Consider the following 56704-nt stretch of genomic DNA (forward strand, 5'->3'; position numbering starts at 1 on the left):
CGAGCATGTCGGCCCGCCACGGCTGGTCGTTCACGTCGCGGATGAGCGCGTACTCGATCGACACCCGGCGACCACTGGTCTCGGCGTAATAGCGCGCGGCCTCGAGTACCTCCGACACCGACCATCGGTTGTTCACCGGCACCAGGGTGTCGCGCAGTTCGTCGTCGGGGGTGTGCAGCGAGACCGCCAGCGTCACCGCGAGAGCCTCGTCGGCGAGGCGGCGGATGGCCGGGGCCAGACCCACGGTGGACACCGTCACCGATCGCGCCGAGATCCCCAGTCCCTGCGGGGCGGGTGAGGTGATCTGGCGCACCGCCGACACCACCCGCTTGTAGTTGGCGAGCGGTTCGCCCATGCCCATGAACACCACGTTCGACAGCCGTCCGGGCTCACCGAACTCGCCGTCGCGCAGGGCGCGGGCGGCGGCACGCACCTGGTCGACGATCTCGGCCGTCGACAGGTTGCGGTCGAGGCCGCCCTGTCCGGTGGCGCAGAACGGGCAAGCCATGCCGCAGCCCGCCTGGCTGGAGATGCACAATGTGTTGCGGTCGGGATAGCGCATGAGCACGCTCTCGAGCAGCGTGCCGTCGTGCAACCCCCACAGCGTTTTCCGGGTGCTGCCGTCGTCGCAGGAGATGTGCCGGATCGGTGTGAGCAGCGTCGGGAACAGTGCGTCGCCGACCACGTCGCGGGCCGACGCGGGCAGGTCGGTCATCTCCTCGACGTCACCGGTGAGCCGACCGTAGTACTGACGGGCGAGCTGGTCGGCGCGGAATCTCGGCAGACCGAGTTCGGCCAGCGCCGCCACGCGGCCGGCCTGATCGAGGTCGGCGAAATGTGTCGGCGGAAGTCCTCTGCGTGGCGCGTCGAACACAAGCGGCAATGAGGTCATTGGCCCATTGTCGCATGTCATGATGTGTGTATGACCAATCCCGATGAGCGCCCCGACATGCCGGCCGACGAGCCGGCGATCGACCCCGCACAGCATCAGGCGTTGCTCGCCGAGCGCGCAGAGTTGCGCGCCACCGTCGACAAGGTGAAACACACGCGGACGCGGGCGACCTTCGCCGGAATGGTCATCGGCGCGGTGATCCTGATCCTGCTGCTGGTGTTCATCCTGCAGAACCTGAAGTCACAGAAGATCGAGCTGTTCTTCTGGGAGGTCAATCTCCCGGTGGGTGTGAGCGTGCTGATCGCGGCCATCGCCGGCGCCCTGATCGTGGCGATCGCGGGCGGCGCCCGAACCCTTCAGCTCAGCCGCGCGCTGAAAAGGGCGAACGCAGGCACGCCACCCGAGTGACGCGGGTGAATGCGCATTCCCGCACCCGTCGGGAGGGCGATCACAGCAGCGCGGTCAGTACCGCCCAGACGATGAAGGCCGACGGCAGCAGCGAGTCGAGCCTGTCCATGATGCCGCCGTGCCCGGGTAGCAGGGTGCCCATGTCCTTGATCCCGAGATCGCGTTTGACCTGCGATTCCACCAGATCGCCCAGGGTGGCGCAGATGACGAGGACCGGCCCGAGCACCAGTCCGATCCACCAGACGCTGTCGATGAGGAACACCACCGAGCAGACCGCGCCGACGGTGCCGACGACCAGCGACCCACCGAGTCCCTCCCACGACTTCTTGGGGCTGATCGCCGGTGCCATCGGATGCTTGCCGAAGAGGACTCCCGCCGCGTAGCCGCCGACGTCGGAGCACACCACGACGATCATGAGGGTGGCCACACGCGCCGCACCGTGATCGGCGATGACCAGCAGCGCACCGAAGGACGCCAGCAACGGCAGCCAGGCGAGCACGAACACCGTCACCGACAGATTGCGCAAGTAGTTCTGCGGCGCGTGCGCGATGCCCTGCGCGAGCAGCATCCACACCATGCACACGAGGACGGTGGACACGAAGGCGACGAGGATCCCGGTGGTCCCCCACGGCCAGCCCGACCAGATGATCGCCTGCCCGCCGACCAGCAGTGGCCACAGCGCGACGTCGTAACCGCCCGAGCGCAGCCGCTTGGCGACCTCCCAGGTGGCAATGGCGAAGGCGACCGACACCACGCCGTACCAGACCTTGGGCGCAAACAGCAGGATGAGGATGATCGACACGCCCAGGGCGACGCCGACACCGATCGCGGCGGGCAGGTCGCGGCCGGCCCGCGACTTCTTCGCCGGTGCCGGCTTCTTCTGCACCGGAGCCGACGCGTCGCCGCCCGTCCCGGTCACCGGCTCGCCGTCCGAGCCTCCCGAAGGAGTCGGATTGGGCGGCGAATCGGTGGCCATGGTGTCGGAGATGTCCTGACGGTCGGGCTGCTCGGTGCTCACACCTCCAGCAGTTCGTTTTCCTTGTGCTTCACGAGTTCGTCGACCTGATGCACGTAATCAGCGGTGGTCTTGTCGATCTCCTTCTCGGCGCGAACCACCTCGTCTTCGCCGGCCTCGCCGTCCTTCTGGATGCGCTTGAGTTCGTCGACGGCCTTGCGCCGGACGTTGCGGATGGCGACCTTGGCATCCTCGCCCTTCGCCTTGGCCTGCTTGACGAGTTCCTTGCGACGGTCCTCGGTGAGCTGCGGGATCGCCACGCGGATGAGGTTGCCGTCGTTCGTGGGGTTGACCCCGAGGTCGGAATTGCGGATCGCGGTTTCGATGTCGCGCAGATTCGACGGCTCGTACGGTTTGATCACGACGAGCCTGGCCTCCGGCGTCGTGATCGAGGCCACCTGCGTGATGGGGGTGATCGCGCCGTAGTACTCGATGTGGATCTTGTTGAACATCGACGGGTTGGCTCGGCCGGTGCGGATCGAACCCATGTCGTCCTTGGCCACGCTCACCGCCCTTTCCATCTTCTCCTCGGCGTCGAGCAGTGCGTCGTCAATCATCCTTCGTCCTGATTCTGGGTCGTGTCGTGGGCGGAGTAGGTCATGTGGTCGGCCGCGATCATGTGCGCACCAGAGTGCCGATCCGCTCGCCCGCGACCGCGCGCGCGATGTTGCCCTCCTCCAGGAGATTGAACACCAACATGGGCATTTTGTTGTCCATACAGAGGCTGAACGCCGTCGCGTCGGCCACCTTGAGTTCCTTGTCGAGCGCTTCGCGGTGGGTGATCTCGCGGTAGAGGGTGGCATTCGGGTCGGTGCGGGGGTCGGCGCTGTAGACGCCGTCGACCGCCTTGGCCATCAACACCACCTCGGCCTTGATCTCCAGCGCCCGCTGCGCGGCGGTGGTGTCGGTGGAGAAGTACGGCATTCCCATGCCCGCCCCGAAGATCACCACACGGCCCTTCTCGAGGTGCCGTACCGCTCGAAGCGGGAGGTATGGTTCGGCCACCTGCCCCATCGCGATCGCGGTTTGGACCCGGGTGGTGATCCCGCGCTTCTCCAGGAAGTCTTGCAGCGCAAGACAGTTCATGACGGTTCCGAGCATGCCCATATAGTCCGAACGCGCTCGGTCGAGTCCACGCTGCTGCAATTCCGCACCGCGGAAGAAGTTGCCGCCGCCGATCACCACCGCGATCTGCACCCCGGAGTTCACCACGTCGGCGATCTGGTCGGCCACCGTCCCCAGTACGTCGGGATCCAGCCCCACCTGTCCACCTCCGAACATCTCACCGCCGAGCTTCAGGAGTACCCGGTGATAACCGGATCGCTCGCTCTCGTGGCTGTCGGGGGTTTGGCTCATCAGCATCCTCACTGCTCGGTCCGCCACCCCATCCTATGGTCCGCGCGTGGCGGCGCCACCCGGTGGTGGGGCGTGCGGACCGAGCCGGCGAGCGCGGGGCGCGGGCGCGGTACCGGCCGGCCGGCGATTCAGCGGGGATGTCCGGCCACCGCGCCCGCGAGCAGCGTCCGTAGCGGCGGCCGGTCGTCGAGCACCGGATAGGCACGCCGCAGCGCGGGGCCGCCATCGCCGAGAACGAACGCCGTCAGCGGAGCACCACGGTCGTCGATCCCGAGGCGGCCGAACAGTGTGGCGACGATCTGCCGTGACATCGGACCGAGTTCGTGCAGCGGACGGTTGCGGTGAACCCGGGAGCCGAGGTCGACCTGCCCGATCGCGTCGATGCCGTACCGATCGGCGGTGTCGAGAAGCACACCGATCTCGACGCCGTAACCGGCTGCGAACGGGATGGACGTGAACAGTTCCCGGGTTCCGGCGTACTCACCGGCCAGTGGTTGGATGACACCACTCAACTCCGGTCGCAGCGCGGCCAGCAGCGGACGGACGGTCAGTTCGGTGACCCGTCCGCCACCGGCGGCATCGACTCCGTCGGCGTTGATCAACGGCCGACGGTAGTAGCCCTTGACCAGGTGCAGTTCCGGGTTCATCAGCAACGGCCCCAGCAGGGCGGGGACGTAGCGCGGATCGGGGTCGATCACGTCGCTGTCCATGAAGACCACGATGTCGCCGGAAGTCGCCGCGAGCGAGCGCCACAACACCTCACCCTTACCGGGGACGACCGGCACGCCCGGCAACGCAGATTCACGCGACTCGACCCGCGCGCCTGCCGCCGCCGCCCGTGCCGCGGTCGCATCGGTCGACCCGGAGTCGATCACCACGATCTCGTCGACGAGGGTGTTCAGCAGGGGCATCACGCTCGCCACCACCGCGCCGACGGTCGCCTCCTCGTCGAGCGCGGGCAGTACCACCGACACCGTCCGGGAACCCTTGGCCTCGATCAGTTCGGTCACCGACCAGTCGGGCCGGTGCCACGTGTTGGTCTCGAGCCAGGTGGCCGCACCCTCCATGGACGCGATCGTCACGACGCCAGCGCCTCGCGGAACTGTGGCCACGCCCGGTGCAACTCGTCCTGCCAGTACGGCCAGGCGTGGGTGCCACCCTCGTAGAAGTGGAAGGTCGCCGGTACCCCGCGTTCGGCCATCCGCTGCTGCAGATTGTGTGAACACTGGTTGGTCGCGGTTTCGATCACGGCACCCACTGCCAGCTGATCGAACAGTTTGCTGCCGTTGCCGTTGATTCCCGGGCCGTCGAGGGTGTCGTACTTGCCGGGGGCGCCCGATCCGTTGGACACGTAGATGGACTTTCCGCGGAACTCGTCGACATGCAGGTACGGGTCGTTGGCCGCCCAGGCCGGATCTGTCGATGGCCCCCACATGTTCAGGGTGTTCCCGCCGCCACGGCCCTCCACCACAAGCTTGACCACGGTCTGCCCGGCGGGGTCGCTGGTCTGTGCGCAGCCACTGAACGACCCGATCGCCTGATAGCGCTTCGGTGCGTGCAACGACAGCTGGAACACGGACGTCCCAGCCATCGAGATGCCCGCGACGGCGTTGCGGCCGGTCCCGTTGAAATTCTTGTCGATCAAGGTCGGCAGTTCGTCGGCGAGAAAGGTGGCCCATTTCTGCACGCCGAGCTTCGGGTCGGGCCGGCGCCAATCGGTGAAATAGCTCGCCGCGCCTCCCATGGGGACCACCACGTTCACATTCTCGTTCGCGAAGAAGGAGATGATGTCGGTCTGATCGAACCAGCTGCTGCCGCCGTCGCCGCCGGCCGCACCGTTGAGCAGATACAGGGTGGGCGCAGGGCCACCGCCGGCGGCCGGGATCATCTTCACCGGCACCACCTGTTTCATGGCGGGCGACCACACCCCGAAATCGACCTCCCGCGGCGCCACGCGCTGGCGGTCGACGATATGCGGCCCGCTCGGAGCGGCATACGCGCTCGCCGGCACCAACAGTCCGGCGACCACGGCGCACGCAACCGCAGCCAGGGCCAGCACTCCCGGCCGCACTGCCAATCCCCTACCTCCGGGATGCACACCTGTCCCCACACGCCTTGACGCCCTGCTCAAATGACTGCTCCCCCATGTGGTCGTCTGCGGTATCCGCCGCGTTACTTCGGCTCCCGCGAACAGCGGATTCTGGCGCCCCCGATGGCACGAAGTGTGCCGCACCACACCACCGCTGTCCACCACTGGGGTCGATTTCGCAAACCTGGACCAATGACCCACTCAATGCGCAACGCGACGTTAATCTCTGTGACCGGCAATGAATTTCGACGCGCTGTGAATCAGGGTCCGATTGCGACCCACCCGTGGTTACGCTAGCGTCGGTCACCAACGCTTAGGTGTGACACCGCCGTCGTGGACAGTGGGAGGAGTCGGGGCAGCTCCATTTCCACCCGATCAAAGTAGAGGTATTCCTGGTGGTCAATTTCGGCCTGATAGACGAATGGACACCGCGACCCGGACGCGTGACCACGTGGACCATGGCTCGCGAAAGTCTCGCCGCTGCAGCAGAAGCACCGATCGATGTCGTGCCGCCGTCCCACCAACAGGAGGAATACCTCAGGGCTGCCCTGCGCAATACCGAAGCAGGATTCCGATTCTCGCGACTTTGCTTGGAAGCCTTCGATTTCGAGGGCGTTCTCAACGTCGACGCACTGACCCGAGCGCTCAACACCTACCTCCGGCGACACGACACCTTCCGGTCGTGGTTCTCGGCCGAACCCGACGGCACGATCGCTCGTCACGTCGTGGATTCCGAACTGCTGACGATGGTGCCGACACAGCACGGCGAGATGGACACGCCCGAAGCGATCAGGCATCACGTCCAGGAGGAGACGCCCGGGCCGTTCAACTGGGACTGCTTCACTTTCGGTGCAATCGAATGGGAAGGCGGCTTCACCGTGTACGGTGCCGTCGACCATCTCAATACCGACGGAATCTCGCAGGCGCTCACGTGCTCCGAGATCATCACGCTGTATCTGAACGAGGCCTTCGGCCTGAATACCCAACTTCCCCCGGTCGGCAGTTATCTGCGGTTCTGCGAGCACGAGCGCGCGGTGTCGCGTGAGGTGACGCGCGAGTCGGAGACCTTCCGTACCTGGATCCGGCTCGTGCAGGAGAACGGCGGCCGGCTACCCACGTTTCCGATGCCCCTCGACAAGGAAGCCGAGGGATACACCCGCAGTGCGCTCTACACCGCAACGGTCTTCGACGAGGACATGGCGCAGAAGTTCGACGCCGCCGGCCGTGAGCACGGAGCGAACATGACGGCGAGCGTGCTCGCCGTCGCCGCGATCGCATCCACCGAGTTCACCGGAAAATCCGACTACCTCGGCATGACACCCAAGAGCACGCGCGCGCCGGGCGACGAACTCAATTCGGTCGGCTGGTTCACCAACCTGATTCCGGTGCCGATCCACATCCACGCCGACGACACCTTCGCCTCCTTGGCCACGACGGCAGCCAAGAGTTACAACGCAGGCAAAGAACTCACCCACGTCTCCTTCCACCGGGTCCTGCAACTCGTGGAACCCGAGGACGGGATCGACGTGCCCGAAGGCTGGTCGGTGCCGATGGTCTCCTACATCGACGTCCGGAAACTCCCCGGGGTGGACATGTTCGACGCCATCAACGGATGTCTGTTCGGGAATCGCGGCAGCAGCGAGGAGGTGTTCCTGTGGATCAATCGCTTCAAGGACCACACCTCCATCACCTTGTTGTTCCCCGACACCGAGATCGCTCACAAGTCGGTGCAGACCTATGTTCAGAAACTCACATCGATCATGAACACCGTTGCGACACAAGGGAACTACCATCCCGTCGTGCCCGCAATGACCTGACATCGGTCCTGATATGACGAAAGCGGATGCCGCACAGTCGTATCCGACCACCACCGAGCCGACACCGTCACGCGCCGCGTGGGTTGCTCTGGCCGGGTGCCTGCTCGGGCTGTTCATGCAGATGCTCGACACCACCATCGTCAACATCGCGCTGCCCGATCTGACCGTCGATCTCGGAGCGTCGGTCGCCGAGCAGATCTTCGTACTCAGTGTCTACACACTGGCATTCGCGTGCACGCTGCTGACCGCCGCCACACTCGGCGGCCGGATGGGCCGACGACGCGTGTTCATCTTCGCCATGGTGGCGTTCACGGTGACGTCGGTGCTATGTGGGCTCGCGCAGAATCCGGTGGAGCTCATCGCATGTCGCGCCGCCCAGGGCATGAGCGCGGCGTTGATGTCGGCGCAGACACTCGCGTTGATCGCCGCACTCTTCCCGAAATCGCGTCACGGCATGGTTTTCGGTGTCTACGGCGCCGTCGCCGGTCTGGCCGCGATGCTCGGGCCGGTGATCGGTGGCCTGCTGGTCACGTCCGACCTATTCGGCTGGGGATGGCGGTCGATCTTCTTCGTCAACGTGCCGCTGGGTGTGATCGCGTGCGTGCTGGCCGCGACGCGCCTGCCGCAATTACGCGAGATCGACCCGCCCCGCCTCGATCTGGTGGGCGTGGCGTTGTCGACGTCGGGGCTGTTTCTGTTGCTGTATCCGCTGGCGGTGGGACGCGAGCAGGGCTGGCCGCCGCGACTGTTCGTGATGATGGGCGGCGCGGTGGTTCTGCTCATCTCCTTCGTCGTGGCCGAACGGCGGTTGTTGAGCCGTGGCGGCGCGCCGCTGCTGCGGATGGACCTGTTCGCGTCGCGCCGGTTCTCGGTGGGACTGCTGTTGTCGCTGCTGTTTTTCAGCGTGTTCGCGGGCTTCTTCTTCACGGTGTCCGTGGCCACACAGTTCGGCCTCGGCTACTCCGCGTTGCGGACCGGATTGCTGGCGTTGCCCTTCGCCGTCGGGGCGGCGTGCGGCTCGATACTGTCCCCGATCGTGGTACGGCGTTTCGGGGCGGCCCGCACCCTGTGTGCGGGCATCCTCGTGCTCTCCGGGGGCCTGGCGTGGCTCGGCGCAAGCCTGCACCCTGATACCGCGGCGTTGTCGATTCCGGCAGTACTGGCACCACTGATCGCCGGCGGCGTCGGAACCGGGATGTTCATCGCCCCGCTGCAGACCACCATCCTGTCCGACACCAACCCCGAGAATGTCGGATCGGCGTCGGGCAGTGTGCCGACGGTGCAGCAGATCGGCGCGTCGATCGGACTGGCCGTGGTCACGATCTTCTTCTTCGCCCAGGTCTCGCAGCAGTCGGCGACGGCGGTGCCCGCGGCGCGCGCCGACCTGGCGACGGCCCTCACAGAGACGACGGTGGAGCCGATGTTCCAGGGGGCGATCGCCGACCGCTTCGCGCAGTGCGCCTCGGCGCAGCTGTCCTCGGCTCATCCCGAGCAACCCGCGCCGGGATGCGCGCCGGGCACCCGGGGACAGTCGGGGCTGGCCGCAACGCTGGCGAAGAAGGCTGCACCCGAACTGCGTGTGGCCGGGCGGCAGGTGGCCGCGCAGAGTTTCCTCGGCGCCTTCCAGACCACGCTGTGGGTATTGGCAGGTCTCGGCGTGGTGATCGCCGCGTTCACGCTGGCGCTACGGACCTCCCGGATATGACACGACCCCGCGTCCGGAAGCGGACGCGGGGTCGTGCATCGATCATGGGCCGAAGACGGCCATGACATCACTGGTCAGGACTGGCCGACCTCGAAACGGGTGAAGGCCTTCACGGTGGCTCCGGCCTCGTCGAGGATGTTCTTGACGGTCTTCTTCGAGTCCTTCACGAACGGCTGGTCGATGAGCACGGCGTCCTTGTAGAACCCGTTGAGACGACCCTCGACGATCTTGGGCAGCGCCTTCTCCGGCTTGCCCTCGGCCTTGGCGGTCTCCTCGGCGATGCGGCGCTCGTTCTCGACGACATCCGCGGGGACCTCGTCGCGCGACGCGAAGCGAGCCTTGAGCGCGGCCACCTGCTGGGCGGCGTTGCGCGCGGCCTCGGCCGCGTCGTCGCCCTCACCGGTGTAGGCCACCAGCACACCCACCGCCGGCGGCAGGTCGGACGCGCGCTTGTGCAGGTAGACCGCCACCGGACCGTCGTAGTAGGCGACGCGGCGCAGTTCGAGCTTCTCGCCGATCTTGGCCGAGAGGGCAGCCACGGCGTCGGCGACGGTGCCGTCGCCGAGCGGTGCGGCCTTGAGCTCGTCGACATCGCTGGTCTTCGCGGCTGCTGCGGCCGCGACCACCTTGTCGGCGAGTTCCTGGAACTCGGCGTTCTTCGCGACGAAGTCGGTCTCGGAGTTGAGTTCGATCATCGCGCCGTCCTTGGCCGCGACGAGACCCTCGGCGGTGGAGCGCTCGGCGCGCTTGCCGACGTCCTTCGCGCCCTTGATGCGCAGTTCCTCGACGGCCTTGTCGAAGTCGCCGTCGTTGTTCTCGAGCGCCTTCTTGCAGTCCAACATGCCAGAGCCGGTGAGCTCGCGGAGACGCTTCACATCGGCTGCGGTGTAGTTCGCCATCGTTGGCGAGCCTCCTTTGAAATGAATACGTGGTCCGGATGCGCGGCGCACTCGCACTGTGTGGCGTGTGCGCCGCGCGTCCGGTCGGCTGGGTGAGTCCCGCTACCGGTGAGCAGTGTCAGTTGGTGGCGGGCGGCTCGGTCGCGGCGCCGGCCGACGCGGCGACCTCGGTGCCGGACGCCGCCTGGGTCAGCAGTTCCTGCTCCCACTCGGCGAGCGGTTCCCCGCCACCGGCCTCCGGCTTGGAGTCGTCGGTGGACTGCCCGGCGCGTGCCTGCACGCCCTCGGCCACCGCGGAGGCGATGACACGGGTGAGCAGGGCGGCGCTACGGATGGCGTCGTCGTTGCCCGGGATCGGGTAGTCGACGAGGTCGGGATCGCAGTTGGTGTCCAGGATCGCGATGACCGGGATGTTGAGCTTGCGTGCCTCACCGACAGCAATGTGCTCCTTGTTGGTGTCCACCACCCAAATGGCAGACGGCACCTTGGCCATATCCCGGATACCGCCGAGTGTCCGCTCGAGCTTGTTCTTCTCGCGGGTCAGCATCAGGATTTCCTTCTTGGTGCGACCCTCGAAGCCACCGGTCTGCTCCATGGTCTCGAGTTCCTTGAGACGCTGCAGGCGCTTGTGCACGGTCTGGAAGTTGGTGAGCATGCCACCGAGCCAGCGCTGGTTGACATACGGCATGCCGACGCGGGTAGCCTCGGCGGCGATCGACTCCTGCGCCTGCTTCTTGGTACCGACGAACAGGATGGTGCCGCCGTGGGCGACGGTCTCCTTGACGAACTCGTACGCCTTGTCGATGTAGGTCAGCGTCTGCTGGAGGTCGATGATGTAGATGCCGTTGCGGTCGGTGAAGATGAATCGCTTCATCTTCGGGTTCCACCGGCGGGTCTGGTGCCCGAAGTGTGCGCCGCTGTCCAGCAGCTGCTTCATGGTCACGACAGCCATGAGTGATCAATCCTTTGTGTGCAGTTGACGTCGTCACCGGGTTGATGACGACCCTGGCGCCTGCGCTCGCGCGGAACCCGGGGTCCGGGACCGCCCGCGCGGAGTGTGTCGGTGACGCGCCGAGCCTGCGAAGGGCCGCGGCACGCACCCGGATGCAGGCGCGCGAAGTCACCCCATCTGTCGATGAGATGCCCTCCTACGATACGCCGGGCGCCGGTGGGAACCAAAACGCTCCTTGTCGTGCGCGAATGGTCGGCGAGAGTGTGCGGAGCCGAAAGGCTCGTCGCTGCGTCCAAGGACGGTGAGCGAAGACGACGCCGGATTCGACGGCCGCCGGTGGATGCTGATCACTCTGGGTGAGTTGCTGGTCGCCGCCTTGTTGCTGTGGGTGGTGCCCTCGGCGGTGAGTGCGCGTTCGCCCGACTTCTCCGCACCGTTGCCACCGAGACCGACCGTTGTGCGCGCTTACGACCCACCCGAGCAACGGTGGCTCTCCGGGCACCGCGGGGTCGATTTCGCGGCCGCTCCCGGTACCGAGGTGCTGGCCGCCGGAGATGGGGTGATCCGGTTCGCCGGTGTGGTGGGCGGCAAGCCGTCGGTGTCGGTGATGCATCCGAACGGTCTGATCACCAGCTACGAGCCGGTCCGCGCGAGTGTGCAGGTGGGCGCCCGCGTGATGAGGGGCGATCGGATCGGTACGGTGCTGGCCGGGCATCCGGGATGTCCGGTGGCGGCATGTCTGCACTGGGGCGCCCGGCGCGGTTCCGGCCATGCCGCCGCCTACACCGATCCGCTGGGGCTGCTCGGTGCGGTCCGGGTGCGGCTCAAGCCGCTCGGCGGTTGAGGGGCACGAGGTGTGATGTTGAGCGGATGCGACCGCGCGGATCAGGCGCGCGGATGTGCCTGCCGGTGTACGGCACGGAGTCGTTCGACACTGACGTGGGTGTAGATCTGCGTGGTGGCCAGGGAGGAGTGCCCGAGAAACTCTTGCACCACCCGCAGGTCGGCACCGCCCTCGAGCAGGTGGGTGGCCGCGCTGTGACGTAAACCGTGGGGCCCCATGGACGGGCCGCCCGCGGCCTCCACCGCGCGGTGGACCACCGTGCGGGCCATACGCTGATCGAGCCGTCCGCCCCGTGCGCCGAGCAGCAGCGCGTCGCCCGACCGGGCCGTCGCCAGCGCCGGGCGACCGCGCCGCAGCCAGTCGTCGACCGCGGCGGCGGCCGGCGCGCCGTAGGGCACCGCACGTTCCTTGTCACCCTTGCCGATCACCCGCACCACCCGGCGTGCGCCGTCGAGATCGGCCATGTCGAGACCACAGAGCTCACCCACACGAATTCCGGTGGCGTACAACAGTTCCAGGATCACCACGTCGCGCAGGACCAGTGGGTCCGCGCTGGGGGGTACTGCCCCCGATTCCTCGGCCCCGCCGGTCCCGGGCTGTCGAAGACGTACCGCGGCGTCGATCGCCGCGGCCGCCTCGCCGGGGTCGAGAACGGGCGGCAGCGTGCGGTGGGCCTTAGGAGCCTGCAACCGGGCGGCGGGATCTGCGGCCAATACGCCCTCTCGGGTGGCCCAGGCGCAGAAGGTCTTCACCGACGACACCTGCCGAGCGATCGTGGTGCGGGCTGCGCCGCGTCGGGTGTGTTCGGCGAGCCAGGCACGCAGCAACGGCAGATCGAGTTCGTCGACGCGACGGCCACGCGCACCGGCGAAGGCGATCAGTCCACGCACGTCACCCGCGTAGGCGCGGATGGTGTGCTCGCTGCGACCGCGTTCGTGACGCAAGTACACCGCGAAGTCGTCGAGGACCGTCGGACTCATGTCCCGAGCACAATCGACGCTGGGCGACAGTGCAACCGCACACGCCCGCCGTTGCCGGATCGTCCCCGAACCGATTCCGCCGTCACGACATGCTCAGCCGGCGACGCCCGCGCCTTCCTCAGCGGCCCGCAGGTCGGCCTTCCACTGTCGGAAGCCCTCCTCGGTGCGGCCGCGACGCCAGTAGCCCGAGATGGATGCGTTGGCCGCACTCACGCCCCGTTCCTTGCGGACGTAGGCGCGCAGATTGTGCATGACCGCCTGCGCCTCACCGTGGATGAAGACTTGGGGTTCACCGTCGAGCCAGTCGGCGCCACGGACCGCGGCGATGATCGGGGCGTTGTCGCCGGCGCGGTCGTCGCCGACCTCGCCCGCCGGCCCGCCGCGATGCACCCAGGTGATGTCGGCACCCGCGGGCGCCTGCAGCGGCACCTCGTCTTCGGGGCCCGCGACCTCGATGAACACCTTCGCCACCGCGTCGGCGGGCAGGGCCTCGACCGCGGCCGCCAGGGCCGGCAGACCGGCCTCATCCGCGGCGAGCAGATGCCACGGCACGCCGGACGCCGGGCGGTATCCGCTGCCCGGACCGAGGAACGACACCGGAGTGCCGGGTTCGACGGACGCCGCCCACGGACCGGCCAGGCCCTCGTCGCCGTGCACGACGAAGTCGATGGCGAGTTCTGAAGCGTCGGTGTCGATCCGGCGGACGGTGTAGGTCCGCAGGACCGGCTGCTGCTCGGGGGGAAGCGAACGCGATGCCCGCGGGTCGAAGTCCTCGGGGACATCGGCACCGTCGGGCATGAAGATGATCTTGACGTACATGTCGGTGTCGCGGTCGGCCGCCGGCGGCAGGGCGGCGGCGAAGTCGTCGAATCCCTCCCCGCCGAGGTAGAGCCGCACCATGTGCGGCGTGATCTGCTCTCGCCGCAGCACCCTCATCGAATTCACGCGTCTGGCCATGAAACCTCCTTCGCCACGAGCATACGCCCGCGAATTAGGGTCACCTAATGAACCGGCTCGTTCGAGGTGCGAACGGACACCGGAAGGTGTTCTGATCCTCTCGTGGTCATGTCCGCCTGCTGAGCCGCCAGCCCGCTGCGTCGCCGACGACGAGACCTTCGATCTCCATCGCTGCCAGTTCGGCACGCACCTCGGGAACCTCGAGTGCCGCCGAGTAGGCGATCTCGCCGATGGTCGCGCTACCGCGGCCGGGGATGGCGTCGTGGACGCGCTGCTGGCGTTCGGTGAGGGCGTCGGTCACACGATCGGGTCCCCGGCCGGGGTCACCGCCGCCGTCGGGTACGGCGAGCGAGATCACGGCCTCGCTACTCGCGACGAGCACGGCCAGGTCGTCGGCGATCAGCCGGTGGCACCCCACCGAGGTGGCCGAGGTGATCGATCCGGGGACCGCACCGACCGGCCTACCGAGCCGACGGGCCCATGCCGCGGTGTTCGCGGCGCCCGACCGACGGCCGGCCTCCACCACGATCACCGCCGAGGAGAGCGCCGCGACGAGCCTGTTGCGAGTGAGGAATCGGTGCTTGGCCGCGGTGGTGCCGGGCGCGTATTCGCTGACCACCGCACCCCTTTCGGCGATCTCGGCCAACAGGCGAGCGTGGCCCGCCGGGTAGTCGCGATCGATCCCACACGCCATCACCGCGAGCGTGGAGCCCTGCGCGGCGAGCGCCGAGCGGTGTGCGGCGCCGTCTATCCCGTAGGCGCCCCCGGAGATGACAGCCCATCCCCCGGTGCACAACTCGGCGGCGAACCGGGCGGCGACGTGTTCGCCGTAGGAGGACGCCGCACGGGAGCCGACCAGTGCGATCGATGCCGCTCCGATGTCATCGAGACGTGCCGGACCACGAACCCACAGGGCCAAGGGCTCTCCCTCGCGTGCCGCTGTCTCGGCCTGCGACAGCGACAACAGCGACCAACCGGGCCACTCGGCGTCGTCGGGTGTCACCAGGCGCGCACCGAGACGGTCGGCAGTCTCCAGATCGGCTGCGGCGGTGTCGGTTCCAGCGCGTGCCGCGGTCAGCTCGAGAACCGACTCGTGACCGGCGGGCACCTGCCGGGCGCGCACCGCAGCGGCAGCGGCCCGCGGCCCGATCGCCGTGACGAGGTCGCGCAGCGGCTCGCACGGCGGCTCGGCCACCGCGGCCAGGTATGCCCACGCCCGCCGGTCACCGTCGTCGACCGTCGACTCCCTTGAGCCGTCCGACAGCGTATTCATCGATATCTCCCCCGATCTCGGTACAGCAGCGCTTGCGCCACCTCGGCTTCGGTGGGGCTCGTGCCCCCGTGCAGGTCGTTGATCGTCCAGGCGACCCGCAGCGCCCGATCTGCCCCGCGCGCAGTCACCCGACCCTCACGCAGATAGATCTCGACCGGCCGCAGCGCCTGCGGAGCGAGCCGGAAGCGTTGCCGCAGAGCAGGTCCCGGCACCTCCGCGTTCGTATGCCAGCCGTGGTCACGCCATCGCGCCATCGCGGCGGCGCGGGCGGCGGCAACCCGCAAACCGATGTCCGCACTCGATTCCTCCGACGGCGTCATCAACGCGGCGTTTCCCGGCGGTTCCATCGCGATACGCAGATCCACACGGTCCATCAGTGGTCCCGACAGCTTGCCGAGATAGCGGCGTCGCTCGATGGCGGTGCACCGGCAGTCGACGTCGTGGGCGGGCGCACAGGCACACGGGTTGGCGGCCAGGACGAGTTGGAACCTGGCCGGGTACCGGGCCACCCCGTCGCGCCTGCTCACCCGTACCTCGCCCTCTTCGAGCGGCTGACGCAGTCCGTCGAGCACCTTGGGCCCCATCTCGGCGCACTCGTCGAGGAACAAGACGCCGCGGTGGGCCAGCGACACCGCGCCCGGGCGGGCCATCCCGGTGCCGCCGCCGAGCAGCGCGGTGGTCGACGTGCTGTGGTGCGGCGCGACGAAAGGCGGCGCGGTGACCAACGGAGTCCCCGGCTGCAGGCGCCCGGCGATCGAGTGGATCGCGGTGACCTCCAACGACTCCTCATCGGTCAGCGGCGGGAGGATGCCGGGCAGCCGTCGGGCGAGCATCGTCTTGCCGATGCCCGGTGGGCCGGTCATGAACACGTGATGTGCTCCGGCAGCAGCGATCTCGAGTGCGTGCCGGGCCTCGGTCTGGCCGACGACGTCGGCCATGTCGGCAACCGGGTCGGCGACGGTGTTGTCGGCGTCGCACACCGTGTCGAGCACCGCGTGGCCGGCCAGCCAGCTCATCACCTCGCCCAGAGTGTGGGCACCGCCGACATCGAGGTCGGTGACCAGCGACGCCTCGCCCACCGACTCGATGGGTACCACCGCCCGAGCGAAGCCCGCCCGGCGTGCCTCGATCAGCGCGGGCAACACGCCACGCACCGGCCGCAACCGGCCGTCGAGGGCCAACTCGCCCATGAACACCGTCGCCGGCAGCTTCGCCGTCTCCACCTCACCCATTGCCGCCAGCACCGACACCGCGAGGGCCAGATCGTGCCCCGAACCACTCTTGGGCAACTGCGCCGGCGCCATGTTCACGGTGACCCTCTTATCCGGAAAGGTCTTGCCCGAGTTGGAAATCGCTGCCCGCACCCGTTCCCGCGCCTCCCGCAGCGACGAATCGACACTGCCCGAGATCGCGAATCCCGGTAGACCCTGACCCAGGCTCGCCTGCACCTCGATCACCTTGGCCTCGAACGCGTTGAGCCCCACCGACTGCGCCTTCCCCAACGACATCGATGACCGCCTACTCGAACACGCCGACGTGATGACGCACCGCGGCGAACTCGACGCGATCGGGATACTTCGTATCGAGTTGCACCGACACCACATCGAACCGGATCGCGGGCCAGAACGTGTCCTGCGAGGCCAGCCACAGCCGGGCCAGCCGACGCATCCGCGAGAGCTTGTCGGGCGTGACCGCGGCCACCGGATCGGAATACGTATGGCTGGCGCGGGTCTTCACCTCGACCACCACCAGCAGCGGCTCGCCCGACGTCGGCGCCGGAGGTACCGCCGCGATCAGATCCAGCTCCCCGTAGCGGCACCGCCAATTGCGTTCCAGCACCGACCATCCCAGGCCACGCACGAACTCCGCGGCCAGGTCCTCACCTAGCTTCGCGATGTGCGCCCGACGGTTCTGCTGTGATGGCTTGCTTCTCATGCCCCCACGATGACCGATCGAGCCACCGATGAGGCCCGCTCAGTCCGCCGTCAACGCCGCTGCTGTGGACCCACCACTGTCTGTGGAGCAATCAGCCGGGCGCGGACACCGACCCTGAGCTCACGGCACCGTCGGCGCGCCGTGTGTAGCTGCGACCACGATCGGCGCGTTCCCACAGCTGCGACGCGCTGCGCAGGCCGTCCGCGGCGAGCTCCCGTTTGAGGATCTTGTTGGTGGCGGTGGTCGGCAGATCCGATTCCACCCGAACCCATTTCGGCCACGCCTTGGTCGACAGATCCTCCTGGTCGGCAAGGAATTCGGCGAAGCCGGCCGGATCGAGCCCACCGGGGTCGCGCGGCACCAGAGCGGCGACCATCGCGTCGCCGACCCGCCGGTCGGGCACGGCGTAGACCGCGACCCGGCTCACCGCGGGATGACGCATCAGGACTCGCTCCACCGGGCCTGCGGCGATGTTCTCACCGTCGATGCGCATCCAGTCGGCGGTGCGTCCGGCCAGATAGATCCACCCGTCGGTGTCGCGGTAGGCCAGATCGCCCGACCAGTACATCCCGTCGTGCATCCGCTCGGCGGTCGCCGCGTCGTCGTTGTAGTAGCCTGCGAACACACCCGCACCGTGGGTGTTGACCAACTCGCCGATCGCATCCTCGGGATTGCTCAGCGCCCCATGGGAATCGAAGACGGCGGGCGCACATTCGGTCATCGTCTCCGCATGGTAGACGGCCACTCCGGGCAGTCCGAGGCCGATCGATCCGGGTGGCGTGCCGGGTTCCCGGCGCACCACGATGGCATTCTCGGTGGACCCGAACGCGTCGAGCACGAACACCCCGAAGCGCTCGGCGAACTCGGCGATGTCCCGGTCGGATGCCTCGTTGCCGAACGCGACACGCAGCGAATTGTCGGCGTCGTCGGGTCGCCGTTCGGTGGCGAGGATATAGGCCAGCGGTTTGCCGACGTAGTTCATGTAGGTGATGCCGAAGCGGCGTACGTCGTCGATGAATCGGGACGCGGAGAACGCGGCCGGCACCATTGCCGCGCCGGCGACCGCGGCAACCGCCCAACCGGCGGCCACCGCATTCGAATGGAACAGCGGCATCGACAGGTAGCACACGTCGTCGGCGGTGACACCGAGCTTGCCGGCGATCACCTGCGCTCCCATCAAGGGCATCATGTGCGCCACCCGGACGGCCTTCGGGTCGCCGCTGGTGCCGGAGGTGAAGATCAGCATGAAGGTGTCGGTGGGACTCACCTCGCACCGCGGTGTCAACGGCGGTGCGCCGATACACGTTTCACGCCAACCGGTTTCGGGGTCGTCGACATCGATCACCGACACCCCGGGCAGGTCGAGTCCGTCGAGCAGCCCGCGTCCCTCGGCGTTGACGAGCAGAATCGTGACGTCGGCGAGCGTGATGTCACGGGCCAGCGCGCTGCCGCGCCGCGTCGTGTTGATCCCGCACAGCACGAATCCGCCGAGCGCGGCCGCGGCCATGGCGACGAGCATGTCGGCGGTGTTGCCCAACATCACCCCGACATGCACACGGCGAACATCGTCGGCCGACGAGAGCAGCGCCGACGCCCAGCGCGACGCCTCCTCGACATACGCGCGCCACGAGAGTTCACGGTCGGCGGTGATCACGGCGGGCCGGTCGGAGTCGGCGCGCAGGCGCAGCAACTCCTGCAGCGTCTGCACAGGTTCGGGAGTGGTCACCGTCGGGAGTGTACGGCCGGCACCGCCCACCGCGGACCGGGTTCGGACGAACGGCCTACGGCTCGTCGGGTAGCCGCAGTTCGGGCTTCTCGAGTTCCTCGATGTTGACGTCCTTGAAGGTGATCACCCGCACCTGCTTGACGAACCGGGCCGGCCGGTACATGTCCCACACCCAGGCGTCGCTCATCCGGAGTTCGAAATAGACTTCGCCGTCGGTGTTGCGGGGCACCATCTCCACCGCGTTCGCCAGATAGAAGCGCCGCTCGGTCTCCACCACATAGGTGAACTGGCCGACGATGTCCTTGTATTCGCGGTACAGGGACAACTCCATCTCGGTTTCGTACTTCTCGAGATCTTCAGCGCTCATTCGGTAAGCCTATCGCGGTCAGGTTTGTGCTGGTGGGTGCGCCGTCACGGCGCCGGGAAGCGACGTTGCGGTACGACATGCGGTGTTGGGAGGACGGTCCGTGCGCGTCGATGCACGTCATGTGGTGCGCGGTGCTGTACCCCTTGTGAATCGCGAAATCGTACCCGGGCAGCTCGGCGTCCATGGCCACCATGATGCGGTCGCGGGTGACCTTCGCGAGGATGCTGGCCGCGGCGATACAGGCCGCCGATCCGTCGCCGCCGATCACTGGCAGCGAGGGCACGGTGAGCCCCGGCACGACGAATCCGTCGGACAGCACGTAGCCGGGCGTCATGTCGAGGCGTGCGACGGCACGCCGCATGCCCTCGATATTGGCGACGTGGATGCCGATCCGGTCGATCTCGGCTGCCTCGATGATCACCACCGACCAGCTCAGCGCGTACTTGGTGATCGCCCGATACAAGGTCTCCCTGGTCTGTTCGGACAGACGTTTGGAGTCATCGAGATCGGCGAGCGACACGAGTTGGGTGGGTTTGAGGACGCAGGCGGCCACCACGAGGGGGCCCGCACATGCGCCCCTGCCCGCCTCGTCGACACCGGCGACAGGTCCCAGTCCGCTGCGGTCGAGCGCGAATTCATAGGTGCGCAGACTTGCCGCGCGCCGCACCGGGAACCGCGGTGGCCATCGAGACGTCCGAGTCGTCCCAGACGGACTCGACCCAGACCGACTCTTCCGAGCCTGACTCATCCGAGCCGTCCCGTCACCGTTGCGGGTTGACCGAGCCGACACCGCCGATCCGGGAGAACGGATAGATCACCCACAGCACCCGACCGCGGATGTCGCTGACCGGCACCGTGCCCTGATACTCGTCGCCCACGTGATAGCGGGAATCCGCAGAGTACTCACGGTTGTCCCCCATCACCCAGACGTTGCCGTCGGGCACCTTGATGGGGCCGAAATCCTCGCCGTAGCAGCTCGTCACCTGACCGTCGGGAGATGCCGACTCGCCGTCCGCGACATCGCGGGCCTGCAGCGACTTGTCGATGTACGGCTCGTGCAGGGGCTTGCCGTCGACCTTCACGCCGACACCCTCGGAGTTGCGGCACTCCACGGTCTGACCGCCGGTCGCGATCACACGCTTGACCAGATCGTTCTCATCGGGCGGCGCGAAACCGAACCACGAGAGCCCGTTCTGCAGGGAGCGGATCGCGGGATTGTCCGAGCGTGGGGACTGCCAGTCGCCGTCCCACGACGAGGTGGGCGCCTTGAAAACGACGACGTCGCCGGGCTGTGGATCACCGAAGCGATACGCGAGTTTGTCGATGACGATGCGGTCGTTGGTGCAGCCCTGACAGCCGATCAGGGTGGGTTCCATCGACTCCGACGGGATGACGTACTGCCGGGCGATGAAGGTCTGCAGAATCCACGTGACCAGCAGGACGCAGGCGAGGATGATGACGGTTTCCCGCAGCAGCGAACCGCGTTTTCTCTCGGGTTCGTCGTCCTTGCTCCGCCACGGTCGATCGCTCGACCCGGTCTCCGCGTCGTTCGTGGTGTCGGACCGGTCTGGGGTGTCGGACCGATCCGCGGTCTCGGATTCGTCGCCGGGGTTGTCGGGTGCCACGTCGTCAGATTAGACGCGTCAGCGCTTTTCCTTGATCTTGGCCGCCTTGCCGCGCAGGTCGCGCAGGTAGTACAGCTTGGCGCGACGGACGTCACCGCGGGTGATCACGTCGATCTTGGCGATGGTGGGGCTGTGCACCGGGAAGGTGCGCTCCACGCCGACGCCGAAGGACACCTTGCGCACCGTGAAGGTCTCGCGGATGCCACCGCCCTGGCGGCGGATGACAACACCCTTGAACACCTGGACACGCTCCTTGGAGCCCTCGATCACCTTGACGTGAACGTCGAGGGTGTCGCCGGGGCCGAAGTCGGGGATGTCGTCGCGCAGCGACTGCTTGTCGAGGAAGTCGAGGGTGTTCATGGTGGTGGTCCTTGTCTGGTTAACGTGAACAGAGGAACCTGGCGGCCCCGCAACCAGGCCGCCAGGGATGTCCCGACAGCTCAGGCGTGGGGTTCGACCGGTTCATGCTCCGAGTCGTTGTGTGTGCCGTCGTGCGTGGGCGCCAATGCGGCGCCGTCGCCAGGCAACCCCACTATTGTGCCAGACAGACCCCGGCGCGGCGAAATCGCTGGTGGCGGCGGCGCCGGGTGCACCATCTGGTCGAGGCGATCCTCGGTGGCGGCGCGCACATGCGGGAGGCTTTCCGGCCGTCCAGCGACGAGGTCCTGCACGAACACGAGAGTGCGCACGAAGGGCCGACGCAGGCGTCTTTCCCGGAGCAACGCGCGTTCCATCTTGCGCGGATTGGACGTGTAGCGCCAGCGCGCCCACGGCGAATCGGGCCTGGCCAACCGGAGCACGCCGACCACCAGCAGCGGCCAGGCGAAGATGCCGATCAGACCCGTCCACACCTTGCCCTTGAGCATCACGATCAGCGCGAGCGCCAGGTTGAGCGCACCGGAGAGCAGGTCGATCACCAGTGGAGAATGCCCCCGTACGTCACTGACCGCATCGAAGTAGAGGTCGAGGGGCCGAAACCCCATCACGAGCATGCCGGTGGCCGCGATCGCGATGAACACCGCGTCCACCGAGGTCCGCCCTTCGCGACTCCAGTACACGTCGCGTAGGTAGAAGATCAGCGCGAACTCGTCGAGGACGAGTGCCGCGCCGACACCGAACAGTCCGGCCAACACCGACAACACGGCCTGGTCACCGGTGACCGACACCGCGATGAGTCCCAGCCCCGACAGCAGGGTGAGCAGCACGCCGAACACCATGTGGTGGATGTGGACGTCACCGGTGGTCACATTCGAGAACCACCACCGCACACGTGCCCGGATCAGGCGCACGCTGACACGGATGCCGACGAATCCGATGATGAGTCCGCAGAAGAACACCAGCAACGGCAGTCGCCCGCGATCGATGATGTCGTTGGTCATCCACTCCGAGGCTCGGTGCGAGAGCCAGTGGTGCATGTGATCAGGATAATTGCGGGGCGCGGATGCAGCCAGGTCAGGCGCGCGCCGGATGGGGTGCGTCGGCGTCGATACCGTCGGCGGCCAACACCGACCGCACATGCGGTGGCATCGGCGTCGACGCGCCGATCGCCAGCGTCGCCACCGCCGACGCTTCGAAATGGGCCACCACCGCGAGTTCGGGTTCCTGTCCGTCGGCGGTGAGGCCTTCGTGTGCGCCGATGGCGAACCCGGGCCGCTGATAGGGCTGGGGATCGCTCGTGGCGACCACGATCTGCCGGTCACCCCCGACCTTCTCGCCCACGCCCACCGCCACCCGCAGCCAGTCGCGGACCGGAGTGGGCAACGATGCGTGCAGCGCGATGGCGCGCGCGACGAGGTGCCGCGGGTCGACGGTCCCGGCGCCACCGGCCCCCGTGCCGATTGTCCCGCGGGCCCCCGACCCCAGCGCGCCACCGAGTGCGGCGCCGCCCATCGCGCCCAGTCCGCCCATGGCTCCCATCGGCATGTAGCCGCTGGTGGCCGCCTGACCCTGCGGGTCGTCGGAGTGATGTTCGCCGGGACGCCCGGCGTCGCGCGCCTGCTCGACGTATCCGTCGCCGGCTGCGCTGAGTGCATAGCGACCGGTGCTCGCCGCCATCACGGCGGCAGAGTCGTCGCCCAGCGCCGCCGACACCTCACCCACGAGTCGGTCGCGGTCGGCGATCGCGGTGATCACCGACATCTCGTTGTGCGCGGCGGTACTCGCAGCCGCGTACGTCTCGAGCGCGTCAGCAGCTGCCGCGAGCCGAATGGCCGCCGCACGCACGGCACCGGCGTCGGAACCGAGATGACTTCCGGCCGTGACCATCTCGTCGTGAAATCGCCCGGCCCCCTCGACGCCGTGGTGGGCGGTGACGATGTCGGCGGCTATTGCACCCAGTTCCGATGCCCGCGCACGCAACCCGTGCGCGCAGTCGAGCAGCGATCCGACATCGGCGGTGGGCCACACATCGGGCGCCAGCGTCCGGACCAGACGGCTCAGCTCGTCGGGGACCGCAAGCGTCGGCGGGGTCGGGATGCGGGCACGCTCAGCGGTCATCATCGCCCCCGAAATCGAGCGCCGAACGCTCGTCGGCGTCGCAGATCGACGTCGACGCCCGGCGTATGCGGGCCGAGTGCTGCCCCAGCAGTTGCGCGGCATCATCCACACCACGCAGGCAGCCGGCGGCCGTGACACCGAACCCGGCGCGGAACGCCGCGGCAGCCGGCCCGTCGCCGAGCGCGGCGTCGGCCGTGGCGAGCAGTTGTGCCACCTCGTCGGCGACATCGGTGAGGCGGTCCTCCGCGGTGGTCAGGCCGCGCAGCAGCTCGGTGGTGTCGTGCAGGTTCATCTCCATCGCGGGCCCGGTCGCCGGGCGTTCCTCACGCATCCCGGCGCACCTTTTCGGTGCGCGAGCGATCGGTCGGGTGGATGTCGGCGATCTGCGGGCCGAGGTGCCCGATGTCCTCTCGCAGCCGGTCACGACGTTCACGCAGGCCCGCGTCCGCCTCGGCGACGAGGCCGGTGATGGTCTCCGACAACGTGTCGGCGCGGTAGCGGCGCACGGCGGCCGGAGTCACCGTGAGATCGATGAGCAGTCCGCGCGCATTGACGGTCACCGAGATCAAGCGGTCGGCGCTCGTCGCGGTGGCGGTGAGACGGGCCAGTTCGGCGTTGACCCGCGTGAGTTCGGCGCGTTGCCGGCGGAGGTCGTCGAGCATCCGTGTCCAGCGATCCATACCTGCGTCGCTCCCTCCCCGAAGTGGACAAGATCATATCCGGTGCGGCGGCGGCCGGAACTCACTCATCAACACCCCGGAGATCGGTCGGTCTCCTCCCCCAACAGATCGGGACGTCGGGCTCGAGTGCGTGCGACCGCCTCGTCATGACGCCAGGCCGCGATCCGCGCGTGGTCGCCGCTGAGCAGCACCGAGGGCACCCGCAGGCCCCGCCACTGCTCGGGCCGCGTGTAGCTCGGGCCCTCCAGCAGTCCGTCGGAGAATGAATCCTCTTGGTGGGAGCGCGGATTGCCCAGCACGCCGGGGATCAGGCGGACGGTGGCCTCGATCATCGCCATGGCCGCGGCCTCACCGCCGATGAGAACGAAGTCGCCGAGGGACACCTCTTCGACCCGCATCCGGCGGGCGGCGTCGTCGAAGACCCGCTGATCGATGCCCTCGTACCGTCCGCAGGCGAAGACGAGGTGGCGTTCGGTACTCCAGCGTTGCGCAGTTGCCTGCCGAAACGGCACCCCGGCGGGCGAGGGCACCACCAGCAGGGTCTGCTCGTCACAGACGTCGTCGAGGCAGGGTCCCCACACCTGCGGTTTCATCACCATGCCCGGTCCCCCGCCGTACGGCGAGTCGTCGACGGCGCGGTGCACGTCGTGGGTCCAGTCACGCAGGTCGTGTACCGACAGTTCGATGGCACCCTTGTCGATAGCCTTGCCCAGCAAGGCAATTCGCAGAGGTTCGAGGTACTCGGGAAAGATGGACACGACGTCGATGCGCATCGGTCCCGCCGCATCTGCCGATGCCGTCATTGCGTCTGCTCGTCGAGCAGTCCGGCAGGCGGATCGATGACGATGCCGTCGGCGCCCACCGTCGGCACGATCTCACGCACGAACGGGACCAGCACCTCGCGCCCCTCCTCGGTGCGCACGGCCAGCACGTCGTGGGCGGGCAGATGCAGCACCGACGACACCCGGCCCACCGGGTCGCCGCCAACCGTGCGCACCTCGAGCCCCTCGAGCTCGTGGTCGTAGAACTCGTCGGGATTGCCACCCGAGTCCACGCTGTCGCTGTCGATCACGAACAGGGTGCCGCGCAGGGCGTCGGCAGCCGCGCGGTCGGACACCTCGGCCAGAGACAGCAACAGCCGCCCGGAGTGATTCCGGGCGGCTGTCACGGTGAAGGATCGGTCGGCGTCGTCGCCGCGCGGCGCACGGGCACGCAGCACGGTACCCACCGCGAAGCGTTGCGCCGGTTCGTCGGTACGGACGTCGACGACCATCTCGCCGCGCACGCCGTGCGATTTCGCGACACGTCCTACCACGAGATCCATCGTGGGAGTGTGGCTCAGCGGTCGGTGTCGACGATGTCCACGCGCATGCCCCGGCCGCCGATACCGGCGACGAGGGTGCGCAGTGCGGTGGCGGTGCGGCCGTTGCGGCCGATCACCTTGCCGAGATCCTCGGGGTTGACGTGCACCTCGACGAGGCCCCCGCGACGGCCGGTGATCAGCTCCACTCGCACGTCGTCGGGGTTGGCGACGATCCCGCGGACGAGGTGTTCGACGGCGTCGGCGACGACTGCGCTCACGCCTGGTCCTCGGCGACCGCCTCGGCGACCGCCTTCGACTCGGGCTCGGCCGGCGCTTCGTCGACGACCGGGGTGGCCTCGGCGGGTGCGTCGGCCTTCTTGGTGGCCTTCTTCTTCGGGGTGGTCGCCTCGGCGACCGGCTCGCTGTCGGCGGCGACCAGGGCCGCGTTGAACAGATCGAGCTTCGACGGCTTGGGCTCGCGCGCCTTCAGGGTGCCCTCGGCACCGGGCAGTCCCTTGAACTTCTGCCAGTCACCGGTGACCTTCAGGATGGCCGCGACCGGTTCGGTGGGCTGGGCGCCGACACCGAGCCAGTACTGGGCACGGTGGGAGTCCACCTCGATCAGGCTGGGCTCTTCCTTCGGGTGGTACTTGCCGATGGTCTCGATGACCCGGCCGTTGCGGCGGGTGCGCGAGTCGGCGACGACGATGCGGTACTGCGGGTTGCGGATCTTGCCGAGCCGCGTGAGTTTGATCTTGACAGCCATGAGGTACTTCAACTTTCCATTGGTCACTGCGCAATTCGGCGGCCCACCCAGAGATGGTGGGCCCGGTTTTGCGACGTTGTTCGGTGTGACCGTCGGTCGGTACGTAACCGGGTCCGACGAACCGACAGCCCATTCTGCCAGATGGGCGGGCCGCGACGGAAATCCCGCGGCGATCGGCCCCGGCATTGAACCGCGAGCCGGGGCTCGGTCGGCATGGGTTGCCCCACCCCACGAAAGGCAACCCACGCCGACCGTCACTCCCAGTCGCCACCCGCAGATGCGAGTGCAACGCAAATGACACCTTACTACTGGGTAACTTGCGCGACCAATCCCATGGAAGTGGCGTGGGTCACATCCTTGGGTGACGCGGCACTCATTCGATCGGGTGACCCGAGCACACCACGTGACGCGGTCGGCGCAATGTGGCGGGTTCGCACCGCGGGTCGGCGTCGAGGACAAGGAAGTCGGCCGGATCGCCATGCTCGAGCAGTCCGGCGCCGAGCCATCGTCGCGGCGCCACCGTGGCGGCTGCGAGCGCACCGCTCATCCCGAATCCGATCTGCGCGAGTCGTTCCACTTCATCGACGATGCGACCGTGCGCGACGAACCCTCCCGCATCGGTACCCGCGAAGATCGCGACGCCGGCCTCCCGGGCGGCGGCGAAGGTGTCCGCGGCGGTGTCGTAGAGCTTGCGCATGTGCGCGGCATAGGTCGGGAAACGATCGGCGCCGGCGGCGATCTCCGGAAAGTTGTCCACCTGGATCAGCGTGGGCACCAACGCGATCGACCTCGACGCCATGGCGTCGAGGTGGTCGGGGCTCAGTCCCGTCCCGTGCTCGATACAGTCGACCCCGGCGTCGATCAGGTCATCGAGGGCGTCACCGCCGAACACGTGCGCGGTGATCCGTGCGCCGGCGCGATGCGCTGCGGCGACCGCGGCATCGAGTTGGGTTCGGGTCCACAGCGGCGCGAGATCTCCCACCTCCCGATCGATCCAGTCGCCGACGATCTTCACCCAGCCATCCCCGGCGGCAGCCTGGCGGGACACCTCCGCGGGCAACTCGTCGGGATCGGTGAGGTCGACGCCGTAATCGCGCAGGTAGCGTTTCGGCCGTGCGATGTGTTTGCCCGCCCTGATGAACTTGGGGCAGGTGGGATCGGCGTCGAGCGGATGGGTGTCCAGCGGCGAGCCGACCTCGCGGATCAGTAGGGCGCCGGCGCGCACGTCGGCCTGCGCGAATCGCCGCGCCCGCTCGATGTCGACGCCGAGACCCGGTGCGATGCCGACATGATTGTGGGCGTCGACCAATCCGGGAATGATCCAGCCGTCAGCGCACACCGTGGTGGCATGGGCCACCGGTTCGCGTGAGATCCGTTCACCCACCACCCACAGCTCGACGGATTCGTCGGTCAGCGGATCGCGTCCGCGGTAGTGGCGCACGTCGGAATCGGTCGGCTCGAGCCGCGAAGAGACTGGCACCGGTGCCGGCTACTTCTTCTTCGGTTGCTGGAACTGCGAGACGTCGATGCCCTCGAGGCCCGGTGGCAGCTGGTCGAGGCCCGCGGGCATACCCGACAGATCGGGGAAACCGCCCGGCATGCCGGGGAATCCGCCCCGGACCTTCGGCGGAGTGGGACCACGTCCCTTGCCCTTCTTGCCCTTGCCCTTCTTGCGGTTGTTCTTGCGGCCGCCGCCCATGCCCATCCGTCCGGACATCTGCGCCATCATCTTGCGGGCCTCGAAGAACCGGTCGACGAGCTGGTTGACCTCGCTGACCGTCACCCCCGAGCCGTTGGCGATCCGCAGCCGCCGCGAGGCATTGATGATCTTCGGGTTGTCCCGTTCGGCCGGGGTCATACCGCGGATGATGGCCTGCACCCGGTCGAGTTGTTTGTCGTCGACCTGCGAGAGCGCGTCCTTCATCTGGTTGGCACCGGGCAGCATGCCCAGGATGTTGCCGATGGGGCCCATCCGCCGCAGCATCTGCATCTGCTCGAGGAAATCCTCGAGGGTCAACTCCCCCTGGCTGATCTTCTGCGCGGCAGCCTCGGCCTGCTGGGCGTCCCAGTGCTGCTCGGCCTGCTCGATGAGGCTGAGCACATCGCCCATGCCGAGGATGCGACTGGCCATGCGGTCGGGGTGGAAAACGTCGAAGTCCTCGAGCTTCTCGCCCGACGACGCGAACATGATGGGCTGACCGGTGACCTCTCGTACCGAGAGCGCCGCACCACCGCGGGCATCACCGTCGAGTTTGGTCAGCACCACGCCGGTGAATCCGACGCCCTCGGCGAAGGCCTCTGCGGTGGTGACCGCATCCTGTCCGATCATGGCGTCCACGACGAAGAGCACCTCGTCGGGTGCGGTCGCGTCTCGGATGTCGGCGGCCTGGCTCATCAGCTCGGCATCGATGCCCAACCGGCCGGCGGTGTCGATCACCACAACGTCGTAGTGCTGATCGCGCGCCTGCTGCACACCGCTGCGGGCCACTGCGACCGGATCGCCGTGGCTCACGGTGCCGAGTTCACCGGTCTGCCCGATGCTGGTGCCCGGGTCGGGTGCGTACACCGGGACACCGGCCCGCTCACCGACGATCTGGAGCTGGGTGACGGCTCCGGGGCGCTGCAGGTCGCAGGCAACCAGCAACGGGGTGTGTCCCTGCTGCTTGAGCCAGTGTCCGAGCTTGCCCGCGAGCGTCGTCTTTCCGGCGCCCTGCAGACCCGCGAGCATGATGACCGTCGGCGGGGTCTTGGCGAACCGGATACGCCGGGTCTCCCCGCCGAGAATCCCGACGAGTTCGTCGTTGACGATCTTGACGACCTGCTGGGCCGGGTTGAGCGCCCCCGACACCTCGGCGCCCTTCGCCCGCTCCTTGACCCGCGAGATGAATGCGCGGACGACGGGCAGCGATACGTCGGCCTCGAGCAGCGCGAGGCGGATCTCACGGGCGGTGCGGTCGATGTCGGCGTCGGAGAGGCGTCCTTTACCGCGCAGGTCCTTCAGCGCACCGGTCAACCGATCGGAGAGGGAATCGAACATTCCCCCAGTGTCCCACGTCGCGGCCCGGGGTCTCCCGTCCGGTCGGTGGGCAATCCGGGCCGTCAGCTGATCGGCACACCCGAACGTCCGGTACCGCCGAAACTCGCCGGACCCGGACCGTCGCCGGAATCGTCGCTGCGTGGCTGCGGGGGCGGACACACCGCGATGACGTCGTCGGCGAGCCGGGTGCGTGCCTCGGGTGTGTCATCGGGCAACCGCAGGCAGAAACTGTCCACCACGGTGCCACCGAGCGTGGTGACCTTCGCCCACCTGATGTCGGCTCCGTGCCGCTCGATCACCGCGCTGACCCGGCTGAGCAGGCCGAGACGATCGTCGGTACGCAACTCCATGAGCACATCCCCGTCGCCGGGTGCCTCGGCCCACAGCACCCGAGGCGGAGCGATCGCGAACAGCGCCGGTACGGCATTGCGGGTCTGCCCCGTGCCGGCGAAGTCGGGGTCGGCGTCTTCCGGAGTGTTCGACGCATCCGAACCCGGCGTGGTGGCGACGGTGCCGATGGTCGGGATCGGGGAATTGCGTTCGCGGGTGTCGAGGCGATCGAGCACGTCGATCTTTCCCTCCACCGCCGCGATCAGCTGCTGACGGATCAATCCCGACTCGGGGGGATCACCGAACATGGGCACCACCACGAAGGTGTTGACCGCCCGGGTTTCCCCGTCGGTGGCGAGGTGGCTCTGCACGGTGGCCGAGTGTGACCGCAATCCGTTGAGTGCGACCACGCCTGCCATCTTCGACAGCAGTCCGGGACGGTCGGGTGCCACCATGACGAGGGTGAAGGTGTGCGGCCCGTCGCCCTGCGTCAGCCGAACCGCGAACCGGTCGGTCTCGGCGAGGTCGATCGCTTCGGGGCTCAGCGGGTCCGGGACGGCAAGCTCTCCGCCGTCGATGAGCCGCATCGCGCGCCGCACCAACTCGCTGATCAGCGACGCCTTCCACTCCCCCCACACCCCGGGACCGGTGGCCAGCGAGTCCGCCTCGGCGAGGGTGGCGAGCAGCTCCAGCAGCACCCGGTCGTGGCCCAGGGTCTCGACGAGTTCGCGCGCCGTGGCCGGATCGTCGAGGTCACGCCGGGTGGCGACCGTCGGCAGCAACAAATGGTGACGCACCATCTGCGACAGCGTCGCGACATCGTCGGGCCACAGACCGAATCGGTTGCCCACCTGGATCGCGAGGTCGGCGCCGACGATGCTGTGGTCGGCGCCGCGACCCTTGCCGAGGTCGTGGATCAGCGCGCCGAGAACGAGCAGGTCGGGCCGCGACACCCGGGTGGTCATCGAGCTGGCGTAGGCGGCCGCCTCCACCATGTGACGGTCCACGGTCCAGGTGTGGATGGCGTCGCGGGGCGGGAGGTCGCGCACCGCGCCCCACTCGGGCAACAAGCGCCCCCACAGGCCGGTACGGTCGAGCGCCTCGATGGGGGCGATCATGTGGTGGCCCGCGCCGAGTAGCACCAGCAGGTCGCTGAGCGCCTCCGCGGGCCACGGTTCACGCAGTTCGGGTGCGTAGTCGGCCAGACGTGAGAGGGTTGCGGCGCTGATCGGCAGGCCGGTGCGCGCCGACGCCGAGGCGACGCGCAGTATGAGACCGGGATCCTTGCTCGGAATCGCGTTGCGCGCCAACACGATCTCCCCGTTGTGCTCGACCACTCCCTCGTCGAGGGGTCGACGGATGGGTGACCGGCGAAGGCGCGCGAGCCCGCGTCGGGGCAGCGCGTTTCCGGCGGTGCGCAGGCCGACGTCGGTGGAATAGCTGATGGTGCGGGCGGCGTCGCTGATCACGCGGGCGAGGTCGAAGCGGTCACCGATCCGCAGCGCGGCACCGATCTCGTCGGCATCCTGCGCCTGGACCTGTTCACGTGGCCGGCCGGCGATCCGATGCAGTTCGGTACGGATATCCAGCAATCGACCGTAGGCGATCTGTGGACCCGCGCCGGGTGAATCCGGTCGCAGGCTGGCCATGCCGTCGGTGAGTTGCGCAATTGCCAACGCGCCCAACAGTTGTACGTCGCGCAGACCGCCGCGGCCGTTCTTGAGGTCGGGCTCGGCCCGGTGCGCGATATCCCCGGCGCGACGCCACCGGTCCTGCGCACCGGTGACGAGTTCCGCGAACCGATGCCGGATGTCGTTGCGCCACTGCTGGCGGATGCCGCCGATCAGCAGCGACGACAGGTCCTCGTCGCCGGCGATGTGCCTGGCCTCGAGCAGACCGAGGGCAGCGGTGATGTCGGTGGCCGCGACCTGCAGCGCCTGCGGCACCGTGCGCACGCTGTGATCGAGGGCGATGTTGGCGTCCCACAACGGATACCAGAGGCCATCGGCCACCTCCGACACACGTTCGGGCGGGAGGTCGTCGTGCAGCAGGATGAGGTCGAGGTCGGAGTACGGCAGGAGTTCACCGCGACCGAGACCACCCACCGCGACGATGGCGAGCCCACTGTCGGGTCGAATGCCGAGTTCGGCTCCCTTGCTGGTCAGCCAGAACTCGTGGAGATCCACCAGGACCTGACGCAGTCCCGCGGCATCTAGACGCCCACTCCCGGAGGCGTCGGTGAGTTGCCGGCGCGTACGTGCGAGGTCCGTCGCGGCCACGGGGGCCGCCGGTGGCACGGAGGAAGAGTGTGGCCCCGCGCCCGACTTGTCGTCAGGGGCGGGGCCACGCTCAGGATTCACGAAGGGCACGGGACCTCGTCAGAGCGCGTCGCCGCCGCGCTCGCCGGTTCGGACGCGCACGACCGTATCGACGGGCGAGACCCACACCTTTCCGTCACCGATCTTGCCGGTACGCGCGGCTTCCACGATGACGTCGACCACCTTGTCGACCGAGGCGTCGTCGACCACGACCTCGACCCGCACCTTCGGCACGAAGTCGACCGAGTATTCGGCGCCGCGATACACCTCGGTGTGACCCTTCTGGCGGCCGTAGCCCTGGACCTCACTGACGGTCATGCCGAGGATTCCGGCCTGCTCGAGACCTGCCTTGACATCCTCGAGCGTGAACGGCTTGACGATTGCGGTGATGAGCTTCACTTGGATCATGCCTCCTTGCCGAGGGCGACACCGGACTGGCTGAGAGCGCTTCCGGTACCGATCGGTGCGAAATCGTATGCGGACTCTGCGTGCTGCGACTCGTCGAGGCCGGCAGCCTCATCCTGCGGCTCTGCGCGCAGGCCGATGGTGAACTTCAGCACAAGCGCAATTATGGCAGTCGCGACGGCCGAGTAACCGAGGACCGCGAACGCGCCCACGGCCTGGCGCCACAACTGGTCCCAACCGCCGCCGTAGAACAGACCGGACACGGCTGCCGGTGCGGAATCGGTGGCCAGGAAACCGATCAGCAGGGTTCCCAGCAGACCGCCGACCATGTGGACGCCGACGACGTCGAGTGCGTCGTCGTAACCCAGCTTGTACTTGAGGCCGACCGCCAGCGCGCAGACGATGCCGGCCAGCGCGCCGATGATCAGTGCGCCCAGGACGTTCACCGAGGAACAGGACGGGGTGATCGCGACGAGCCCGGCGACGATACCCGACGCCGCACCGAGGCTCGTGGCGTGTCCGTCACGGATTCGTTCGGTGAGCAGCCAGCCCAGCATGGCCGTGCCGGTCGCGATGGTCGTGGTCATGAAGGTCGAGGCCGCGATTCCGTTTGCCGACGTGGCCGAACCGGCGTTGAAGCCGTACCAGCCGAACCACAACAGTCCCGCGCCGAGCATGGTGAACGGCAGGTTGTGCGGCCGCATCGGGGTGCCCGGCCAGCCCTTGCGCTTGCCGAGGAACAGCACGAGTATCAGGCCCGCCACACCGGAGTTGATGTGCACGGCAGTACCACCGGCGAAGTCGATGGCCTTGAGACTGTTGGCGATCCAGCCGCCCTTCTCCGCGGTGACACCGTCGAAGGAGAACACCCAGTGTGCCACCGGGAAGTAGACGATGGTCGACCAGATGATGGTGAAAGCGAACCACGCGCTGAACTTCATGCGGTCGGCCACCGCGCCCGAGACCAGGGCGACGGTGATGATCGCGAACATCAATTGGAAGGCCACGAAGACCAGAGCGGGAAGAGTGCCGACCAGCGGGATGTTCACCGCGTCGGCTGCCTCGGTTCCCGTCGCCGCGTCCGCGGCCACGGCGGCAGAGCCGTTACCCGAGATCAATCCCTTGAGTCCGAAGAACTCACTCGGGTCGCCGACCACACCGCCCTTGTCGTTGCCGAAGGCCAGCGAGTATCCGTAAATCGACCAGAGCACCGTCACGACGCCCATGGAGACGGCGCTCATCATGATGGTGTTGAGGACGTTCTTGGAGCGGACCATGCCGCCGTAGAAGAACGCCAAACCTGGCAGGGTCATACACAAGACCAGCGCGGAGCTGGCCAGCATCCAGGCGGTGTCACCGGTATCGGGCACACCCATCGTGGGGAAATCCGCCACAACTATCCCTCCTAATCCCACCGTGACGACGCACGGCGCTTGACCTGGAGAGAAGGGTGCTTTGTGTTTGTTTCAACGATGCCGATTACAGGTTTCAGGCATGTGAACCAACGCCCGGTTTATATTTCGTGGCGGTAACACCGCAGGTGGCGAGGAAAGGTTTTGCCGGACCCCGGGCGCACCTATGCGCGCTGCCGAATATCTACTCCGCACTCTGTGCGGTGCCACTTACAGCAGCGCGTCGACGAACGCCTCCGGCTCGAAGGGCGCGAGGTCGTCGGCACCCTCACCGAGCCCGACAAGCTTGACCGGCACACCGAGCTCGTCCTGGACATGGAACACGATGCCGCCCTTGGCCGTTCCGTCGAGCTTGGTCAGCACCACGCCGGTGATGTCGACCACGTCGGCGAAGACGCGTGCCTGGGTGAGACCGTTCTGACCGACGGTGGCGTCGAGAACCAACAGCACCTCGTCGACGGGTGCCTTCTTCTCGACGACCCGCTTGACCTTGCCGAGTTCGTCCATCAGTCCGGTCTTGGTGTGCAGACGGCCGGCGGTGTCGATGAGCACGACGTCCACGCCGTCCTCGACTCCCCTCGCGACCGCGTCGAAGGCCACCGATGCCGGATCGGCCTGTTCCTTGCCTCGCACGATGTCGGCGCCCACCCGTTCACCCCACGCCTGGAGCTGGTCGGCGGCAGCGGCACGAAATGTGTCGGCGGCACCGAGCAGCACACGTCGTCCATCTGCGACCAGCACGCGCGCCAGTTTGCCGGTGGTGGTGGTCTTTCCGGTGCCGTTGACGCCGACGACGAGCACCACCGCCGGGGACTGCGCGTGGGGCAGCGCGCGCACCGATCGGTCGAGCTCGGGGTGCAGTTGCTCGACCAGCACCCGCCGCAACAGGGCGCGGGCGTCGGCGGCGGTGCGCACCGGATTCGTGGCGAGTTCGGTGCGCAGACGCTCGACCACCGCTGTGGTGGACGCCGAGCCGAGGTCGGCCATCACGAGGGTGTCTTCGATCTCCTCCCAGCTCTCCTCGTCGAGATCACCCGCACCGAGCAAACCGAGCACGCTCTTGCCGATGGCCCCTTGCGACCGCGACAGACGCCCACGCAGCCGCCCCAGACGGCCGGCGGTGGGCGCGATCTCTTCGCGCGGCGGAGCCGCCACCGCTCCGGACGCATCCGACGGGACATCGACGGCCGCGGCATCCGTGCCCTGCTCTGCGGTCTCCGGTACGGCGGTCTCGGGTTTAGCGGTCTCGGGTTCCGCGACCGCCGGTGCGGCGGTCTCGGGTTCCGCGACCTCCGGTGCGGGGGTCTCCGGTGCGGCGGTCTCCGGTGCAGAGGTCTCCGGTGCAGCGGTCTCCGGTGCATCGGTCTCCGGTTCTGCGGTCTCGGGTTCGGCCGTCTCCGGTGCGGCGTAGTCCGGCAGTGAGATGTCGGTGATCCCACGCGTGGGTGAATCCCGCGGCACCGACGCGTCATCGCCCACGGCGGGCTGACCGTCGACATCGGTCCGCTCACCGGGCGGTCGCACCGGTGCGGGTGGCTCGACCGTGCCGGTTCCGCCCTGACTGAAGGTGAAGCCCGATCCGGCCCGATATCCCCCCGACCGGTCGACCTGGGGTTTGCTGCCGTCGACCACTTGGGTGTCGGTGGCGGCGCTGCCGGCGTCATCGTGCAACGAGACGCGCCGCCGCCGTGACACCACGAGGCCCACCACGATCAGCGCGAGGATGACGACGACCGCGACGACGATCGCGATGATGATTCCGGTGTTCACTGATTCAGTCCCTGTCCTCGTTGGTTCTGGAAGATTCCTCGCTCGTCGGCACAGTCCTCGTCGGGGCAGTCCTCGTCGGCGCAGTCCTCGTCGGGGCAGTCCTCGTCGGCGCCGTCCTCGTCTGGGGCGTCGAACCCTCCGACCCGTCGGTTTCCGACACCGCGACGGGGATGTCCTGCCCGCGCAACCGTTGCGAGATGACCGTGGTGATCCCGTCGCCACGCATGCTGACGCCGTAGAGGGCGTCGGCCACTTCCATCGTCGGCTTCTGATGCGTGATAACGATCAACTGTGACCGCTCGCGCAGCTGCGCGAAGAGACTGATGAGTCGGCGCAGGTTGGTGTCGTCGAGCGCGGCCTCCACCTCGTCCATGACGTAGAACGGGGACGGGCGGGCGCGGAAGATCGCCACCAGCATGGCGACCGCGGTCAGTGACTTCTCCCCACCGGAGAGCAGTGACAGCCGTTTGACCTTCTTGCCGGGCGGCCGCGCCTCCACCTCCACACCGGTGGTGAGCATGTCGCCGGGTTCGGTGAGCACCAGTCGACCCTCGCCGCCGGGGAACAGGGTGGCGAACACCTGCTCGAATTCGCGCTCCACGTCGGCGTAGGCCTCGGTGAACACCTGCAGGATGCGGGCGTCGACCTCCTCGACCACCGCGAGGAGATCCTTGCGTGCCGCCTTGATGTCCTCGAGTTGCGCCGACAGGAAGTTGTAGCGCTCCTCAAGGGCGGCGAACTCCTCGAGCGCCAGCGGGTTCACCTTGCCCAGGGTGTTGAGGTCCTTCTGCGCCTTGCGGGCCCGCGCCTCCTGGGTGGCACGGTCGTAGGGCATCGGTGCGGGCGCCACCACGAGGTCTCCGCGGGCCTTCGCCTGTTCGTACTCGGCCACCTCGAGGGCCGACGGCGGCATCGGGACCTCCGGGCCGTACTCGGCGATGAGGTCGTCCGGCGACATCGCGAAGTTCTCGAGGACCTGTTCCTCCAGTTGCTGGATGCGCAGCGCCGATTGCGCGCGGGCCACTTCGTCGCGATGCACCGCGTCACGCAGCACGTTGAGTTCTTGGGTGAGGTGCGTGGCCCGTTCGGTGAGTCCCTCCACCGTCCGGGAACGCTCACCCTTGATCCGTTCGAGCTCGTCGCGCCCGGCCTGCGCGGTGGCCACGGCCCGCACGAGACGCTCGGAGACTTCCGCCGCAGCCGCCGCGACATCGGCCGCCACCGCGGCGGCGGCACGACGCGCCTCGTCCTGGCGGCGGGCGCGCTCTCGCGCATCCCGCTCGCGTTGTGCCGCCCGGCGCAGCGAGTCGGCGCGACCGCGCACCGACGTCAGTCGCTCTTCTGCGGTACGAAGCGCCAGCCGCGCCTCCATCTCGCCGGTGCGGGCCGCGGCCACCGCCGCAGCGGCGGCCGTCCGCTCGTTCGCATGCCCGGCGTCGTCGGCGTCGGTGCCGGTGCCCGCAGCGGTCGCTGTCTCGTCGCGGTCCAGACGAAGCCGCTCACGTAGCTGCGCGAGGGTGTCGAGCATGTCGGCCCGGCCTTCTTCGGCCTTGTCGCGCTGTCGCGTCAGGCGTTCGCCCTCGGCCTCGGCGGCGCGGATCTCCTGGCCCAACCGGGCAAGGTGTTCATAGGCCGTGCCCACGGTGGCGTCGGACTCGTGCAGCGCGGCGAGCGCCTCCTCGGCGGCTTCGCGGCGTTCGCGCTGCTCCACCAGGGCTCCCTCGAGGGCCGCCGCGGTCTGTTCGCTGTTCCGGCGCGCCGCAGCGAGGTCGGCGGTCGCCGCGTCGATGGCCGACTGCACCTCCAGCATCGAGGGACGTCGCGACGAACCACCCTCCACCGAGGCGGGACCGATCCGGTCCCCGTCGCGGGTGACCGTGCGCACCCGGTGTTCGCCGGCCAGACGCAAACCCGTGGCGGCGTCATCGACGATCACGGTGTCGGCCAGCACGAGATCGACGGCCCCGCGGACCGACGAGGCGCACGACACCACCGTCGCAGCCCATCGGGCGCCGTCGGGCAACGTGACCTCTGGAGTGGCCGGCGTGTCCGGCAACCCGCCGAGGATCAGCGAGGCGCGACCGCCGTCGCCGCTCTTGAGCGCTTCGAGTGCCCGCACCGCGGCGAGTCCGTCGACGGTGGCGATGGCATCGACGGCCGGACCGAGCGCACCCGCGATCGCGGTCTCGAAACCCGGCTCGACGGTGAGCAGTTCCGACATCGGTCCGAGCAGACCGTCCGGCGCGTGCTCGATCAGCCAGGCGCCGCCGTCGTTGCGTTCGAGTCCCACCGACAGCGCCTCGATGCGTGCGGTCAGTGACGCGATCTGCTGTTCGGCCTCTCGTTCGGTTGTCTGCAGGGTGGCCACCCGCTCGTTCGAGAGGTTCAGCGCCGTCACGCAGCGTTCGTGGTGCTCGTCGAGACCCTGTTCGGACGCCTCGAGTTCACCCAGCGACGTTGTCACCGAATCCTGTTGCGCCTGAGCTTTTTCCGATCGCTCAGCGGCCGCCGCGATCGCCGCGGTCAGCCGAGCGGCCTCGGCCTCGATCCCGTCGGCCTTGGTCTGCAGGCTCTCCACCTGACCTTCGAGCCGGGCGAGTCCCTCGCGGCGGTCGGCCACTGCCCGGACCGCGGCCAGGTGCGCTCGTTCCGCCTCGGCGGCCACCTGTTCGCATTCCTCGAGTTCGAGTTTGGCCCCCTCGAGGTGTTCGGCGGCGTAGGTCGTCGCCTCGGCGAGTTCGGCCTCGGTCAGCGCAGCCTCCTCGGCCTGCCGCTCGAGGTCCTCCGGGTCGGGGCCGCTGGAGGTCACGGTCGGCTCGTCGAGGTAGCGGCTGCGTTCGGCGGCCACCCGACCGGTGGCGTCCACGCGCTCGGCGAGGGCCGAGAGCCGGAACCATGCCTGCCCTGCCTCCGCGGCGGCTGGGGTCACCTGTGCGAGGTGGTCGGAGTGGGCGGCCAGCTCGGCGTTGACCGCGTCGAGTTCGGCGGTCACCTCGTCCTGGCGGGTGCGGATCTCGTCCTCGACGGCGGTGTGCTCGGCCATCTCCGTCCGACGCGTCACCAGATCGTCGGCTGCCAGGCGCAACCGGGCGTCGCGCAGGTCCGCCTGCACGGTTTGCGCGCGGCGGGCCACCTCGGCCTGCCGGCCCAGCGGTTTGAGCTGACGACGCAGCTCGGCGGTGAGGTCACCGAGCCGGTCGAGGTTCGCCTGCATCGACTCGAGCTTGCGGACCGCCTTTTCCTTGCGCTTACGGTGTTTGAGCACGCCTGCGGCCTCTTCGATGAAGGCACGACGGTCCTCCGGGCGCGACTCCAGGATGGCGGCGAGCCTGCCCTGACCGACGATGACATGCATCTCGCGACCGATGCCCGAATCCGACAGCAGTTCCTGTACATCCATCAGCCGGCACGAGTTGCCGTTGATCTCGTATTCCCCGGCGCCGTCGCGGAACATGCGCCGGGTGATCGACACCTCGGAGTACTCGATCGGCAATGCCCCGTCGGCATTGTCGATCGTGAGGGTGACCTCGGCACGTCCCAGTGGCGGCCGGCCGGAGGTTCCGGCGAAGATGACGTCTTCCATCTTGCCGCCACGCAGCGCCTTGGCCCCCTGCTCACCCATGACCCAGGTCAGCGCATCGACGACGTTGGACTTGCCCGAGCCGTTGGGGCCCACCACACAGGTGATCCCGGGCTCGAACCGCAGCGTTGTCGCCGACGCGAAGGACTTGAAGCCCTTCAGGGTCAGGCTCTTGAGGTGCACGACCGTACAGACTACTCACCGGAGCGGATCCGCTGCCCGCTGCGGCTGATCAATCCGCCTCCGGCGGGGGGTGAGTCTCAGCGTTCGGCGAATCCGTGCAGATCACCACGCGCCGGGTCGAATCGCTCCACGACGAGATCGACCCGACCAGGGGTGTCGGCGGACCGCAACCAACTCAGCAGGGCTTCGACGGCGTCCCGGGACCCCTCGGCCACCACCAGGACCCGGCCGTCGGACAGGTTGGTGGCCGATCCCACCAACCCGAGTTCGAGGGCACGCGATCGCGTCCACCACCGGAAGCCCACCCCCTGCACGTGTCCGTGCACGTAGGCGGTGAGCCGGGTCGGGGCCTGTTGACCGCTCATGTCACTCGGACTCGATCCGCAGATCCACGCTGGTCCCCGCCTTGAGCGTGCGGCCGACGGTGCACACCTGATCGACCGCGCGTTCCACCACCACCAGCAGCCGCTGGGCGGCGGCGGGATCGAGTTCGGACAGATCCACCTCGAGCACCTCGTCGAGATGCGGATACACCTCGTTGTCGCGGTCGGCGTCACCGGACACCCTGATGGTGGCGTCGTAGTCGTCGCCGAGGCGACGGGCCAGGGGCCGGTCCGACGACATTCCGGTGCACGCGGCGAGCGCGATCTTGAGCAGTTCCCCGGGCGTGAAGACGCCTTCGACATCCTGCGAACCGATGAGTACCTCGGCCCCCCGCGAACTCTTGCCGGTGTAACGCCGGGTCCCGGTGCGCTGCACCCACAGGTCGGTGTGCGCGGCCTCGACGGCGGGGGCGGTGGCTGTTGCGGTCGGGTCGGTGGTCATCGTGGCGACGACTCCTTCGTCTCGGTCTCGACAAGGCGGTGGGCGTGCGGGCCACCTGCTTCTGCAACCAACGCGGACAGGGCCGGATTGTTCCGGCAGGTCGCCCCGCTCAGTGTCCGGCAGGTCGCCCCGCTCAGTGTCCGGCAGGTCGCCCCGCTCAGTGTCCGGCGGGCCGCCGCTGGCATCGCGGACAATAGTAGGAGCTCCGGTTCATGAACTCCTCGCGCCGCATCGGGTATCCGCATCGACGGCAGGGGGCCCCGGCGCGGCCGTAGGCGTTCAGGGACCGTTCGAAGTAGCCCGACCTCCCGTTGACGTTGACGTAGAGCGAGTCGAACGAGGTTCCGCCCGCGGCGAGCGCATCGGTCATGACCGCGGTGGCGTCGTCGATCAGTTCGGCGAGTTTGGCCCGGGAGATTCCGTCGGTGAGGCGGGCGCCGTGCAGGCGCGCACGCCACAGCGCCTCGTCGGCGTAGATGTTGCCCACACCGGAGATCAGCGACTGGTCGAGGAGGGCACGTTTGATCTCGGTGTGCTTGGCCCGGATACGGCCGACCACGGCATCGCGATCGAAGGCGGGATCGAACGGGTCGGGTGCGATGTGGGCGATGGAGGCGGGCATTGCGTCCGACTCGCCGGGAAGCATGTCGTCGGCCGGCGCGTAGTCGTCCACATGCCACCCGCCGAAGGTGCGCTGATCGACGAACCGCAACTCGTTGCCGTCGTCGAGCGTCGCCCGTATCCGCAGATGGGTGTGATCGGGCGCGCCCACCTTCGCGATGAGCATCTGCCCGCTCATCCCGAGGTGGACCACCAGAGCCTCGTGGTCGCGGCCGTCGGGGGTCACCAGGTCGAGCCACAGGTACTTCCCGCGGCGCCGGGCGGCACCGATGGTCATGCCCGTCACCCTGCCGACCAGGTCGGGTGCGCCCCCGACCTGACGTCGCACCGCGCGCGGATGCAACACCTCGACGCCGGTGATGCGACGGCCGGTGACGTGCTGTTCGAGGCCGGCACGGACAGTCTCGACCTCCGGCAGTTCAGGCATCTGCTGGTTCAGGCACCGGGAGCCGAGGCACGCTCGGTGAGTGTCTGCCAGGCCAGCGCAGCGGCTTTCTGCTCGGCCTCTTTCTTGGTGCGGCCCACACCGTCGCCCACTTGTTCGCCGGCCACCACGGCATGCGCCGTGAACTCCTTGTTGTGGTCGGGTCCGGTGGACGAGATCTGATACTGCGGCGGCCCGTAGCCACGCTCGGCGGCCAGCTCCTGCAGCGAGGTCTTCCAGTCGAGGCCCGCACCGAGGTCGCCGGCCCTGTCGAGCACCGGATCGAACAGCGCGAGGATGATCCGCTGGGACACCTCCAGACCGTGCGCCAAATAGATCGCACCGAACAGCGATTCCAGGCCGTCGGCGAGTATCGAGTCCTTGTCACGTCCGCCCGTCATCTCCTCGCCCCGCCCCAGAAAGAGGTGACGGCCGAGGCCGCCGGGCCCCAACCCCCGGGCCACGTCGGCAAGCGCGTGCATGTTGACCACGCTCGCCCGGATCTTGGCGAGTTCGCCTTCGGCGCGGTCGGGATAGCGCAGGTAGAGGCGTTCGGTGATCACCACGCCGAGCACGGAGTCACCGAGGAACTCCAGACGCTCGTTGGTGGGCAGTCCGCCGTTCTCGTACGCATAGGAACGGTGGGTCAGGGCCAGCGTGAGCAGATCGTCGGGAATCGTGGCGCCCACGGCGTCGAGCAGATCGGCGGCGTCGGTCACTCCGGGCCCCGCGACTCTGCCTCTCCGGCCACCCGGTCGGTGTCGGAACCGGGAGACTGTGACGCGCCGTCGGCGGACGTGCCAAACCTCTCGGTCAGCGCCGCCCACCGGGGATCGATCAGCTCGTGTCCGTGCCCGGGTTCGGCGACGGCCAGTCGCACGCCACACACCGTGCACAGGCCGGGGCAATCGTCGCTGCACAGTGGCGACATGGGCAGCTCGAGCGCCACCGCGTCGATCACCGACTGTCCGAGATCGATGCGGTCGTCGGAGATGCGGTGGATGTCCTCGGCGTCGGAGGTCTGTTCGGTCTCGCTGTCGGGATAGGCGAACAGTTCGGTGAGGAACACCGTCACGGTGCCGTCGATCGGTTCGAGGCACCGTGCGCATTGTCCGTCGGTGTCACCGGAGACGGTCCCGGTGACCAGGACGCCCTCGGACACCGCCTCGAGCCGCATGTCGAGATCGACCTCCGAACCTGCGGGAATGCCGATCATCTCGACACCGATGCGCTCGGGAGTGACGACGGTGCGATGCACCTCCGACATCGTTCCGGGCCGGCGCCCCAGCGATCGGATGTCGAGGACGAAGGGATCGCGCTGCGATGCCGGCGCACCAGGATTCACTGCATTCTCGGCCACATCTGCACGATACGCCCGGGTTGCCGATTCGTCCGGTGTCGCGACACGCCCGTCGAGCGGCCGATCACACGGCCAGCGGCGAACCCTGGTCGCGGGTGTATCCGGCGCCCCGTGCCTGGTCGCCGTGGGTGCGGCGGCCTGCGGCTTCCTCGTCGACGCTGCGCGGATACTCGACGTAGTCGTGCATTCCCGCGCCGGTGCGAAGCTGATGACGCCCACGGTTCACCGAACGGAGGGTGCCGGTCAGGATCTCCTCGAAGTCGGCGAGCTTCTCGTCGACGTAGACGTCGCAATCGCCGCGCAGGCGGTCGGCCTCGGCGTGGGCGGCGTCGATGATCCGTTCGGCCTCCGACTTCGCGGCCGCGACCACCTCGGTCTCGGAGACGAGTCGCTGCTGCTCGGCGATGCCGTCGGCCACCGACTTGTCGTAGGTGCTGTTGGCGGCGTCGACGGTGCGCTGGGCCTCGGCACGCGCGCGACCGGTGACGGCCTCGAATTCACGCGCCGCACTCGTCGACAGGCGGTGGGCCTCACCGGTGGCGTCGTCCACCAGAGACTTTCCGTGCGACGACGCCTCATCGACCATCCGGTCGGCCTGGGCCTTGGCGTCGGCCAGGATGCGGTCGGCCTCGGCACGAGCGTGTGCGAGCACGGCCTCGGATTCCGAATCGGCCTTGGTGATGACGGTGTCGGCGTGGTCCCGCGCGTCACCGATCAGCGTCTCCCGCTGGTCGAGCACGTCTTGGGCGTCGTCGAGTTCACCGGGGATCGAGTCCTTGATGTCGTCGAGCAGCTCGAGCACGTCACCCCGCGGCACCACACAGCCCGCGGTCATCGGGACGCTGCGAGCCTCCTCCACAATCGCCACGAGTTCATCGAGAGCCTCAAATACCCGGTACACAGCTACCCCAATCCGGCGCCTGCCATCTGCTCGTGTGCGGGACTCTTGTCCCATCTGAAACTGATGTGACCATTGTGCCGAATGAGGTCGCTGTGATTGAGGAGGATGATGAGTTGGGCGTGTCGCGCGTGACTCTTGTGTCAGGCGTTGCGTTCGCCGCCCAGGTTGGCCAGCAGCCGTTCATGGATGTGCGGCGACAGATACGGAGACGCGTCGCCACCGAGTTTGGCCACCTCTTTCACCAGCGAACTCGACACGTGTGCGAAGCGTGGATCGGTCAGCAGAAAGACGGTTTCGACGTCGGCGAGTTCCCTGTTCATCTGCGCCATCGGCGTTTCGTAGTCGAAGTCGATCGCCGAGCGCAGTCCCTTGACCAGCACATGGATGTTCTCGTGGGTCAGGTAGTCCACCAGCAGCCCGGTCCACCGGTCCACCCGCACGTTCGGCAGGTCGGCGCAGTCCTGCTCGATCAGCGCGATACGTTCGTCCACGCCGAACAGGCCGCGCTTGTTGGGATTGACCACCACGGTGATCACCACGTCGTCGAAGCAGCCTGCGGCGCGTTCGACGACGTATCGGTGTCCCCGCGTGAACGGATCGAAGGAACCGGGAATCGCGGCCGTTGTCATGGCGTAAACCTACCCACGTCCACGCGGGTGTCCCCATAGGTTCGCGACAGCACCTGCTCGTACACGTCGGGCCAGGTGACCGCGTCGCCGCGCACACCGCGCTCCACCACCACCAGCGCGTCCGGTGCCAGCCAGCCCGCCGCGAGGCGACGCAGGTCGTCGTCGACCTCGGGCGCGCCGAGTGCATACGGCGGATCGGAGAAGACGAGGTCGATGCGTTCGTCCGACGACGGTGCGGTGGCCAGGAATGCCGACACCGCGCCGGTGACCACGCGTCCGCGGCCGACGAGGCCGAGATCGCGCAGGTTGCCGGTGACCACGCGTGTCGCCTGCCGCCGGTTGTCGACGAAGGTGGCCGACGCCGCACCGCGGGAGAGCGCTTCGAGGCCGAGTGCCCCCGATCCCGCGTAGAGGTCGAGGACACGGTCGCCGGTGAGATCGGTCCGTGCGGTCAGCACGTTGAACAGCGATTCGCGAACCCGATCCGACGTGGGGCGCGTTCCCGCATCGGGCACACGCAGCCGACGTCCCCCGTGCTCTCCGGCGATGATCCTCGTCATTCGGACCATTGTGCTCGGCGGTGTGATCGTCGGGCCCCGGCACCGCCGCCGAACGTGACCCGCATCGACGCCCGGCCGCAGGCTGACGTGATGCGTGTCACAATAGTGGACTGAACTGGGCAAAGCGCCGCATATTGATGTCCGATTTGCCCAGCCGGGTGACTCCGCCGAAACGCGTTGTTAACGTCGCAAACGTTATGAGCCCGTCTCTCGCCAGCATGTCCTCGCCCGCCCTCACCGTCAGTTGCCGCATGCCCGCACGCAGCGATGCCACCCGACTCTGGGAGATCGCCGCGGACTCAGCGGTTCTCGACGTCAACTCGAGCTACTCCTATGTGCTGTGGTGTCACGACTTCGCGGCCACCTCCATCGTGGCCGAAGTCGATGGCCGCCCAATCGGTTTCGTCACCGGCTATCGCCGGCCCTCCGAACCGTCGACACTCATGGTCTGGCAGGTGGCCGTCGACGATTCCCACCGCGGACACGGCATCGCCGCAACGATGCTGCACCAGCTCCTCGACCACGTCGAGAGCAGCGGGATGACGGCACTGCACACCACGATCAGTCCTGACAACGTTGGCTCACAACGTCTTTTCGCGTCCGTCGCACGTGACCGGGGACTCCGACTCACGCGGCGCGAACTGTTCGGCGCGAGCGACTTCCCCGACTCGCACGAGCGCGAAGACCTGTATCTGCTCGAACCGGTGACCGTCGCACGCTGACGGGTCGGTCACCACGCCGGCCGCCGCTCAACGTCTGCGCGGCACCGAGTTCCTTCAGCACCAAACTTCCACATCGGAGGATTCTCCATGAAGTCAATCACCACAACGATCGACGACTCGACGTTCACCGACAACGAATCCGAGGTTCGCAGCTACTGCCGCAACTGGCCGACGGTGTTCGGCCGCGCACGCGGCTCCTGGATCACCGACATCGAGGGACGCGAGTACCTCGACTTCTTCGCCGGTGCCGGAGCACTCAACTACGGGCACAACAACCCCATCCTCAAAGAGGCGCTCCTGGAATACATTTCCGGCGACGGCATCACTCACGGCCTGGACATGGCGACCGTGGCCAAGGGCCGGTTCCTCGAGACGTTCCGGGACAAGATCCTGGCTCCGCGAAATCTCGACTACAAGGTGCAGTTCCCCGGCCCGACCGGGACCAATGCCGTCGAATCGGCACTGAAGCTCGCCCGCAAGGTGACCGGACGTGAGTCGATCGTCAGCTTCACCAACGCCTTTCACGGCATGACGCTGGGATCGTTGTCGGTGACCGGCAACTCGATGAAACGCGCCGGAGCCGGTGTGCCGCTGGTGCATTCGACTCCGATGCCGTTCGACCACTATCTCGACGGCACGGTCGAGGACTTCAGCTGGTTCGAGCGGGTGCTCGACGACTCCGGCAGCGGCCTCAACACGCCGGCGGCGGTGATCGTCGAGACCGTGCAGGGCGAGGGTGGCGTGAACGTCGCGCGCGCGCAATGGTTGCGGGGTCTGGCCGATCTGTGCCGCCGCCGCGACATCCTGCTCATCGTCGACGACGTGCAGATGGGCTGCGGCCGGACGGGCGAGTTCTTCTCGTTCGAGGAGGCCGGCATCACGCCCGACATCGTCACGCTGTCCAAGTCGATCAGTGGGTACGGCCTGCCGATGGCCCTGGTCCTGATCCGCCGTGACCTCGACGTCTGGGCGCCGGGCGAACACAACGGAACGTTCCGCGGCAACAACCCGGCTTTCGTCACCGCGACCGCGGCCATCGACCAGTTCTGGTCGGACGACGCGCTGACCCGCGACGTCCACCGCAAGGGCCGTCAGATCGACGAGGTGTTCTCCACCCTCGCCGCGCGGCACCAGGGTCTGTCGACCCGCGGCCGGGGCATGGTTCGGGGACTGGTGTTCGACGAGGCGACGTCGGCGGCCAAGGTCTGCGCGCATGCCTTCGGCTCGGGACTGCTCGCCGAGACGTCCGGACCATCCGACGAAGTCGTCAAACTCCTTCCGCCACTGACCATCTCAACCGAAGAACTCGATCGCGGACTCGGCATTCTGGTCGATTCCGTGGAGGCGGTGATCGCATGATCGTTCGCACCACCGACGAGATCACCGGCACGGAGCGAGAAGTCGCCGACCCCAAGGGGAATTGGGTGTCCAAGCGCATCGTGCTCGGGGGCGACCGCGTGGGATTCTCGTTCCACGAGACCACCATCAACGCCGGCAGCGTCAACGAGTTCCACTACGCCAACCACGTCGAGGCGGTGTGGCTCGTCGAAGGCGAGGGGACACTTCTGGACCGGGAGAGCGGCGAGACCTATCCCCTCGGTCCGGGCACCATGTACCTGCTCAACGGTCACGAGCGGCACACGGTGACCGCCGAGACACAGATGCGCATGCTGTGTGTGTTCAATCCGCCCGTCGTGGGGACCGAGGTACACGACGAGAACGGCGTGTATCCGCTGGTCACCGTGCCCGAACAGCCCAACGGCAGGCACGCGGAAGCCTGAGCGCGCCACGGCGGCACGGCATTCTGCCCTACCCTGGAAAGGGTGCGCACGCGGTTACAGATCGGCTGGACACCGGCCGAACCGACCCCGCTCGACCCGGATCTCGACGACCGGATCGAGCGACTGCGGCGTGTGCTCGACGGACGCCGGATCGTCGCATTGACCGGCGCGGGCATCTCCACCGACTCGGGCATCCCCGACTACCGCAGTCCCGGCGCCCCGGTCCGCACGCCGATGACCTTGGAGATGTTCTTGTCGTCGCCGCAGTTCCGGCGTCACTACTGGGCACGTAATCATCTGGGGTGGCGGCACATGGATGCCGCCCGCCCCAATGCGTCGCACCTTGCGCTCACCGACCTGCAGCACAATGGTCGCCTGAGCACCGTGATCACCCAGAACGTCGACATGCTGCACACAAAGGCCGGCACCCGCGGAGTGATCGAACTGCACGGATGCTACGGGCGGGTGCGGTGCCTCGACTGCGGCGCGGTGATGTCCCGCCGGCGTCTCGCCGAGGTGCTCGAGGTGCTCAATCCCGGATTCGCCGACCGAGTGGCCGGTCGCGGTGCCATCGAAGTGGCCCCCGACGCCGACGTGACCCTCACCGACACCAGCGAATTCGTCGTCGCCGACTGCGCAGTGTGTGGCGGTGTCCTCAAACCCGACATCGTGTACTTCGGCGAGAACGCGTCGAAAGACGTTGTTCAGCAGGCATTTTCCGCCGTCGACGAGGCCGACGCAGTTCTCGTGATCGGGTCGTCGCTCACGGTGATGTCCGGTCTTCGTTTCGCCCGACACGCGCACCGCACGGGTAAACCGCTGGTCGTCATCAATCGCGGCGCCACCCGCGCCGACGACATCGCCGAACTCAAGATCGACCACTATTGCGCAACGGTGTTGCCCGCATGGAGTTCTCGGCTCACGCAGGTGACCGAGGACTACAGCGCCACCAGGTCGTCGGCGTGAATCACCGGCCGATGTAGTTCCGGTGGCAGTTCCGACGTGGATCGACCGACCATCCGGGCCACGTCGGAGGAATCGTAGCTGCTGACGCCCCGGGCGCGGACCACGCCGCCGGTGTCGACCAATTCGACCACATCGCCGTCGTAGAACGGTCCGCGCACACCCACCACCCCTGCGCCGAGCAGAGAGCGGCGCCTGCGCGACACCGCGGTCACCGCACCCTCGTCCAGCATGATCTGCCCACGCGCGTCGGCGGCGTGCCGAACCCAGAACCGCCTGGCCGACAATCGTTCTGCCCTGGCGGCGAACACCGTGCCCACCGAGGCGTCGGCGAGCGCCTTGTCGGCGTCGGACGCCGCGGCGAGTAGCACCGGCACGCCCGCATCGGCCGAAAGCCGTGCCGCGGCAAGCTTGGACGCCATACCGCCGGTGCCCAGTACGCCACCGGATCCGGCGATCACACCGTCGAGGTCGTCGGGTCCGGTGACCTCAGGGATCAGCCGCGCGCGCCGGCCGTCGGGACCGACCGTGCGGGGATCGCCGTCGTAGAGGCCCGCGACATCCGACAACAACACCAGTGCGTCGGCTCCCGCCAGGTGCGCCACCAGCGCGGCGAGGCGATCGTTGTCGCCGAAGCGGATCTCGTTGGTGGCCACCGTGTCGTTCTCGTTGACCACGGCAACCGCGTGCAGGGTGCGCAACCGGTCCAGGGTCCGCTGCGCGTTGGCGTGGTGTGCGCGATTGGAGATGTCGTCGGCGGTGAGCAGCACCTGGCCCACCGTGCGTCCGTAGCGGTGGAACGAGGTGCCCCAGGCGTGCGCGAGCGCGAGCTGCCCGACGCTCGCCGCCGCCTGCTTGGTGGCCAGATCGGTCGGGCGCCTTTTGAGCCCCAGCGGTGCGATGCCTGCGCCGATCGCGCCGGAGGACACCACGATCACGTCGGTTCCGGCCCGCATCCGCGCTTCGAGCGCATCGGCCAGCCGGTCGAGACGGTCGCGGTCGAGGCCGTGATCGAGGTCGGTGAGGGCCGACGAACCGATCTTGACGACGATGCTGCGGGCACCGGCGATCGATTCGCGGACGTCGCTCACCGCTCGTCGCTTTCGGGGTCCTCGTGCAGGCCGCGTCGCACCCGACGGGCCTCCTTGCGCTCTGCCGCGCCCACCCGCTCGGAGCGGTCGAGGCGAATGTCGGTGCCGCGTCCGGTGATCGGGACGTCGTCGCCCATCGGAGTGGTCGGCTCCCAGTCGAAGGTCATCTCGCCGATGGTGACCGGCGCGCCGGGCTGCGCGCCCAGACGGACCAGTTCGTCCTCCACGCCGAGTCGATTGAGCCGGTCCGCCAGATAGCCGACGGCCTCGTCGTTCTCGAACTGCGTCTGCGCGATCCAGCGCTCGGGTCGGGTACCGCGGACGATGAACCCGCCGGGGGTGGCCGGATCTGGGACCACCGTGAAGCCGGAGTCGTCGACCGCCTTGGGCCTGATGACGGCACGTCGGGCAGCGGGTTTCGGATGTGCCGCACGGTATTCCGACACCATCGCGAACAGCGCGTTGGTCAGCTCTTTGAGTCCCTGGTGGGTGACCGCAGAAATGCGGAACACCGGCCAGCCGCGTGCGGCGAGTTCGGGTTCCACCAGATCGGCGAGTTCGGCCGCATCGGGCACGTCGATCTTGTTGAGGATGATCACACGTGGCCGTTCGGCGAGATCGCCGAGTCCGTGATCGGCGTCGAGGGCGGGCTGGTAGGCGGCGAGTTCCGCCTCGAGCGCGTCGATGTCGGAGACGGGGTCGCGGCCGGGTTCGAGTGTGGCGCAGTCGACCACGTGCGCGAGCACGGCACAGCGTTCGAGATGGCGCAGGAACTCCAGACCGAGTCCGCGGCCGGTGGACGCGCCGGGGATCAGGCCGGGCACGTCGGCGATGGTGAAGACCCCACCGGGTGTCTGCACCACACCCAGGTTGGGGGCGAGCGTGGTGAACGGGTAGTCGGCGATCTTGGGTTTGGCCGCCGAGAGCACCGACACCAGCGACGACTTGCCCGCCGACGGGAATCCCACGAGTCCCACGTCGGCAACCGATTTCAGTTCGAGCACCAGGTCGCGGTGCTGCCCCTCCTCGCCGAGCAGCGCGAAGCCCGGCGCCTTGCGCGCCCGCGATGCCAGCGCGGCGTTGCCCAGTCCGCCGCGACCGCCCTGCGCGGCGTCGAACGTCGTTCCCTCCCCCACCAGATCGGCGAGGATGGTGCCGTCCGCGTCGAGTACCACGGTGCCGTCGGGTACGGCGAGCACCAGGTCTTCTCCGTTGGCACCGTCGCGGTTGTCGCCCATTCCGGGTTTACCGTTGCCGCCTTTGGCGTGCGGGCGGAAGTGGAAGTCGAGCAAGGTGTGCACCTGCGGGTCGACGACGAGGCGCACCGATCCGCCGTTGCCTCCGTTGCCGCCGTCGGGCCCGCCGAGCGGCTTGAACTTCTCCCGGTGCACCGACGAACAGCCGTGGCCCCCGTTGCCCGCGGCGACGTGAATGGTCACCCGGTCGACGAACCGCGACATGACGTCCTACTTCCCGGCCGCCTGCGGCGACCACATTTGCTCAGAATTGCCCGACCAATAGCAACAGGGCGGGCCGGGTGCGTATGCCCCTGCCCGCCCTGTGATGAGAGCTCATGCTCTCGAAGGTCCGCTCGGTCAGGCCTGAGCGGTCTCCGGAACGATGTTGACGGTCTTGCGACCACGCTTGGTGCCGAACTCCACCGCGCCCGCCTCGAGGGCGAACAGGGTATCGTCGCCGCCGCGGCCGACGTTGACGCCGGGATGGAACTTGGTGCCGCGCTGACGAACGAGGATCTCGCCGGCGCTGACCTGCTGTCCGCCGAAGCGCTTCACACCGAGCCGCTGGGCGTTGGAATCACGACCGTTGCGCGAGCTGGACGCGCCCTTCTTGTGTGCCATGTGTCAGTCCTCCTGAAAAAGTCGGAAACTACTTGATACCGGTGACCTTGAGGACCGTCAGCTTCTGACGATGACCCTGGCGCTTGTGGTAGCCGGTCTTGTTCTTGAACTTGTGGATGCGGATCTTGGGGCCCTTGACGTGCTCGACCACTTCGCCGGTGACAGCGATCTGGGCCAGCTTGTCCGCGTCGGTGGTGAGCGTCGACCCGTCGACGACCAGGGCCACGGGCAGGCTCACGGTGCTGCCGGGCTCGCTGTCGATCTTCTCGACCTTCACAATGTCGCCCTCAGCGACCTTGTACTGCTTACCGCCGGTCTTGACGATCGCGTACGTTGCCATCGAAGCTGTCCTCTTACTCATCATCTCGGGCTCGTGGCGCGGTTGTCGCGCACGAGCGTTGTGGGTGTGTGCGTCCCGGTGTGGGCCGCACGGCATCGAGCTGTTCAGCCCGGGATGCTCACGGTTCACACCAGAGGGCCTGTCCGCTGGTCTCGAGAACCGTGCATCGTTACCGGCACAGCTCGAACCCGCCGCGGAAGGCGACCAAACAAGATTACGGGACCGGTCGCCGTCGGGTCAAACTCGCTCCCACCATGTCCTGGCTGGTCAGTCCTCCACCGGAGGACCCGCGGGCCGCCCTGCGGTGCGTCGTCGTGGACGCCGCCGCACCGCCACCGGCGCCGTCTCGGTCGAGACCGGGCCGAACGTGGTGAGCGGCTGGGCGGGCGCCGGACTGGTCACCGAAACCACTTCGGGGGACGTCGTGGTCGGAGACGCGGCACGTCGCACCGCCCGCCGACGGCGTTTCACCGCGCCGGTGTCGGGCACGCTCGACCCGGTTTCGGGCACGCTCGACCCGGTGTCGGGCACGCTCGACCCGGTGTCGGGCACGCTCGACCCGGTGTCGGGCACGCTCGATGCGGTGTCGGGCACGCTCGACTCCGTTTCGGGCACGCTCGAGTCGGTGTCGTGGGAGTGGGCGGCCATCGCCCGGAACATCGGGTGTTCGGACGGGTTGTGCGTGGGGGCGGGTTTGGGCTCGGGCTGATCGTTCTTCTTCTTGCCGCGCCGCGACCGCTTGGACCCCGAACCATCGGCACGGTCGGTGTCCTCGGTCCGGATCTCCACGGGACTCGAATGAACGATGATCCCGCGGCCACCGCAGGTGGTGCAGGTGGTCGAGAACGCCTCCAGCAGGCCGGTGCCCAACCGCTTGCGCGTCATCTGCACCAGCCCGAGGGAGGTGACCTCCGACACCTGATGGCGGGTGCGGTCCCGGGCGAGCGCCTCGGTCAGGCGACGCAACACCAGGTCGCGGTTCGACTCGAGCACCATGTCGATGAAGTCGACGATGATCATTCCGCCGATATCACGCAGCCGCATCTGCCGGACGATCTCTTCGGCCGCCTCGAGATTGTTGCGGGTGACGGTCTCTTCGAGGTTGCCGCCCGATCCGGTGAACTTGCCGGTGTTGACGTCCACCACCGTCATGGCCTCGGTGTGCTCGATGATCAGCGTGCCGCCCGAGGGCAGCCACACCTTGCGATCGAGCGCCTTGGCGAGTTGTTCGTCGATGCGGTGCACCACGAACGAGTCCGGGGCGTCGGCGTGCGGACGCTCGAATCGCTGCACGCGGTCCATCAGGTCGGGCGCCACGGAACTGACGTAGCCCTCGACCAGGTTCCACGCCTTGTCACCCTCGACGACGAGTTTCTTGAAGTCCTCGTTGAACATGTCGCGGACCACCCGCACCAGCAGGTCGGGTTCTTCGTAGAGCGCGCGCGGCGACACAGAGCCGGAGCCCTTCTTCGCCTTCTGGAAAGCGTCGTCGATGGACTTCCATTGGTTTTCCAGGCGCTCGATGTCGGCACCGAGATCCTCGGCGCTCACGCCCTCGGATGCGGTACGGATGATCACCCCGGCATCCTCGGGCACCAGCTTCGCCAGCACCTGCTTGAGCCGTTTGCGTTCGACGTCGGGAAGCTTGCGGCTGATGCCGGTCGACGAACCACCCGGCACGTAGACCAGATACCGCCCGGCCAGCGAGATCTGAGTGGTCAGCCGGGCACCCTTGTGACCCACCGGGTCCTTGCTCACCTGGACGAGCACGTTGTCGCCCGGCTTGAGTGCCTGCTCGATCTTGCGGGAGCCGCCGTCGAGTCCGGCCGCGTCCCAGTTGACCTCGCCGGCGTAGAGCACCCCGTTGCGGCCGCGGCCGATGTCGACGAAGGCGGCCTCCATGCCCGGGAGAACGTTCTGCACGCGGCCGAGGTAGATGTTGCCGACCATCGACGACGACGTCTCGGTGGTGACGAAATGCTCGACGAGAATCCCGTCCTCGAGCACAGCCACCTGGGTGTAGTCCTCGATCGGGGTGGCGTGGGCATGACCGTCGCCGGACGGCTGGGCGAGAAGGTTGTTGGCGCTGCGTTCGCGCACCACCATCACGCGGTCGACGGCCTCGCGACGGGCCAGGAACTCCGACTCGCTCAGGATCGGCGGGCGGCGACGTCCGGCGTCACGGCCGTCGCGGCGGCGCTGACGCTTGGCCTCGAGACGTGTGGAACCGGAAATGCCCTGAACCTCGTCCCTGGCGCGCTTGCTCCGGGGTTCGCGCTCGTGCACCACGGTGTTCGGCGGATCGTCGGGCGAGCCCTCTTCGGCCTCGGCACCGCCCTTGCGGCGACGCCTGCGGCGACGACGCTTCGACGACGAGCCCTCCCCATCGGCCTCATTACCGTCTGCCGAGCCGTCTTCATTGGTGTCCGACGAATCGCTCTGCTCATCGTCGGTGTCGGCGGAGTCCGCGTCGGCGCCCGCCTTCGACGGCTTCTTGCGTCGCTTGCCCGACGGTCGCGCAGGCGAATCGCTGCTCTCGTCGCGCTCATTGTCCGACGAGTCGGCGCCGCTCTGCTCGCCCGCGTCACTCTCCTGGTCGTCGCCGGAGTCGGTGCGCTCGTTCTGGTCCCCGCGCCCGCGCCCGCGACCCCGGCGTCCCCGGCGACGTTTGCGGTTGCGGCCATTGCCCGACGAGTCATCGTCGGTGTCGGTGTTCTCCGCCGCGGATTCCGCCTCGTCGCCCTCGACCGTCGCCTTCTGTTGCGACGGCTTCTCCTGTGGCGCCCTGTCCTGGGACTCTGCCTTCTGCTGATTGGGCTTCTGCTGATCGGGTTTCTGCTGGTCCGGCTTCTGCTGGTCCGGCTTCGCGGCGGGCTTGGTGGCCGCAGCCACCTCGGCAGCGGTCGGTTGCAGGAACAACGGGCTCGCCGCGGCATCTTCGAACGCCTGCGGTGGCACCGGTTCGGGCACCTCGATCGCCGAGAACAGCGACGGCGCGTCGGCGGTCTGCGGGGTGGATGTTTCCCCACCATCTGCCGGCGACACCTCTGTTGAGGCGTCCCCCGCGGGTGACGCCGGGGAAGATGTGTGCGCTGGTGCATCGGAATCTGGCTGCGCTGGTGCGTCGGAATCTGCCCGCGCAGGAGCCTCTTCCACCGCGACGGCCGATTCATCGACCTCGACGTGGTCGCGCACCCGGGCAGCCACCGCCTGCGCGACGTCGCGTTCGACGCTCGACTGCGGGCTGCGTGAGTGCCAGCCGAGTTCGGCGAGGTGGGCGAGCACCTGCCTGCTGGTCAGCCCCAGGACGCGGGCGAGCGCGTGCACACGGAGCTTGCTGGGAAAATCTTGTGCCGGATCCGACGCTGCGTTCGCGTCAGCCGGCGACCCGTTGTCGGTCACTCGTGTCTCCTCGAACCCCCGGGCGCGTCAATCTCCGCGGCCACGCGAGGGTCTGTCGTGTGTCCCGGTCCGTGCGGACCGGTGTTGTGTGGTCTGCGCGCCCTCGCCGCTCGGTGATCTGCGACTGCGAAGCGCTCTTGCTGGGTGACGGGGTCCGTTTCACCGTCCACGCCATCTCCGGTGGTCGCGGCCCGACGAGCACTGAGCTCGCCGACGACGTCGACTCATCGGCATCGATGGGGAAGGCTGCGTACCGTGGCGAATGCCGATGTTGTCGGCGACCTCGCCCCGGATACCGGGCTCCATCGGTGTCCTCGCGAACAAAGTGTGTTCGCGATAACTGGACAAGTATCCCACACCGCGGGTTGCTTCCCGCAAGCTATGCGTGATTGCGCGCGGCGGCGGCGTTCGGGTGCCGCCGCGCGAGCGGTGTCCCGAGTCGGTCAGCGCTCGAGCGCGGGGAACCAGAGGGCGATTTCGCGCTCGGCCGATTCCGGCGAATCCGAGCCGTGCACCAGGTTGTTCTGCGTACTCAACGCGAAGTCGCCGCGGATCGTCCCGGGGACGGCCTTCTCGACGGGGTCGGTGCCACCGGCGATCTGCCGGAATGCCGCGACGGCGCGCGGCCCCTCGAGAACCGCCGCAACCAACGGTCCCGAGGTGATGAACTCCAGCAACGCGGGATAGAAGGGCTTGCCTTCATGCTCGGCGTAGTGGCCGCGCGCGACGTCGTCGCTTGCCGTCTTGAGTTCCATGGCCACCAGGGTGAGGCCCTTGCGTTCGATCCGGCTGATGATGTCTCCGACCAGGGCTCGGGCGACGCCGTCCGGCTTGATGAGTACGAGAGTCCGTTCAGTCACGAGCACACTGTATCGACTCGTTCACCGCGCCGGGCTACGACGGCGCGGGTTGAATCGATCATCGAGGGCAGTACTGTTCCGCGACCGGAAAGAATCCGTAGTCGAACAGGTTGCCCGGCGTGGTCTGCGGGCTGACGACCACCTGAAGACATGCGCCCGGAGTGGCCACCGCTGCCGCCGTCGCCCGATCGAACTGCGCCGCGAACGCCAGGTTGGCCGCCCGGTAGGTGGCCGGAACGGGCAGCGCGGCGACGGCCTCGGGCATCTTCATCGTCGCCACCCGCTCGGTGATGCCGCGCGTGGCGAGGTAGCTGTACCCGCCCGGTGGCGTCGGCATCGGAACACCCACCTCGGGACCTTCGGACACCGTCGGCGCCGGGGGCGCTGCTTCCGTAGCGCCGACGCCGACGAACAGCGCGGCGGACCACGCGGCCGCGATCACGAGCAGAGCCGGCAGGCGGCGAATTGTGCCTCGGCTGGGCTGACGAACGGCAATCGCGGCGCTCACACGGCTCCTCGGGATCGGCATCGGTGAACCCGAGAACACAGACAAATACGACCCCCGGGTGTGCGTATTGTCACAGACTCCGGCCCGGCGGGGAATCCCCCACGGGTAACGGTTGCGCACCGGATCTTCGATGGCGGCAACTCGCGCTCAGGCGAAATGAACGATGCTGATCCCGCCTGCGATGAGGCAGTAGACGACGAACGGATAGAGCGTCCGGGTGTGGAAGTACTTCGCCAGAAACGCGACGGCGGCCAGTGCGGCCAGGAACGCGCACAGCGATCCGACGAGGACCTGCCCGCCGATGCCCTGACCCTCGGGGCCGAACAGTTCGGGGATCTTGAGCACACCGGCAGCGAGGATCACCGGCGTGGCGAGGAGAAAGGCGAATCGCGCGGCATCTTCGTGATCGAGTCGACGCAACAGGCCCGCCGAGATCGTGACACCCGAGCGCGAGATGCCCGGGAAGAGGGCGAGGATCTGCGCGCTGCCGATACCCGCGCCTTCGGCCATCGTCAGATCCGTTGCGGCCCGGTCGTTGTCCGAGAGCGAGTGCCGACCCGCCGCCGATCTGCGGCGGCGCAGCAACTCAGCGGTCAGCAGTACGAGTCCGTTGAGGAACAGGAACACCGATGCCGCGAGCGGCGTGGCGAACAGCACCCGAAGGGGTTTCTCCGCGAGAAGACCCACGATCCCCACGGGGATGGTGCCCGCGATGATGAGCCAGGCCAGCCGCGCGTC

At 68.0% G+C, this 56704-nt stretch carries 57 protein-coding genes and 1 pseudogene (2 of these 58 only partly in view); 9 read left to right on the plus strand and 49 right to left on the minus strand.

Annotated elements, in window-relative coordinates; genetic code table 11:
* Positions 1 to 892: the 5' portion of a 23S rRNA (adenine(2503)-C(2))-methyltransferase RlmN gene (gene rlmN / locus ACWDTD_RS12680; protein WP_449747458.1), read on the minus strand. 221 nt of this gene lie to the left of the window's left edge; the window shows 892 of its 1113 coding nt (coding positions 1–892); the start codon lies at positions 890 to 892; its stop codon lies off the left edge, out of view.
* 30 nt (positions 893 to 922) lie between these two features.
* Here rlmN and ACWDTD_RS12685 point away from each other — a divergent pair, with 30 nt between their 5' ends.
* The gene (locus tag ACWDTD_RS12685; protein ID WP_449747459.1) at positions 923 to 1300 is read left to right on the plus strand and encodes a lipopolysaccharide assembly protein LapA domain-containing protein; all 378 of its coding nucleotides are present in this window, start codon (positions 923 to 925) and stop codon (positions 1298 to 1300) included.
* A gap of 40 nt (positions 1301 to 1340) precedes the next feature.
* On the opposite strand, the gene ACWDTD_RS12690 is transcribed toward ACWDTD_RS12685, so the two are convergent.
* The 5 genes from ACWDTD_RS12690 to ACWDTD_RS12710 all read right to left on the minus strand — a co-directional run bounded on the left by ACWDTD_RS12690 (position 1341) and on the right by ACWDTD_RS12710 (position 5748).
* The gene (locus tag ACWDTD_RS12690; protein WP_449747564.1) at positions 1341 to 2276 is read right to left on the minus strand and encodes a phosphatidate cytidylyltransferase; all 936 of its coding nucleotides are present in this window, start codon (positions 2274 to 2276) and stop codon (positions 1341 to 1343) included.
* A 38-nt stretch (positions 2277 to 2314) separates the two neighbouring features.
* Positions 2315 to 2872 (minus strand): ribosome recycling factor, encoded by a 558-nt coding sequence (gene frr, locus ACWDTD_RS12695; protein ID WP_449747460.1) that lies wholly within the window; start codon positions 2870 to 2872, stop codon positions 2315 to 2317.
* 58 nt (positions 2873 to 2930) lie between these two features.
* Positions 2931 to 3671 carry a UMP kinase gene (gene pyrH, locus ACWDTD_RS12700; protein ID WP_449747461.1) on the minus strand — a complete coding sequence of 247 codons (741 nt, stop codon included), beginning with the start codon at positions 3669 to 3671 and terminating at the stop codon, positions 2931 to 2933.
* A gap of 128 nt (positions 3672 to 3799) precedes the next feature.
* On the minus strand, positions 3800 to 4738 hold the full coding sequence (locus ACWDTD_RS12705) for a glucosyl-3-phosphoglycerate synthase (protein WP_449747565.1): 939 nt from the start codon (positions 4736 to 4738) through the stop codon (positions 3800 to 3802).
* 11 nt (positions 4739 to 4749) lie between these two features.
* Positions 4750 to 5748, minus strand: a complete 999-nt coding sequence (locus ACWDTD_RS12710; protein ID WP_449747462.1) for an alpha/beta hydrolase — start codon at positions 5746 to 5748, stop codon at positions 4750 to 4752.
* Between the two features lie 407 nt (positions 5749 to 6155).
* Here ACWDTD_RS12710 and ACWDTD_RS12715 point away from each other — a divergent pair, with 407 nt between their 5' ends.
* Together ACWDTD_RS12715 and ACWDTD_RS12720 are read left to right on the plus strand one after the other, a co-directional pair.
* Positions 6156 to 7577 (plus strand): condensation domain-containing protein, encoded by a 1422-nt coding sequence (locus ACWDTD_RS12715; RefSeq protein WP_449747463.1) that lies wholly within the window; start codon positions 6156 to 6158, stop codon positions 7575 to 7577.
* Positions 7578 to 7590: 13 nt separating this feature from the next.
* Positions 7591 to 9282, plus strand: a complete 1692-nt coding sequence (locus ACWDTD_RS12720) for an MFS transporter (RefSeq protein ID WP_449747464.1) — start codon at positions 7591 to 7593, stop codon at positions 9280 to 9282.
* Between the two features lie 74 nt (positions 9283 to 9356).
* On the opposite strand, the gene tsf is transcribed toward ACWDTD_RS12720, so the two are convergent.
* Both tsf and rpsB read right to left on the minus strand, forming a co-directional pair.
* A complete protein-coding gene (gene tsf / locus ACWDTD_RS12725; RefSeq protein WP_449747465.1) occupies positions 9357 to 10181 on the minus strand; it encodes a translation elongation factor Ts in 825 nt (274 codons plus the stop codon).
* Between the two features lie 118 nt (positions 10182 to 10299).
* Entirely contained in the window at positions 10300 to 11133 is an 834-nt protein-coding gene (gene rpsB, locus ACWDTD_RS12730; protein ID WP_449747466.1) for a 30S ribosomal protein S2, read from the minus strand.
* A gap of 340 nt (positions 11134 to 11473) precedes the next feature.
* Between rpsB and ACWDTD_RS12735 the strand changes: the two genes are divergently transcribed.
* Positions 11474 to 11977, plus strand: coding sequence for a M23 family metallopeptidase (locus ACWDTD_RS12735; protein WP_449747566.1), 504 nt, complete (start codon positions 11474 to 11476; stop codon positions 11975 to 11977).
* 41 nt (positions 11978 to 12018) lie between these two features.
* Here the strand turns inward: ACWDTD_RS12735 and ACWDTD_RS12740 are convergent, their stop codons facing one another.
* The 24 genes from ACWDTD_RS12740 to ftsY all read right to left on the minus strand — a co-directional run bounded on the left by ACWDTD_RS12740 (position 12019) and on the right by ftsY (position 35357).
* The gene (locus ACWDTD_RS12740) at positions 12019 to 12957 is read right to left on the minus strand and encodes a tyrosine recombinase XerC (protein WP_449747467.1); all 939 of its coding nucleotides are present in this window, start codon (positions 12955 to 12957) and stop codon (positions 12019 to 12021) included.
* Between the two features lie 93 nt (positions 12958 to 13050).
* Complete coding sequence (locus ACWDTD_RS12745) at positions 13051 to 13914, minus strand: siderophore-interacting protein (protein WP_449747468.1); 864 nt, start codon at positions 13912 to 13914, stop codon at positions 13051 to 13053.
* A gap of 106 nt (positions 13915 to 14020) precedes the next feature.
* Positions 14021 to 15187 (minus strand): DNA-processing protein DprA, encoded by a 1167-nt coding sequence (gene dprA / locus ACWDTD_RS12750; RefSeq protein WP_449747469.1) that lies wholly within the window; start codon positions 15185 to 15187, stop codon positions 14021 to 14023.
* Positions 15184 to 16695 carry a YifB family Mg chelatase-like AAA ATPase gene (locus ACWDTD_RS12755; RefSeq protein WP_449747470.1) on the minus strand — a complete coding sequence of 504 codons (1512 nt, stop codon included), beginning with the start codon at positions 16693 to 16695 and terminating at the stop codon, positions 15184 to 15186. Before ACWDTD_RS12755 ends, dprA begins: the two co-directional genes overlap by 4 nt.
* A gap of 10 nt (positions 16696 to 16705) precedes the next feature.
* Complete coding sequence (locus ACWDTD_RS12760) at positions 16706 to 17122, minus strand: YraN family protein (RefSeq protein ID WP_449747471.1); 417 nt, start codon at positions 17120 to 17122, stop codon at positions 16706 to 16708.
* Positions 17123 to 17213: 91 nt separating this feature from the next.
* The gene (fadD1, locus tag ACWDTD_RS12765) at positions 17214 to 18848 is read right to left on the minus strand and encodes a fatty-acid--CoA ligase FadD1 (RefSeq protein ID WP_449747472.1); all 1635 of its coding nucleotides are present in this window, start codon (positions 18846 to 18848) and stop codon (positions 17214 to 17216) included.
* Positions 18849 to 18903: 55 nt separating this feature from the next.
* On the minus strand, positions 18904 to 19215 hold the full coding sequence (locus ACWDTD_RS12770) for a DUF2469 domain-containing protein (RefSeq protein WP_005176689.1): 312 nt from the start codon (positions 19213 to 19215) through the stop codon (positions 18904 to 18906).
* Entirely contained in the window at positions 19205 to 19963 is a 759-nt protein-coding gene (locus ACWDTD_RS12775) for a ribonuclease HII (RefSeq protein WP_449747473.1), read from the minus strand. Before ACWDTD_RS12775 ends, ACWDTD_RS12770 begins: the two co-directional genes overlap by 11 nt.
* A gap of 13 nt (positions 19964 to 19976) precedes the next feature.
* Positions 19977 to 20840 carry a signal peptidase I gene (gene lepB, locus ACWDTD_RS12780; protein WP_449747474.1) on the minus strand — a complete coding sequence of 288 codons (864 nt, stop codon included), beginning with the start codon at positions 20838 to 20840 and terminating at the stop codon, positions 19977 to 19979.
* Positions 20841 to 20858: 18 nt separating this feature from the next.
* Complete coding sequence (rplS, locus tag ACWDTD_RS12785; RefSeq protein ID WP_449747475.1) at positions 20859 to 21200, minus strand: 50S ribosomal protein L19; 342 nt, start codon at positions 21198 to 21200, stop codon at positions 20859 to 20861.
* Between the two features lie 80 nt (positions 21201 to 21280).
* Entirely contained in the window at positions 21281 to 22255 is a 975-nt protein-coding gene (locus ACWDTD_RS12790) for a hypothetical protein (protein WP_449747476.1), read from the minus strand.
* A 37-nt stretch (positions 22256 to 22292) separates the two neighbouring features.
* The gene (locus tag ACWDTD_RS12795) at positions 22293 to 23336 is read right to left on the minus strand and encodes a hypothetical protein (RefSeq protein WP_449747477.1); all 1044 of its coding nucleotides are present in this window, start codon (positions 23334 to 23336) and stop codon (positions 22293 to 22295) included.
* A complete protein-coding gene (locus ACWDTD_RS12800) occupies positions 23326 to 23667 on the minus strand; it encodes a hypothetical protein (RefSeq protein ID WP_449747478.1) in 342 nt (113 codons plus the stop codon). The genes ACWDTD_RS12795 and ACWDTD_RS12800 overlap by 11 nt, the downstream gene beginning before the upstream one ends.
* Positions 23660 to 24016, minus strand: coding sequence for a YbaB/EbfC family nucleoid-associated protein (locus ACWDTD_RS12805; protein WP_449747479.1), 357 nt, complete (start codon positions 24014 to 24016; stop codon positions 23660 to 23662). Before ACWDTD_RS12805 ends, ACWDTD_RS12800 begins: the two co-directional genes overlap by 8 nt.
* 68 nt (positions 24017 to 24084) lie before the next feature.
* Positions 24085 to 24789, minus strand: coding sequence for a tRNA (guanosine(37)-N1)-methyltransferase TrmD (trmD, locus tag ACWDTD_RS12810; protein ID WP_449747567.1), 705 nt, complete (start codon positions 24787 to 24789; stop codon positions 24085 to 24087).
* A 26-nt stretch (positions 24790 to 24815) separates the two neighbouring features.
* Complete coding sequence (gene rimM, locus ACWDTD_RS12815; protein WP_449747480.1) at positions 24816 to 25340, minus strand: ribosome maturation factor RimM; 525 nt, start codon at positions 25338 to 25340, stop codon at positions 24816 to 24818.
* A 14-nt stretch (positions 25341 to 25354) separates the two neighbouring features.
* Positions 25355 to 25597, minus strand: a complete 243-nt coding sequence (locus ACWDTD_RS12820) for an RNA-binding protein (protein WP_449747481.1) — start codon at positions 25595 to 25597, stop codon at positions 25355 to 25357.
* A complete protein-coding gene (rpsP, locus tag ACWDTD_RS12825; protein WP_449747482.1) occupies positions 25594 to 26085 on the minus strand; it encodes a 30S ribosomal protein S16 in 492 nt (163 codons plus the stop codon). Before rpsP ends, ACWDTD_RS12820 begins: the two co-directional genes overlap by 4 nt.
* Before the next feature lie 373 nt (positions 26086 to 26458).
* The gene (locus ACWDTD_RS12830) at positions 26459 to 27565 is read right to left on the minus strand and encodes an amidohydrolase family protein (RefSeq protein WP_449747483.1); all 1107 of its coding nucleotides are present in this window, start codon (positions 27563 to 27565) and stop codon (positions 26459 to 26461) included.
* Positions 27566 to 27574: 9 nt separating this feature from the next.
* A complete protein-coding gene (gene ffh, locus ACWDTD_RS12835; RefSeq protein ID WP_449747484.1) occupies positions 27575 to 29122 on the minus strand; it encodes a signal recognition particle protein in 1548 nt (515 codons plus the stop codon).
* A gap of 62 nt (positions 29123 to 29184) precedes the next feature.
* Complete coding sequence (locus tag ACWDTD_RS12840) at positions 29185 to 31821, minus strand: [protein-PII] uridylyltransferase (protein ID WP_449747485.1); 2637 nt, start codon at positions 31819 to 31821, stop codon at positions 29185 to 29187.
* A gap of 9 nt (positions 31822 to 31830) precedes the next feature.
* Positions 31831 to 32169 (minus strand): P-II family nitrogen regulator, encoded by a 339-nt coding sequence (locus ACWDTD_RS12845; protein ID WP_449747568.1) that lies wholly within the window; start codon positions 32167 to 32169, stop codon positions 31831 to 31833.
* A gap of 5 nt (positions 32170 to 32174) precedes the next feature.
* Positions 32175 to 33551, minus strand: coding sequence for an ammonium transporter (locus ACWDTD_RS12850; RefSeq protein WP_449747569.1), 1377 nt, complete (start codon positions 33549 to 33551; stop codon positions 32175 to 32177).
* Between the two features lie 246 nt (positions 33552 to 33797).
* Complete coding sequence (ftsY, locus tag ACWDTD_RS12855; protein WP_449747486.1) at positions 33798 to 35357, minus strand: signal recognition particle-docking protein FtsY; 1560 nt, start codon at positions 35355 to 35357, stop codon at positions 33798 to 33800.
* A 20-nt stretch (positions 35358 to 35377) separates the two neighbouring features.
* Here ftsY and ACWDTD_RS12860 point away from each other — a divergent pair, with 20 nt between their 5' ends.
* Entirely contained in the window at positions 35378 to 35596 is a 219-nt protein-coding gene (locus ACWDTD_RS12860) for a pentapeptide repeat-containing protein (protein WP_449747570.1), read from the plus strand.
* Here the strand turns inward: ACWDTD_RS12860 and smc are convergent.
* From smc to rsmD, 9 genes and pseudogenes are all read right to left on the minus strand, one after another.
* Positions 35509 to 39120 (minus strand): annotated as a pseudogene (gene smc, locus ACWDTD_RS12865) (chromosome segregation protein SMC); the annotation flags it as partial. The gene ACWDTD_RS12860 and the pseudogene smc overlap by 88 nt on opposite strands.
* 77 nt (positions 39121 to 39197) lie before the next feature.
* Positions 39198 to 39485: an acylphosphatase gene (locus tag ACWDTD_RS12870; RefSeq protein WP_449747487.1), complete on the minus strand. Its 288-nt coding sequence runs from the start codon at positions 39483 to 39485 to the stop codon at positions 39198 to 39200.
* Between the two features lies 1 nt (position 39486).
* Complete coding sequence (locus tag ACWDTD_RS12875; protein WP_449747488.1) at positions 39487 to 39945, minus strand: OsmC family protein; 459 nt, start codon at positions 39943 to 39945, stop codon at positions 39487 to 39489.
* Between the two features lie 157 nt (positions 39946 to 40102).
* Positions 40103 to 40993: a bifunctional DNA-formamidopyrimidine glycosylase/DNA-(apurinic or apyrimidinic site) lyase gene (gene mutM, locus ACWDTD_RS12880; protein ID WP_449747489.1), complete on the minus strand. Its 891-nt coding sequence runs from the start codon at positions 40991 to 40993 to the stop codon at positions 40103 to 40105.
* An 8-nt stretch (positions 40994 to 41001) separates the two neighbouring features.
* Positions 41002 to 41709 carry a ribonuclease III gene (gene rnc, locus ACWDTD_RS12885; protein ID WP_449747490.1) on the minus strand — a complete coding sequence of 236 codons (708 nt, stop codon included), beginning with the start codon at positions 41707 to 41709 and terminating at the stop codon, positions 41002 to 41004.
* Positions 41706 to 42350: a YceD family protein gene (locus tag ACWDTD_RS12890; protein ID WP_449747491.1), complete on the minus strand. Its 645-nt coding sequence runs from the start codon at positions 42348 to 42350 to the stop codon at positions 41706 to 41708. Before ACWDTD_RS12890 ends, rnc begins: the two co-directional genes overlap by 4 nt.
* A gap of 64 nt (positions 42351 to 42414) precedes the next feature.
* Positions 42415 to 43251: a DivIVA domain-containing protein gene (locus ACWDTD_RS12895; RefSeq protein WP_449747492.1), complete on the minus strand. Its 837-nt coding sequence runs from the start codon at positions 43249 to 43251 to the stop codon at positions 42415 to 42417.
* A gap of 140 nt (positions 43252 to 43391) precedes the next feature.
* Complete coding sequence (gene coaD, locus ACWDTD_RS12900) at positions 43392 to 43880, minus strand: pantetheine-phosphate adenylyltransferase (RefSeq protein ID WP_449747493.1); 489 nt, start codon at positions 43878 to 43880, stop codon at positions 43392 to 43394.
* On the minus strand, positions 43877 to 44440 hold the full coding sequence (gene rsmD, locus ACWDTD_RS12905) for a 16S rRNA (guanine(966)-N(2))-methyltransferase RsmD (RefSeq protein WP_449747494.1): 564 nt from the start codon (positions 44438 to 44440) through the stop codon (positions 43877 to 43879). The genes coaD and rsmD overlap by 4 nt, the downstream gene beginning before the upstream one ends.
* Before the next feature lie 197 nt (positions 44441 to 44637).
* Between rsmD and ectA the strand changes: the two genes are divergently transcribed.
* From ectA to ACWDTD_RS12925, 4 genes are all read left to right on the plus strand, one after another.
* Entirely contained in the window at positions 44638 to 45162 is a 525-nt protein-coding gene (gene ectA, locus ACWDTD_RS12910; protein WP_449747495.1) for a diaminobutyrate acetyltransferase, read from the plus strand.
* An 87-nt stretch (positions 45163 to 45249) separates the two neighbouring features.
* Positions 45250 to 46521: a diaminobutyrate--2-oxoglutarate transaminase gene (ectB, locus tag ACWDTD_RS12915; protein ID WP_449747496.1), complete on the plus strand. Its 1272-nt coding sequence runs from the start codon at positions 45250 to 45252 to the stop codon at positions 46519 to 46521.
* On the plus strand, positions 46518 to 46943 hold the full coding sequence (locus ACWDTD_RS12920; protein ID WP_449747497.1) for an ectoine synthase: 426 nt from the start codon (positions 46518 to 46520) through the stop codon (positions 46941 to 46943). Before ectB ends, ACWDTD_RS12920 begins: the two co-directional genes overlap by 4 nt.
* A gap of 42 nt (positions 46944 to 46985) precedes the next feature.
* Positions 46986 to 47909, plus strand: a complete 924-nt coding sequence (locus tag ACWDTD_RS12925; protein ID WP_449747498.1) for an NAD-dependent protein deacetylase — start codon at positions 46986 to 46988, stop codon at positions 47907 to 47909.
* On the opposite strand, the gene proB is transcribed toward ACWDTD_RS12925, so the two are convergent.
* From proB to ACWDTD_RS12965, 8 genes are all read right to left on the minus strand, one after another.
* Entirely contained in the window at positions 47882 to 48997 is a 1116-nt protein-coding gene (proB, locus tag ACWDTD_RS12930) for a glutamate 5-kinase (protein ID WP_449747499.1), read from the minus strand. The genes ACWDTD_RS12925 and proB overlap by 28 nt on opposite strands.
* The gene (obgE, locus tag ACWDTD_RS12935; RefSeq protein WP_449747500.1) at positions 48994 to 50457 is read right to left on the minus strand and encodes a GTPase ObgE; all 1464 of its coding nucleotides are present in this window, start codon (positions 50455 to 50457) and stop codon (positions 48994 to 48996) included. Before obgE ends, proB begins: the two co-directional genes overlap by 4 nt.
* A gap of 135 nt (positions 50458 to 50592) precedes the next feature.
* Entirely contained in the window at positions 50593 to 50856 is a 264-nt protein-coding gene (gene rpmA / locus ACWDTD_RS12940) for a 50S ribosomal protein L27 (RefSeq protein WP_449747501.1), read from the minus strand.
* A 28-nt stretch (positions 50857 to 50884) separates the two neighbouring features.
* Complete coding sequence (gene rplU, locus ACWDTD_RS12945) at positions 50885 to 51196, minus strand: 50S ribosomal protein L21 (RefSeq protein ID WP_449747502.1); 312 nt, start codon at positions 51194 to 51196, stop codon at positions 50885 to 50887.
* A gap of 267 nt (positions 51197 to 51463) precedes the next feature.
* Positions 51464 to 54598, minus strand: coding sequence for an Rne/Rng family ribonuclease (locus ACWDTD_RS12950; RefSeq protein WP_449747503.1), 3135 nt, complete (start codon positions 54596 to 54598; stop codon positions 51464 to 51466).
* A 443-nt stretch (positions 54599 to 55041) separates the two neighbouring features.
* Entirely contained in the window at positions 55042 to 55458 is a 417-nt protein-coding gene (ndk, locus tag ACWDTD_RS12955; RefSeq protein ID WP_449747504.1) for a nucleoside-diphosphate kinase, read from the minus strand.
* Between the two features lie 58 nt (positions 55459 to 55516).
* A complete protein-coding gene (locus tag ACWDTD_RS12960) occupies positions 55517 to 55966 on the minus strand; it encodes a hypothetical protein (RefSeq protein WP_449747505.1) in 450 nt (149 codons plus the stop codon).
* Positions 55967 to 56113: 147 nt separating this feature from the next.
* On the minus strand, positions 56114 to 56704 hold the 3' portion of the coding sequence (locus ACWDTD_RS12965; protein WP_449747506.1) for an undecaprenyl-diphosphate phosphatase. 294 nt of this gene lie beyond the right edge of the window; the window shows 591 of its 885 coding nt (coding positions 295–885); its start codon lies off the right edge, out of view; it ends in the stop codon at positions 56114 to 56116.

This window comes from Gordonia sp. NPDC003425 (assembly GCF_053588635.1).

What these genes read in the sequence shown, in the direction of transcription:
- ACWDTD_RS12685 (WP_449747459.1), top strand. Translation starts at nt 923, where the DNA reads ATGACCAATCCCGATGAGCGCCCCGACATGCCGGCCGACGAGCCGGCG.
- ACWDTD_RS12690 (WP_449747564.1), bottom strand. Translation starts at nt 2,276, where the DNA reads ATGGCCACCGATTCGCCGCCCAATCCGACTCCTTCGGGAGGCTCGGAC.
- frr (WP_449747460.1), bottom strand. Translation starts at nt 2,872, where the DNA reads ATGATTGACGACGCACTGCTCGACGCCGAGGAGAAGATGGAAAGGGCG.
- pyrH (WP_449747461.1), bottom strand. Translation starts at nt 3,671, where the DNA reads ATGAGCCAAACCCCCGACAGCCACGAGAGCGAGCGATCCGGTTATCAC.
- ACWDTD_RS12705 (WP_449747565.1), bottom strand. Translation starts at nt 4,738, where the DNA reads ATGGAGGGTGCGGCCACCTGGCTCGAGACCAACACGTGGCACCGGCCC.
- ACWDTD_RS12720 (WP_449747464.1), top strand. Translation starts at nt 7,591, where the DNA reads ATGACGAAAGCGGATGCCGCACAGTCGTATCCGACCACCACCGAGCCG.
- tsf (WP_449747465.1), bottom strand. Translation starts at nt 10,181, where the DNA reads ATGGCGAACTACACCGCAGCCGATGTGAAGCGTCTCCGCGAGCTCACC.
- rpsB (WP_449747466.1), bottom strand. Translation starts at nt 11,133, where the DNA reads ATGGCTGTCGTGACCATGAAGCAGCTGCTGGACAGCGGCGCACACTTC.
- ACWDTD_RS12735 (WP_449747566.1), top strand. Translation starts at nt 11,474, where the DNA reads ATGCTGATCACTCTGGGTGAGTTGCTGGTCGCCGCCTTGTTGCTGTGG.
- ACWDTD_RS12740 (WP_449747467.1), bottom strand. Translation starts at nt 12,957, where the DNA reads ATGAGTCCGACGGTCCTCGACGACTTCGCGGTGTACTTGCGTCACGAA.
- ACWDTD_RS12745 (WP_449747468.1), bottom strand. Translation starts at nt 13,914, where the DNA reads ATGGCCAGACGCGTGAATTCGATGAGGGTGCTGCGGCGAGAGCAGATC.
- dprA (WP_449747469.1), bottom strand. Translation starts at nt 15,187, where the DNA reads ATGAATACGCTGTCGGACGGCTCAAGGGAGTCGACGGTCGACGACGGT.
- ACWDTD_RS12755 (WP_449747470.1), bottom strand. Translation starts at nt 16,695, where the DNA reads ATGTCGTTGGGGAAGGCGCAGTCGGTGGGGCTCAACGCGTTCGAGGCC.
- ACWDTD_RS12760 (WP_449747471.1), bottom strand. Translation starts at nt 17,122, where the DNA reads ATGAGAAGCAAGCCATCACAGCAGAACCGTCGGGCGCACATCGCGAAG.
- ACWDTD_RS12770 (WP_005176689.1), bottom strand. Translation starts at nt 19,215, where the DNA reads ATGAGCGCTGAAGATCTCGAGAAGTACGAAACCGAGATGGAGTTGTCC.
- ACWDTD_RS12775 (WP_449747473.1), bottom strand. Translation starts at nt 19,963, where the DNA reads ATGAGTCAGGCTCGGAAGAGTCGGTCTGGGTCGAGTCCGTCTGGGACG.
- rplS (WP_449747475.1), bottom strand. Translation starts at nt 21,200, where the DNA reads ATGAACACCCTCGACTTCCTCGACAAGCAGTCGCTGCGCGACGACATC.
- ACWDTD_RS12790 (WP_449747476.1), bottom strand. Translation starts at nt 22,255, where the DNA reads ATGCACCACTGGCTCTCGCACCGAGCCTCGGAGTGGATGACCAACGAC.
- ACWDTD_RS12795 (WP_449747477.1), bottom strand. Translation starts at nt 23,336, where the DNA reads ATGACCGCTGAGCGTGCCCGCATCCCGACCCCGCCGACGCTTGCGGTC.
- ACWDTD_RS12800 (WP_449747478.1), bottom strand. Translation starts at nt 23,667, where the DNA reads ATGCGTGAGGAACGCCCGGCGACCGGGCCCGCGATGGAGATGAACCTG.
- ACWDTD_RS12805 (WP_449747479.1), bottom strand. Translation starts at nt 24,016, where the DNA reads ATGGATCGCTGGACACGGATGCTCGACGACCTCCGCCGGCAACGCGCC.
- trmD (WP_449747567.1), bottom strand. Translation starts at nt 24,789, where the DNA reads ATGCGCATCGACGTCGTGTCCATCTTTCCCGAGTACCTCGAACCTCTG.
- rimM (WP_449747480.1), bottom strand. Translation starts at nt 25,340, where the DNA reads ATGGATCTCGTGGTAGGACGTGTCGCGAAATCGCACGGCGTGCGCGGC.
- rpsP (WP_449747482.1), bottom strand. Translation starts at nt 26,085, where the DNA reads ATGGCTGTCAAGATCAAACTCACGCGGCTCGGCAAGATCCGCAACCCG.
- ffh (WP_449747484.1), bottom strand. Translation starts at nt 29,122, where the DNA reads ATGTTCGATTCCCTCTCCGATCGGTTGACCGGTGCGCTGAAGGACCTG.
- ACWDTD_RS12850 (WP_449747569.1), bottom strand. Translation starts at nt 33,551, where the DNA reads ATGGGTGTGCCCGATACCGGTGACACCGCCTGGATGCTGGCCAGCTCC.
- ACWDTD_RS12870 (WP_449747487.1), bottom strand. Translation starts at nt 39,485, where the DNA reads ATGAGCGGTCAACAGGCCCCGACCCGGCTCACCGCCTACGTGCACGGA.
- ACWDTD_RS12875 (WP_449747488.1), bottom strand. Translation starts at nt 39,945, where the DNA reads ATGACCACCGACCCGACCGCAACAGCCACCGCCCCCGCCGTCGAGGCC.
- mutM (WP_449747489.1), bottom strand. Translation starts at nt 40,993, where the DNA reads ATGCCTGAACTGCCGGAGGTCGAGACTGTCCGTGCCGGCCTCGAACAG.
- coaD (WP_449747493.1), bottom strand. Translation starts at nt 43,880, where the DNA reads ATGACAACGGCCGCGATTCCCGGTTCCTTCGATCCGTTCACGCGGGGA.
- rsmD (WP_449747494.1), bottom strand. Translation starts at nt 44,440, where the DNA reads ATGACGAGGATCATCGCCGGAGAGCACGGGGGACGTCGGCTGCGTGTG.
- ectA (WP_449747495.1), top strand. Translation starts at nt 44,638, where the DNA reads ATGAGCCCGTCTCTCGCCAGCATGTCCTCGCCCGCCCTCACCGTCAGT.
- ectB (WP_449747496.1), top strand. Translation starts at nt 45,250, where the DNA reads ATGAAGTCAATCACCACAACGATCGACGACTCGACGTTCACCGACAAC.
- ACWDTD_RS12920 (WP_449747497.1), top strand. Translation starts at nt 46,518, where the DNA reads ATGATCGTTCGCACCACCGACGAGATCACCGGCACGGAGCGAGAAGTC.
- obgE (WP_449747500.1), bottom strand. Translation starts at nt 50,457, where the DNA reads ATGTCGCGGTTCGTCGACCGGGTGACCATTCACGTCGCCGCGGGCAAC.
- rpmA (WP_449747501.1), bottom strand. Translation starts at nt 50,856, where the DNA reads ATGGCACACAAGAAGGGCGCGTCCAGCTCGCGCAACGGTCGTGATTCC.
- rplU (WP_449747502.1), bottom strand. Translation starts at nt 51,196, where the DNA reads ATGGCAACGTACGCGATCGTCAAGACCGGCGGTAAGCAGTACAAGGTC.